Origin of the sequence: Paraburkholderia phenazinium (genome assembly GCF_900141745.1) — a bacterium.
Taxonomy (GTDB): domain Bacteria; phylum Pseudomonadota; class Gammaproteobacteria; order Burkholderiales; family Burkholderiaceae; genus Paraburkholderia; species Paraburkholderia phenazinium_B.
The window spans coordinates 744,638-802,308 of sequence record NZ_FSRM01000001.1; the positions used below are offsets into that span (position 1 = coordinate 744,638).

Consider the following 57,671-nt stretch of genomic DNA (forward strand, 5'->3'; position numbering starts at 1 on the left):
AAACAACCTGCCGGCGAGCAACCCCGGAGCGGACTACCCACACAGCCTGCAGGGCACGCTCGATGAGGTGCGCGCGAGTCACGCCAGTGATACCGCGTTCAAGGTGTCGCACGCGGACGGCTCGGAAGGCTTCTACCTGACGCAGATTGAGGCGCAGCGCACAACTGTGCCGTATCGCAGTCCGTTTGAGCATCAGAAGCCGGAGACCAACCTGGAGTCGGCGATCGTGGTGGGTCCTCAGGGTGAGGAGGTCTACACTGACGAGCTGAACCGCATCAAGGTGCAGTTCGTGTGGGACCGCATCAACGGTGGTGATGAGAGGGCCTCGTGCTGGGTGCGGGTGGCGCAGTCGGATACGGGCAGCGGCTACGGTGGCGTGCACATGCCGCGGGTGGGAGAGGAAGTGCTGATCGACCACATCGGCGGGGACTGTGACCGACCGGTGGTGACGTCGCGTCTGTATAACGCGTCGGCCAAGCCGCAGTGGCATTCGAACGGACTGCTGTCGGGGTACAAATCGAAAGAGTACGGCGGCAGCGGTTATAACCAGATGGTGATGGATGACTCGAGCGGGCAGAACCGGGTGCAGCTGTTCAGCAGCACGGCGAATTCGCAGCTGCATCTGGGGTATCTGGTGCAGCACACGGATAACACGCGCGGTGCCTACCTGGGGACGGGCTTTGACCTGAAGTCGAGCGCCTACGGCGCAGTCCGCGCTGAACAAGGTCTGTATGTCTCGACCTACCCAGCAGCCGGGGGCCAACCTCTCGACGCGAGCCAGGCAAGTGGGCAACTGGTGAATGCGGAAAGCGTGATCGAGAGCCTCTCGGAAGCCAGTGTGGCTGGCAATGCGGAAACCCTGCAACCCGGTCAGGACGCGCTGAAGAAATTCACCGATGCGACGCAACACAGCGTTTCCGGCGGAGGCGCCACGGGCGGCCGCACAGCGGGCGGCGGCGCGGGCAACGCGAACGGCTTTGCGACGCCGATCATGCTGATGGCGAGCCCGTCAGGGGTAGCCGTCTCGACCCAGCAGTCAACCCAGATTACCGCCGACCAGCACGTCAATATCGTCAGCGGACAGAGCGTTCATATCGCGACCGGCCAGTCACTGATCGCAAGCGTGATGGACAAGTTGAGCGTGTTCGTTCAGAAAGCGGGCATGAAGCTGTTTGCTGCGAAGGGTGCGATCGAAATTCAGGCGCAAACAGACGAGATGAAGCTTGCCGCACTCAAGGACATCACTATCACCAGTGCAAATGGGCGGTTAGTGCTATCGGCGGATAAGGAAGTCTGGATCGGTGCGGGTGGCTCGTATATCAAGATCGGACCGAACCTGATCGAGAACGGCACGGCGGGGCAGATTCTCGAGAAGTGCGCTTCATGGGACAAGCCAGCGGCTTCTACGGCTAGCTTCAAGGATCCGTTACAGGGCACAGATGCGGCGATTCATAGTGGGCATTCGCTGGACTTCTCGGGTTGATCGCCGGCCTACGTTGAGATACCTGAGCTCGGCGCCAGCTGTAGCCGAAGACCATTGATTACCGGACGCGAAACATGAGCACCACCCAGCACGCGAAATCGCATCACTCCCAAGCCGCGCCGACGCCTCCCGCATCAGCGACGCCGCCAGCGCCCAAGGAGCTTGAACCACTCAAAAGCTGGGCGTACCCGTTCACGCCCCTCGACACCAACGCGACGGCTGGACCGCAGACCTACTTTAACGCGCTCAGCCACGCTGAAGACGGGTTTTATCCGCTTGGCGCAAATGGCATCTGGCACGGCGGAATCCACTTTGGCGGCGGCACGGCTGGTGCGCTGAAACAGGGCGATGGAGTGCGCGCGATTGCCGACGGCGAAGTAGTTGCCTATAGGTTGGACACGAAATACGCCGAACTGAAGTACAGCGACGGCAAGATCGCCCGGTACTCCACGAGCTTTGTCTTGATGCGCCACAAGCTTGCAATTCCTGAGGCCCCGGCACCAGCTCCAGTAGCTGCACCGGGTTCGCCAGCCAGTGGTACACATGTCTCGTCGGCGTCCTCTGGCAACGCGCATTCCCGTGCGTCGAACACCTCTGGCACCCCGCCCACGAACACGCAGCCCAAGCCGCCGCCCGCAGACCAAGTACTGGAGTTCTATAGCCTGTACATGCATCAACTGGATTGGGCAGGGTATCAGGCTGCAGAGAAGAGCGCGACCGCGGCTGGTGACGCAGTAGGACAGAATGGATCTTCGACTCAGCGCATGCCATTCTGGGAGGGCCCAAAGCATTTCAGGGTGGGGAAGCAAGCAACCGATACGCAGCGCCAACCTAGTACGTTTAACTTTGCTGCGCCCAGCGTTGGCGCGTTTGGCGATTCGTCGCTAGATGACCCCTCATCGGGTGGCTTTGGCGGGTTGTTCGGTTCGAACGGCCAATCTGCCTCCTCTTTCAGTTTGGCCGATCCGACGATGTCGAGTACAAGCAGCAACCCGTTGGGTAATTTCAGCCTGCCGAACCCGACACCAAGTAAGCCCAACGGCCAGTCGGCCGCTAATGCGCAGCCAGCGGTGACTGGTCTCAAGATTTACAAGCAGCCGAAAGGCGAAGTAATTGCGCTCTTGCCGAGAGGTAGCGAAATCAAGGTTTCGGACGCAGTGACCAAAGGTTGCGTGCAGATTACCCAGCTACTCAAAGGTGCTCCGGTCGGTGTCACGATCGGCGATCCGGTGGATCCTGCCGCCTCGACAGGCTGGGTTGCGCTTGACAAGCTGGACTCGCTAATTGATCCCAATCCTCTCGATTCGGTCGTCGTGCTTGAGTCGCCATTTCGGGTGGCGGCAGGTACGGTCGTGGGCTATCTGGGCGAGTTCCAACGCTATCGGGATGCAAAGGCGTTGCCGCAAAGCCCGAAACGCTCTGTGCTCCACCTAGAGGTTTTCGCCGGCCCTGCGCTGGAGGCGTACATCAAAAAAAGCCAGGATTGCGCGAAGTTGTTGCCGAAGACCATGTTAGTCGTCTCTCCCGGTGCGACGTTGATAACAGCACCGACGGAACACGATGGCACCGTTGGGCCTAGCGTGAAGCTCAAATCGACGCCGGACGATCCAAAGAACGGTCCTTGGGCCAAGGTCCAAGTTGCTACGCATCATTCTGCGCATGGACACACGCAAGCTCACTCGCCTTCGACACAGCAAAGCGATCCCGTGTGGGTCGAGCGAAGCGCGATTGCTTCAGCTGCAACGGAAGCCATTAAAAGTTGGAAGAACTTCCCATTGCAGGTTTCAAACGCAAACTCGCCTTCTGCCAGTTTCCAGAACGTCCTCTCACGCGTCCAGCTGGACAGTTTCGACAGCGCTGACCGGGCTTGTGACGACAAAGGAGTTCATTGGTGGCGCATCCAGATCGGCACCGGGAAGGGAAACGGCGCGACCGGGTGGGTTTGCGAAAAGAATCACCCTCACACAGAGTGGCAAAGTCCGTGGGCTTGGCCCGGCTTCGAGACGGTCGATAACAGCAGCGTATCTATTGTCAATCTGTTCAAGCGATTTCTGTTCGTTTCGGGTCAATTGCTTGACGGTGAAGAGGATTCGTTCAAGCCGAGTGCCCTCAGTGTCAACGGAAGCGAACTGATCGGCAGACTGGAAAAAGCAGTTGATCATGACGGGAACGGCACGATCACCGCAGAGGAGCTTGCGCAGGCTCAGGGTACGCCATGGCTGGCCGAAGCGCTTTCGCACCTGATTGTGCGATATGAAAGTGAATGGGGCGGTTCGATGGCGAAGTGGGATGAACTGTCGTCGGTGATGAAGGATCGCGGGTTTATCTGGCAGAGCGAGCTGCAACGCATTCAGAAGCTGCAATGGTGGGATCAGATCAAGGCTGTTAAAGGGTTCCCGGCTGATCCGATGGTCTATCATTTTCATCCGATTGGACTAATTGGGAATTTTATCGGAACTGCCAGTGCGCTCGACGAGATTATTAGGAAGATAGGCGATATTATTGCCGGCGGAGAAGGGAACTACGAGTCTTATAATACCGGAACGAAAAATACACCGGATGGGAAAGTCGGTCACTCGTACTTGCGTCCTGGAGTGGGAACCGTGACGAATAAGACCATAAATGAAATACTTGCAACCGATTCATTGGATGGCACGAATCCCAATCGAATGTTTGCTACTGGAAAATATCAAACCATTATTAAAACACTTCGTGCAGCTAAAGCTGCAATGGGCTTGACCGGGGAAGAAAAATATGATGCTGCGATGCAGGAACGTGTTTTTCGTGAGTATTTGATTTACGATGCCGGTGGCGGAGGACTTGCAAAGTTTGTGACGAAAGGAACAGGAACGGTAGATGAGGCTCAATTGGCTGCGGCCAAATGTTGGGCTTCTATTGCCGCGCCGAAAGGGGCTGTTATTGCCGACGGGCGTGTCTCAGATGGAAGCCTCTCGTACCATGAGAGTCGCGCGAATAGTGCGAACTCCGTATCTACGGCGCAGCTGGTACAGATATTGGAACAAATTTCTAGAAATTAAGCGACTCAAAAAATGAAAAAATATTTGCTTATTTTGCTTGTATTAAGTGATCTACATTTTAACCTTGGTGTTGCGGCTGAGTCCGCAGGCTCAGGTAAAAATCATCCATTCGAAAGGGTTGAACTGGGGTATCCCGGTGGCGAAGAGTGTTCATTTGAATATAGCCCGATTCATTTTTGTGATGACGTCCATCTTGAATATATCAATCTCGCCATTCAAAAATATGCGGTCAATTTTAATGGTCACTATATTCTTCTCCCTATACCGGAACGAAAAGAGTATTTTGAGCATTCACTTGTCGCCATCGACGTTGTGACAGGAATAGTTTATCCGCTTCCTTTTGATTCATATTCGGGGGTTGTTGACAAAAAAGGAAACGCTCACAACTATGGAAAATTGTCATTTGATTTGAAAAGCAACAAAATTTGCGTTAACGGCACTGTCGTTGCTTATAAACAGGAAGATAGCGGGAACATGTGCTGGACTTTCGAGAAAAATAAGTTCGTCGGACATTCCACACCCTATATGGAATGACGTGGCGCTGCTCTATGCTATTCGTGCGGATGAGAGGGTATGGTAATCGCAACTATTATCTCATGTCGAATTCAGAAATAGGTTTTCCTAATAACTTGCAAGTACCGTCATCAGCAACGCTGCCGATGACCACTTCTTATGACGAAGCAACCTAGCGGCTTCGGAGGTGAAAGTTGATCGATCTTATTCGTTTAGGCGATGACACTGACCACGGCGGAAAAGTAATCACCGCATCGTCAACGATGCGCTTCGATGGCAGGTTCGTCGCCCGCAAAGGCGACGAGGTGTCATGTCCGAAGCACGAAGATGTTCGGCCCAACGCGATCGTCGACGGCGACGAGTCGGTGATGGATGGTGGCGTGCCGATCGCACGACACGGCTATAAGGCTACCTGCGGCTGCCACCTTATTTCGAGCCTGATATGAGTCGTGTGCGGTTAGTGAGGTTAATCTCTCCCCCAAACAATCCGCTCAAAAATCCCCCTCAACTTCACCCCACGCTGCGCATTCAACATAACCGCCTGCGCCACCCGCCCCTGCAAATGCGCACGAAAATCCCCATGCCCGTCACGGTTCTGTGAACCAGGCCCGTGCCGCACACAATTCGTCAGAATCGCCTTGAGCGTATCGAATTCAGACCGCGCCAGGTTCGGATGCCGGTTCACCACAACCCCTGCCAGATGCTGCCTCGCGCCGCGCCGCATTACGCGTGTCTTGCGCAACTGAATCGAGAATCCCTCCTCCAGCGCAATCGCCGCGACCCGAATGGAAAGCCGCTCAATCACCCGCGCCAGATCTTCGCCACCTGAGAACGCCAGGTCATCCGCATACCGCGTATAGGTGGCTCCGAGCGCACGAGCGAGACCCGCGAGCCGAAGGTCGAGCCGAAACGCACAGAGATTGGCCAGCGCCGGTGACGTGGGTGCCCCTTGCGGTAGATGCCGCGTCCTATACCGCTGCCGCTCCGGCCACGCCATCTTGCCCCGCACATCCGGAGCGAGTAAACGAGCACTCGGAACCCGATTCGTGCAAAGCGCAGTCAACGCTCGGGCCACTTCCTGCGGATACCCTAATGTTCGCATCAAGGCATGAACGCGAGGGGCGTGAACGGACGCAAAGAAATCCGCAAGATCGAATCGAACCACCACTGCCTTACCGGCATGCGGCGCCGCGTAAGTCACGGTACTGCGGCCCTTTCGAAATCCATGCACGCAATCGTGTGATGGGATCCGTTCAAGCAGACCACGAAGAATTTTGCGCTGCACGCTACGCAAGCGCGACTTGGGAATCTCGATCAACCGATATCGTCCGTCGCGCTTCTCGATCGCCTTGTAGGAGTAGTGGTGCAGTGGCGTGCTTGCACTTTGCGGCATAACACGCCAGCGATCTGCAAACCAGTCAAGATCGGCGGCCTCGACTTCCAGCCAGCGAGCGTCGGCAACTGCGGCAGCGTGACCTCACGCAACCTCGGCGGTGGCAGCTGTTGTGTGGGAGCCCTGCGCAGAACCTGCACGATCACCGGCCGCATATCGCTGCGCCATGCAGCAACGAAACCAGGCGTTCCTGCAACCAACATCGACACTTCCTTACGATCGACACTGTCCCAGCGCGCACCGAAGCGCTTCGCAACCTTGCGTGCCAATCCCCGCATCCATCCCGAACGAACACCTAAACAACGGGTCATGAACTCGACAATCGAGTCGGGCTCTGCCGGCCCTGCAAGCATGGCATCGGCGATGGCGTAGGTGACGTGTTGCAGGGAAGATAAGCGCATGGCGTAGAAAGAGGCGGGCCGGCGAGTCAACGCGTCTGGTGCTGCGTGAGCTGATTTGCGCAACGCGCAACCATGGCTCATGCGACGAACTGCGGAGATCATGCTGATCCACGGGGTAGCCCCGTAGTGCCTGGAAACATCGATTGCCTGTCCCTTGGCAAGCTTGACCCGTCGTCCCGCGAGCTGACAATAGTTGAGCGATACACCTCTGTCAATGCTTAGGTGTATCGAGCGTTTTCAAGATAATCTTTGATGCGCGCTAATCAATCCGTCACAACGCTACAACAATGAAATTCATCTTTTTTTGTCTGCGCTCTGCGATCCTGCGTCTCGTCGGACTGATGTTTCTATTCACCTACCCGCCGCCACACACCTAAAACTACCAGCCACCCTCCGATCCCCACGCCCGTCATACCCCGCCACCTGAGGATAAACACAAAGCCGCCTCTCAAACCGCACTCCCGCCACCGGCTTATCATCCACATACTTCGTCGACACAAACTCAGCCGGCGCCTTCCCATCCTCCACCCACCCCTGCAGCGCACTCACCACATCCCGCTGCCGATTCAACACCGTAGGCGGCAACTGCCCCCCAATCGTCCCGGGCCCAGGCCCACCACCGCAATGACTCATTCCCGGCACCATCACCAGCCGGAAAAATCGCTGCGCATTCGGTACGCTTCCTTCACGCGCTGCCACCGCGTCAAAGAATTCAATTGGCAAGGTTTGCGCGTTCAATGAATCAGCCCATCCCTGCGTCATGATCAACTTGCCGCCACGCGCCTTGAAGCGTGAGAGATCCGTGTGCATGGCATCGCTGATGGGCGCGAGCTTTGCATCGACGCGATCTGCATCGGCACCGAAATCAAACGTCGTCCAGTCCCAATCAGGATTGTCGAACACAGTATTCGCGACCAGCGGTTGCGCATAGTTCGGCACTAACGCACCCTGAATCAGGTTCCACTGACTTTCACTGCCTCGCGCAAACCCAGGATAAAGCTGCTTCCCATCGCGAGAATCAAGCACCGGCGAATACAGCCGCTCGGCTTCATGAACCTGGGCCGCGCTCAAACATCGCACGGGGTCATCACCGCTTTTGCACTGCAACTGCGCCGGTTCGAAATGACACGCCAATGGGTTGTCCAGAAAACCGTCCTCGATTGCCGCATCGCCCCCGCAACTCTTGAGCACGGCACGATTGAGCAGCGTGAGCGCCGCCGGTGTCAGCTTCGCTTCAGGCTGCTGCGCGGGCAGCCTGGCGCCCCACAGAAAGCTCTCCATCAGATGGCTATAGCCCATGCCCGGCGACCCAGCATGCACGCCGTCATAGTCATCCGGAAAGTATTCGACTTCTTCCATGGCTTCCGCGCCACCCGTCGAGCAGCCGCTGTAGTAAGCGTGCTTCGCGCTCTGACCGTAGTAAGCACGGGTGATCGCCTTCGCTGCGACCGTCATCAGGTGAATCGATGTATGACCCCAGTCGCGCAACTGTACGGGGTTGCGAGCCCATTCGAGACGCTGACCGATCGCGCCTTGCGCGCCGCCCTTGTGGCCGGTATCGGTATTGGCCGCGACAAAGCCACGCGCTACAGCGGGCGCCAGTTCGCTGTACACGATCGAACCGCCAAAGCCGCCCGACCCCACGCCGAGCAAACGTCCGTTCCAGCCATCGAGTGGCAGCCACACTTCAATCCCTACCTGTTCGGTGGGTTCGGTGCTCACCGTCGCGACGACGCGGCACACCTTCACCGATGTCGTCACAGGCTTGCCGTCGGGATCCTTAAAGACGCTGCCCGCCGGGATGACTTGTGCGGACTCGATTCGCGTGTCCTTGATGTTGGTTTGCTGGAGCGCACTGCAGTTTGAGGCCTGCTGCGATTCGTCGGCACGCGCTGCGCTAAAACCCGAGGCTGAATAACACACCACTGCCGCCGCGACCATTCCGGCAACTTGCAAGGACCGCTTCTTCCATCGCGCAGAAATCTCAACCGCCTGACCGCTATGACTCACCATCCTGTCTCCTCCGTGTTATCTGCCTAAGTTAATAAGCATTCGGTGTGGCGTACGCGAGATCCATAGCGCTCGCATCTAGTCCTTAGCAGGAACCTCAAGATCCAGCAACGCCGAACTAACCGACTTCCCATGCGCATCGATCGCAAGCGAACGCGTCACACCACCGCCAAGCGCTTCCTTCAGCACGAAGTTCATCGCACCAATCAACGGCAGTTCATAGCGAATCACCTCACCGCGCACCACGTCGCCCAGATGCGCCTTCACCCGTTCTGGCGTGACGTGCTGAAGCAGATGTCCATAGTCACGCCCGTCATAACAGATCACGGATACGTTCAGCGTGTTGCCTTTGTCGCCGGTGCGCGAGTGCGCAAGTTCTCGCAGTTTCATATCAAACCTCCACGATCGTGTATGTCGGCTGCACCAGATCGCGCGGCAGCAAGACCGATTGCACGGCGACCACCTCACGTGTGCTTTTGGTCACGCCACCACCGCCCGCCGGTCCGTTCGTGTAGAGCGTCTCCACTTCGTTGCAGACACGAATTGCCTCGGCCTTCGAAGCCGTCCGTCCCGCTACACGTGCTCGCACTTCATACGGTTCTGCGCTGCCACTACCAAGCGACGAGCCATAAAGCGAGTCCACACCAATCAGATCGAAGCGCAATTCGCTCACATCGACACCGGTCATCGTCAGCCGTTCGCGCACAATCTCAAGCGCGAGCCGGCCACGGGCTAATGCGCCTGGGCCGCCGTAGGAAATCTGCCCCTCACCGATACACCCATCCACGTACGCCACCGAAACCTTGAGCGTCGGTGTGCGCGGCGTCCCACGTCCGCCCGTCACACGCACGCGGTCCTTCGCCTGCTCCGCAACTCGTACCTGCGTAAAATCCGCCACTACATCAGGCTGCAGATAACGGCTCGGATCATGGATCTCATAGAGCAACTGCTCCTTGCAGGTCGCCTCCGTTACGAAGCCTCCAGCGTGAGCGACCTTGGTGATAACCACCGAGCCATCCGCTGAAACCTCACCAATCGGAAAACCCAGACGCGCGAGACCGGCAACATCCTTGAACCCAGGATCAGCAAAGTACCCACCGGTGATCTGCCCGGCGCACTCCATCAGATGTCCGACTACCGTCGCTTGCCCGAGTCGATCCCAATCGTCGAATGCCCAACCAAACTCGTGAATCAACGGCGCGGTGAACAACGAGGGATCAGCTGCACGTCCAGTCAGCACAACATCCGCTCCGGCGTCTAATGCAGCCACGATCGGCGCAGCGCCAAGGTAGGCGTTAGCCGACACGATGCGCTCGTCGAAGTCAGCAACCGCGTGCCCCGATTCTTCAAAGCGGTAGGCACCACTGCGCACGACATCAAGCACATCGTCGCCCGTAACCGCAGCGATTTTCAGACCGCCAAGCCCCAGTTCACGAGCAATCGCCGCCGTCTTGCGCGCCGCCGCGAGCGGATTCGCCGCCCCCATATTGGAGACGATGCGCACACCGTTACGCCTCGCCACCGGCAACACCGCATGCATGCGCGCCTCGAGCAGCGGGTCATACCCACTCTCAGGATCCTGTCGCCGCGCCTGCTGTGCCAACGCAATAGTCCGCTCCGCAAGACACTCGAACACGAGATAGTCGAGTGCGCCGTGCGTCGCAAGCTCCACGGCCGGCTCGATACGGTCACCTGAATAACCGGCACCGGCACCAAGGCGAACCACCCGTGAGGAATCCACTGTATTCATCGCAGCTCAACCAGATCAAAGGGGAAAAATGCCCAACACAACGCACGCAATCGTCATCACGATCGACGCACCGAACAGGAGTGGAAACGTGAATTTCTGGTGATCGGCGAGATCGATGCCAGTCAGCCCGCACACAAGAAAAGTCGCGGGCGTCAAAGGGCTAACCGGGAACCCAGTGGTCATCTGACCCAGCAATGCTGCCTGGCCGATCTTCACCGCTGGCACTCCAAGCTGACCTGCAACCTCAGCAATTACAGGCAGCACGCCGAAATAGAAAGAGTCGGGATCGAACAGCAGGCTGAGCGGCATCGAAACCAGACCGAGCACGACGGGAATATGCGAGGCCATCGTCGCCGGCACGAACCCCACAGCGGTTTGCGCCATCGCCTTGAGCATGCCGCTGCCTTGCATTACACCTGTGAACACCCCAGCCGCGAGCAGAATCCCGGCCATCATCAACGCCGCGCGTGCATGAGCATCGATCCGTTGACGTTGCATATCGACGTTCGGATAGTTCACGAGCAACGCCACGCACAGTCCCACCATGAACACGAGCGCGGGGGGTACTTTCTCACCCATCACGACCATCGAACCCAACACGATGATGGTCAGCACGATGTTGAACCAGAAGTTGCGCGGTCTGCGCAGCGCCTGCTGTTCTTCGGTGAGTTCGCGCTGGGGCATGGGAACATTGCCGTCGGCAGCTGTCAGTCCGAGCCGCCGTTCTTCGCGTAGCCCAAGCCAGAACGCCATCCCGAAGACAAACACGAGGCCGATGATCTGCACCGGAATCAGCGGATTGAACAGCTCGGAGATCGGCAGATGCAGCGACGCGGACGCGCGGATCATCGGCCCGGTCCATGGTAGAAAATTGATGCCCGCCGCCATCGATGCCGCCGCGGCCAGCACACGCCGGTCCATGTTCAGGCGATCATAGAGCGGCAGCATCGCGGGAATCGTCACGAGAAAACACACCGCACCCGAACCGTCGAGGTGAATCAGCAGCGCCAGCAACGTCGTGCCCATGACGATGCGCGTCGGCCGCGTGCCGACCGTTCGCAGGATGCGATCGATGATCGGATCGAGCGTCCCCGCATCCGTGATCGTGCCGAAATAAAGAATCGCGAACACGAACATACCGACGACAGGCGCGAGGCTCTTCAACCCGTCGATCACAAACTTGCTGGTTTGCAGCCCGAAGCCGCCAATCAGCGATGCGGCGATCGGCACGATGATCAGCGCGACCAGCGGCGACATGCGTTTGGAAAGGATCGCCGCGAGCAGGACGACGATGGTGGCCAGACCCAGTAATGGCAACACGTGTTTGTCTCCGATCTTGTCTTTTAGTGTCGACAAGCGTAGGTTCCACGCATGAATAGAGCAATTGAAATGATTTGATTGCAGCAATCACACATCGTAATGGATCTGAATCTCCGCGAAATCCGTGCATTCATCGCCGTCGCTGAAGCTGGCAGCTTCACGCGAGCCGCCGTGCGCCTGCACTTGTCTCAGCCGGCGTTGACGGTGCAGATCCGTCGGCTCGAGGAAACGCTGGGCGCACGTCTCTTCGACCGCAACAGCCGGAACGTCGCGCTGACTCCGGTCGGCAGGGAACTGCTCCCCGTTTTACAGAAGTCGTTGCGGGAGATGGAGCATGTTCTTCTCGACGCACGCGCCTTGAGCGACGGCTCAACCGGTGCGGTCCGTATCGCGTGCTTGCCGTCGTTCGCCGCCAGCCTGCTGCCGGATCTCGTGCGCGATTTCAGACAACAGGTGCCGGGCGCGGCATTCGATATTCGCGACGTGGTCGCGAGCGTCGTCAATCGTCTGGTGCGCAGCGAGGAGGCCGATCTGGGTCTGACGGGTGGCGAGGTGGTCGACCCATCGCTCGAAGTGCTTCATGCGGGCGAGGATCGGTTGTGCATCGTTTGTCCGCTCCACCATCCGCTTGCGAAGAAGCGGCGCATCACGCTCGAGAGCCTCGCAGGCTATCCGCTGGTGCTAACCGCTGCGGGCACGAGTGTGCGCGCTGTCGTCGACGCCGCGTTCGAGCAGGCGGGTGTCGCGCCCGTGCTCACCTGCGAGCCCATGTACATGATGACTGCCGTCGCGATGGTACGTGCAGGTCTAGGGCTGACGATTCTGCCTGGTTCGGCCCGCGAGATTCTTGCGGAGAAGAGCGTCGTGGCGCGCGCCATCGACGATCCTCGTTTTGTTCGCCCCATCGCGCTCGTCAAGAAACGCGGCCGAACCTTGCCGCCGATAACGGAGGCGTTCGTGGCCGCGATCGCGTCGGCGGTAGAAGGGACGCGCAAAGGCAAAGGTAGGTAGCAGGAAGCGAGTTATCCACACACCCGTTTGGACAACACGGGGATAAAGCCCCTAACTTCCTGTGGGTTGAACTTTGATAAAACGCTGGCCCGTCACAGCGAGGCAAAAGTTGTCCCTGGCTTAGACGGCCTGTTCACGAACCACCCGTAGGGTTATGGAATCCGTAGCGCCTTGATCTGCCAGTGAAGATTGGCGTTATCCACAGAAAGCGACCGCCCTTGTTAACTATTACTACGTATATATATGTATACAGTGAAAGACATAGAACGCGCATACACCGCATTGCATCGCCTCCGCGCAAAAGCGCAGCAGACAGGCTCACTTTCAACGTCTTCGGCAACGTCAGGCCAAAGGCAAGCAGATCTCCGTCAGCAACTCAGAGGGCGCCGTGTCTTTAGGATTGTTCAGATACTCCTCGAAGACAGGCGCATCGGCCGCCTCATGTTCCGATTGCACGAGCCATTCGCCATATAGCCATTGATAGGCCGCGGCCATATCGGCATACGGTCCTTTGTGCTGCAACACCGCATACCGTCCGCCGCGCACGTGCGTCGATGAAACCGGCGCCGCTACCTCAACCGCATTCGGCAGCACCACGCCGGCCTTCGACCGCAACTCCGCTTCGGCCACGATCCCTGGATCGTCATAGTAAATCCCGATCATCCGCATCTCAGGCGAAAGCAGGTTTCGCGCAGCAAGCCATCCGATCAGTGCATCGAAAGCCTTACCGATCTGCATATACGAGCCGACATGATCGATCGTCAAAACCTGCATGGCGGGCACATCCCGAATCACCACTTCACGCATCACCATTTCGTCGTCTCCCGATTGCGCCGGCCGAAACCGGCTATGTGTGCCTTGCTTGCGGTATTGCGCCGGCGGCATGCCGAACACCGTCCGAAACGTCCGTGAAAACGACTGCAGACTGCTGTACCCGGAGCGCTCCGCAATCTCTGCAATCGGTAGCGAGCCATTCGCCAGATATCCCGCCGCGCGATGTAGCCGCAACCTGCGCACCGTCGATGCCACGGTTTCACCATGCATGGCCTGATAGATCCGATGCCAGTGGTAGGGCGACAGGCAGGCGATCTCCGCCAGCCTGTCGATATCGAGCGGCTCGTCGAGGTGATCGTAAATATGGTCGAGCACGCGGTTCAAACGCGCTTCGTAGCGTGCCCTGTGACTGAGGTCGTTCATGGTGGTAGCGAAGAGAGCAGGCGTTGAGTACGAACCAAAGTACCACGCCGCGATTTACCAAATCCTGCGGATTTTGCGGAGAGAGTTCAGGAAAAATTTGACTGCATTCAGTGCTGCGATGCAGCAAAAATCCCTCAGCCAACGTAAAATTCGCAACGTCTTTCCCGTTATCGATCTTTGCCGACCTCTGATAACGGCTCGATTAATGGCCTACTACCATTGCCTGAGGCCTGTCCGCTCAGGCAGAGCACATGCAGCACGTGCGGCGCGCCATTCGAAGCATGTGACGGATCAACCCGCTGCGCGAGCAGCGGCGACGGAGTCGTAGAGATGAGTTATAGGGAAGTCATCGGCAGTCGTACCTACCTGTTTGCCGACCTGAAAACGCTGATGGCAAAGGCGAGCCCGCTGCGTTCGGGCGACCAGCTTGCGGGCGTTGCCGCGGCCAGCGAGGAAGAGCGCGTCGCGGCCAAGATGGCGCTTGCCCAGGTGCCCTTGCGCACCTTCCTCAATGAGGCGCTGATTCCCTACGAAAGCGACGAAGTCACACGCCTCGTGATCGACGATCACTCGCCCGAAGCCTTCGCCGAAATCGCCCATCTGACGGTAGGCGATTTCCGTAACTGGCTGTTGAGCAGTGAGACGGATGCCGTCGGGCTGACTCGAATCGCCGCAGGACTGACGCCAGAGATGGTCGCCGCGGTGTCGAAGCTGATGCGCAACCAGGATCTGATTGCCGCGGCGCGCAAGCGTCCGGTGGTCACGCGGTTTCGCAATACGGTGGGCTTGCCGGGTCATATGTCGGTGCGTCTGCAACCGAATCATCCGACCGACGACGTCAAGGGCATCGCCGCTTCGATGCTCGATGGCCTGATGTACGGCTGCGGCGACGCGATGATCGGGATCAACCCGGCCACCGACAGTCTTGCTGCGATCACCACGTTGCTGCTGGTGATCGACGACTTCCGGCAGCGTTACCAGGTGCCGACGCAATCGTGTGTGCTGACTCACGTCACCAATACGATCGCCGCTATCGAGAAAGGCGCGCCAGTCGATCTGGTGTTCCAGTCGATTGCGGGCACAGAGAAAGCCAACGCCGGTTTCGGCATTTCGCTCGCACTGCTGCAGGAGGCCTACGAGGCGGCGCTTTCGCTGAATCGCGGCACGGTCGGCAACAACGTGATGTATTTCGAAACCGGGCAGGGCAGCGCGCTCTCGGCGAACGCACATCATGGCGTCGACCAGCAGACCTGCGAAGTGCGCGCCTATGCGGTGGCACGCAAGTTCAATCCGTTCCTCGTCAACACGGTGGTCGGCTTTATTGGTCCGGAGTATCTGTACGACGGCAAGCAGATCACGCGCGCCGGTCTCGAAGACCACTTCTGCGGCAAACTGCTCGGCGTGCCGATGGGTTGCGACATCTGCTATACGAATCACGCTGAAGCAGATCAGGACGATATGGACAACCTGCTGACGCTGCTTGGTGCCGCGGGCATCAACTTCATCATGGGCGTACCCGGCGCGGACGATGTAATGCTGAACTATCAGAGCACGTCATTCCACGACGCGTTATACGTGCGTGAAATCCTGGGCCTAAGACGCGCGCCTGAATTCGAAGAATGGCTGGAGTCGATGCAGATTACCGATACGCGCGGCATTCTGCTCAACGGAGCCACCCGGCAGCCCTTGCTCGAAAGCGCGCATGAATGGATGGGGATCGCATGAGCAAGGATTTCCTCGAAAAGAACCCATGGAACGCGTTGCGTCAGTTCACCAATGCGCGCATCGCCTTGGGCCGTGCGGGCAACAGCTTGCCGACCGCGCCGCTGCTCGCGTTCAATCTGTCGCATGCTCAAGCTCGGGACGCGGTGCATCAGCCGCTGGATGCGGAGTCGCTGCACGTGCAGTTACGCGCCAATGGTTTCACGACGCTCGACGTGCATAGCGCGGCGCCGGACCGGCAACACTATTTGCGCCGTCCGGACCTGGGCCGGCGTTTGTCGGACGAGAGTCGAGATGTGCTTAAGCAGGTTGCGGTGGAACCGCCCGAAGTGGTGTTCGTGATCGCCGATGGCTTGTCGGCCTTCGCCGCCGCGAAGCAGTCGATCCCGCTATTGCAGGCGGTATGTTCAAAGCTGGGTGACTGGAAGATCGGACCGGTTGTGATCGCGCGGCAGGCGAGGGTGGCGCTTGGCGACGAGATCGGCGAACTGCTCGGCACCAGGCTCGTCGTGATGCTGATTGGCGAGCGTCCAGGTTTGAGTTCGCCGGACAGCCTCGGCATCTATCTGACGTATGCGCCTAAAGTGGGCTGCAGCGACGCGCAGCGCAATTGCATTTCGAATGTACGTCCTGAGGGGTTGAGCTATGCGGGCGCGGCGCACAAGCTGCACTATCTGCTGACGCATGCGCGCCGACTGGGCCTGACTGGCGTAGGTCTAAAGGACGATAGCGACGCACTGCTTGAAGCGCCGTCGGCAACGGCCGATATCGCGTTGACATCCGAAAGCGAGTAGTACGGCGCGATGCAATTGCCTCACGCATCCGCCCGTTCAACCGGATGCGTTTCCAGCCACGCATTCTCATCGTCCTCGAAGAGCCGCGAGCGCGTCAGAAACCGCATCCCCGTGGGCCGCTCGAGCGAAAACATCCCACCATTGCCCGGCACGACGTCGATGATCAGCTGTGTGTGCTGCCAATACTCGAATTGCGATTCGCTCATATAGAACGGCACGCCCGCGATCGTGCCGAGTTTCACATCGGATGAGCCGACCATAAACTCTCCCGCCGGAAAACACATCGGCGCGCTGCCGTCGCAGCATCCTCCGGACTGGTGAAACAACACCGGCCCATGCTCAGCCTGCAGTTTCCCGATCAACTCCACCGCTGCCGGCGTCACGATCACGCGTTCCACTTCCTTGTCGGCCATAACTATTCCCCGCTGAAGAAAAGAAAGCGAGCCGCACGATGCGGCCCGCTCACAAGGAACGTCTTGCTCAGAAGAAGCCGAGCGGCTTGTCGCTGTAGCTGACGAGGAGATTCTTCGTTTGCTGATAGTGATCGAGCATCATCTTGTGATTTTCACGGCCGATGCCCGATTGCTTGTAGCCGCCGAACGCCGCATGCGCCGGATACGCGTGATAGCAGTTGGTCCACACGCGCCCCGCCTGAATCCCGCGTCCCATGCGGAAAGCGCGCGAACCGTCGCGGCTCCACACGCCGGCGCCGAGACCGTACAGAGTGTCGTTCGCAATCTCCAACGCTTCGTCTTCGTTCTTGAAGGTCGTCACCGACACCACCGGCCCGAAGATTTCTTCCTGGAAAATACGCATCTTGTTCTGGCCGCGGAATACCGTCGGCTTCACGTAGTAGCCTTTCTTCAGCTCACCGTCGAGTGCATTGCGCTCGCCGCCGATCAGGCATTCCGCGCCTTCCTGCTTGCCAAGATCGATGTACGAGAGGATCTTTTCGAGCTGCTCCTGCGAAGCTTGCGCGCCGATCATGGTCTTGCTGTCGAGCGGGTGCCCTTGCGTGATTGCGGCAACACGCTTGAGCGCACGTTCCATAAAGCGGTCGTAGATCTTTTCGTCGATCAGCACGCGCGACGGACAGGTACAGACTTCACCCTGGTTCAGCGCGAACATCGTGAAGCCTTCGAGCGCCTTGTCGAAGAAGCTGTCGTCGTGATCCATCACGTCGGCGAAGAAAATATTCGGACTCTTGCCGCCGAGCTCCAGCGTTACCGGGATGATGTTCTGACTCGCGTATTGCATGATCAGGCGGCCAGTGGTCGTCTCGCCGGTGAAGGCAATCTTGGCAATGCGCTTGTTCGACGCGAGCGGCTTGCCTGCCTCGAGACCGAAGCCGTTGACGACGTTGATGACGCCTGCCGGCAGCAGATCCTGAATCAGTTCGAGCAGCACAAGGATCGAAGCGGGCGTTTGCTCTGCCGGCTTCAGTACGACGCAATTGCCGGCTGCCAGCGCTGGAGCGAGCTTCCACACCGCCATCAGGATCGGGAAGTTCCACGGGATGATCTGCCCCACCACGCCGAGCGGTTCGTGGAAGTGGTAGGCCATGGTTTCGCTGTCGATCTCGGAGATCGAGCCTTCCTGGGCGCGCACGCAGCTTGCGAAGTAGCGGAAGTGATCGATGGCAAGCGGGATATCCGCGGCCATCGATTCGCGTAGCGGCTTGCCGTTATCGATCGTCTCTGCGACGGCGATACGCTGCAGGTTCGCTTCCATGCGATCGGCGATGCGGTTGAGGATGTTGGCGCGATCGGTCGTCGAGGTCTTGCCCCATGCCACTTTGGCGCGATGCGCGGCATCGAGCGCGAGTTCGATATCGGCTTCGCGCGAACGCGGAATCGACGTGAACGGTTCACCTGTAATGGGCGAGATATTGTCGAAGTACTCGCCGCCAACCGGCTTCACCCATTCACCGCCGATAAAGTTCTGATACTGCTTTTTGTACGGGAATTCGGTGGTCAGAAACTGCATTTCTGCGTGGTTCATCTGTGCGCTCCTCACATGTTCGAATGGTGGAATACCCGGCGCGGCGATCCGCTTGCCGCCCGTCGAATACGCCAGAAGCGTGCCAACGCATGTGACCGGAGACTCAGCATGGCCCGGTGGACACCATCGACGTACCTCGCCGTTGGAACTGTTCAATGTGTTCAGTGTGGCGCGTGCTGTTTAGGAGCAGAGGGTGTGCAGAGTGTTCAGGAATTGAACAATCCAAAGAGCGGGAAGGCTGCAATGGATAAGGTGAGCACGGGGCGTGAGGCCGCCGCGTACTGCGGCAGCGGTTGAGTGGTTGCGGCGAGTTCAAGCTTACTTGCGCAGGAGTCGCAAGCCGTTGCCCACCACCAGCAGACTGGCGCCTGCATCGGCGAACACGGCCATCCACATCGTGCCGTAGCCCATCAACGTGAGCGTCAGAACCACCGCCTTCAGGCCGAGCGCTAGGGCAATGTTCTGCACCAGTATCGAGTGCGTCGCCTGCGAGAGCCGGATGAAGAGCGGAATCTTGCGCAGGTCGTCGTCCATCAGGGCGACGTCTGCGGTTTCGATGGCGGTGTCGGTGCCCATCGCACCCATCGCGAAGCCGATGTCTGCGCGAGCGAGCGCCGGGGCATCGTTGATGCCGTCGCCCACCATGCCGACCGTCACGCCATTGGCCGACAACCCTTCTACGGCCTTGAGCTTGTCTTCCGGTAACTGGTCGCCGAGTGCGCGATCGATGCCGACGAGGCTCGCGATGGTTTCGGCCGTGTGCGGGTTGTCGCCGGTCAGCATGGCCGTTTGCACCCCCAGCTTGTGCAGGTCGGCAATCGCGGCGCGACTGCTCTCCTTCACCGTATCGGCTACGGCGAAGAGGGCCAGCACGCGTTCTTCGTCCATCAGCATGACGACGGTTTTGCCCCGGCGTTCGAGCGTATCGAGCCGTGCTTCGAGCGCCGTCGAGCAGCGGCCGAGTTCGTGGACGAGGCGGTGGTTGCCGAGCAGATACGGCGTGCCGTCGATCATGCCGCGCACGCCGCGTCCGGGAATCGCCTCGAACCCGCTAACCTTCAACCACTCGATACCGTCGGTTTTGGCCGCGCCCGCAATCGCCTGCGACACCGGATGATCGGAGCGACCAGCGAGACTCGCGGCAAGGCTGCGGCAGCGGGTGAGTGCGACATCCTCCACACGCATTTCGAAGTCCGTCTGCATCGGTTTGCCGCGGGTGATCGTGCCGGTCTTGTCGAGAGCGAGCCACTTCAGCTTGCGGCCCTGCTCGAGGTACGCGCCACCCTTGATCAGGATGCCCCGGCGGGCGGCGGCCGCGAGACCGCTCACGATCGTCACGGGGGTGGAGATCACCAGCGCGCACGGGCAGGCGATCACCAGCATCACCAGCGCCTTGTAGACCCATTCGTGCCACAGGCCGCCGAACAGCATCGGCGGGAGGATCGCCACAGCCAGCGCGACGGCGAACACGATCGGCGTGTAGACGCGGGCGAACTGGTCGACGAAGCGCTGCGTCGGCGCTTTGGAGCCTTGCGCTTCTTCGACCGCGTGGATGATGCGAGCAAGCGTGGTGTTGCTGGCGGCGGCCGTCACGCGGTAGTCGAAGGAACCGCTCTGGTTGATCGTGCCGGCGAATACGGCGTCGCCTTCGGCTTTGTCGACCGGCAGGCTTTCGCCGGTGATCGGCGCCTGGTTCACGCTCGAGCGGCCTGCGACGATCTCGCCATCAAGTCCGATTCGCTCGCCCGGCTTTACTCGCACGATGTCGCCCAGTGTGACCGATTTGATATCGACAGCGCGCCAACTGCCGTCGGGCTGCTGGACGGAGGCTTCTTCGGGCGTCAGTTGCATGAGGCCCTTGATCGCGTTGCGGGCGCGGTCGAGCGATTTGGCTTCGATCAGTTCGGCGATCGTGAACAGCACCATTACGGTGGCAGCTTCTGGCCATTGCTGCAGGACCAGCGCGCCGGTGACCGCGATGCTCATCAGTGCGTTGATGTTGAGGTTGCCATTGCGGATGGCGAGCCAGCCTTTCTTGTAGGTGGTGAGGCCGCAAGACAGTACAGCGACGATGGCCAGCACCGCCGCGAGCCACGCGGGTGCGCCGAGCCAGCTAACCGCTTCCGAGCCCACAGCGGCCGCGCCGGCGAGTGCCAGCGGCCACCACGGCTTGTGCGGCTCGGCGGGTGGGTTCGTGAGCGGGGCGGTTGCGTCGGCCAGTTGAGGTTCGAAATCGAGCGAGCGCAGGCTCGCCAGAATCGAGCCGAGCGCCTCGGGGGCATGCACGACCGTAAGCACGCGCTGCATCAGGTTGAAGTCGAGGCTGCGCACGTAGGGCATCCGGCCGAGCTTCTTGCGGATCAACGCCTCTTCGGTCGGGCAATCCATCTGCATGATGCGGATCGAGGTGCGCACGTTAGCACCGATGGTTTCGGGTCCAGAAAGCTTGGCCAGCGCGACGGGCGCGGCAGAGCAGCAGGCGTCGGCGTGGTTGTGGACGTGCTCATGTGGCGAAACCCGCTCCGGATGGGCGTGAGCGCACGACTCCCCGTGCTCATGACGGTGCGTTTCTGCGTGGCTGGCGTGAGGCATGGTGGCTTCCTGGCTGGATTTGTGGTCTAGTAAACACCTTGAAGCCACTACAAGGTCAAGGACGCAATCCGGAGGCTCCATGAAAATCGGCGAACTCGCGAAGATTGCCCACTGCACCACCGAAACCATCCGCTTCTACGAGAAAGAGGGCCTGTTGCCCGAAGCGGACCGCACCGAAGCGAATTACCGCAGCTACGCGGCGCGCCACGTCGAACGCCTGCGTTTCATCCGCAACTGCCGCGCGCTCGACATGACGCACGACGAAATCCGCGCTCTACTGCGCCTGACCGACACCCCAGCCGACGGCTGCGGCGCGATCAACACGCTGATCGACGAGCACATTGCGCATGTCGATACGCGGATCGACGAGCTCAAGCAACTCAAGGCGCAATTGACGTCGTTGCGCGAACAATGCCAGATCGAACAGGCCGTCGAGGATTGCGGCATCGTCCACGGACTCACCGACATGGAAGTGAGCGCCCCCCGTTCGCGGCATACACATCTGGGTTGAGCGGGCGCTGACCCGGTCGGACCCATTGCCCGGCAGCACGCGCGCGACGCCTGCTGCCGGGCCGCACCATTAAACGAATCGAAGTTGGAGAATCAACGTGTTCAAGTGTAGAAACCAGTCCTGCGAAGCGCGATGGGAGCAGGCAGACGTCGTCATCAAGAACGAGGGCCAGGGGCTCCTGTTCCGCTGCCCGATGTGCGGCGCACGCAATTACGTCGAGCGCTTCGACGCGGACGATGGCTCGGTGGTCTACGAGCAGATCGATGGCCGTCCCCTCCAGTAAGCCCAGCCGAGCCCTCGACACATGAACAGTCCCACGACCACCGCCGCGCCTGCGGGCGCACCCTTCAGCCTGCTACCGCTGGCGCCGGCGATGCTCGCCAATCTCACGCAGCTCGGCTACGTCGAGATGACGCCGATCCAGGCCGCGAGCCTGCCGATCGCGCTGGCCGGCAACGATCTGATCGCCCAGGCGAAAACCGGTAGCGGCAAAACCGCGGCGTTTTCGCTCGCACTGCTGGCGCGCCTCGACGCGCGCAACTTCGACGTGCAGGCCATGGTGCTGTGCCCGACGCGCGAATTGGCCGATCAGGTCACGCAGGAAATCCGCCGCCTCGCGCGCGCCGAACAGAACATCAAGGTGCTGACGCTGTGCGGCGGCACGCCAATGCGTCCGCAAACCGCGAGCCTGGAGCAAGGCGCGCATATCGTCGTCGGCACGCCGGGGCGCATCATGGATCACCTCGAGCGCGGCAGTCTCGCCCTCGGCGCGCTGAACACGCTGGTACTCGATGAAGCCGACCGCATGCTCGACATGGGTTTCTTCGACGACATCGCGACCGTCGTGCGTCAGTGTCCGAAGGAGCGCCAGACGCTGTTGTTCTCCGCGACGTACCCTGATGGCATCGTCAAGCTGAGCCAGCAGTTCCTGCGCAATCCCAAGGAAGTAAAGTTGGAGGAGCGGCATGACAACAGCAAGATTCGTCAACGCTTCTACGAAGTGACGGAAGACGGCCGGCTGCACGCAGTCGGGTTGCTGCTGAATCACTACCGCCCGGTGAGCTCGCTGGCATTCTGCAATACCAAACAGCAATGTCGCGATCTGCTCGACGTGCTGCGTGCGCAGGGCTTTCATGCGCTCGCACTGCACGGCGAACTCGATCAGCGCGAGCGCGATCAGGTGCTGATCCAGTTTGCGAATCGTAGCTGCTCGGTGCTGGTAGCGACTGACGTTGCCGCCCGTGGGCTGGACATCGAGCAGCTCGAAGCGGTGATCAACGTCGATGTGACGCCGGATCCCGAGGTGCACGTGCATCGTATCGGCCGTACAGGTCGTGCCGATCAGGAGGGCTGGGCACTGAGTCTCGCGAGCATGAACGAGATGGGCCGCGTCGGCAGTCTCGAGCAGGCGCAGGGACGTGAGGTGGAGTGGCATCCCCTATCGGAGCTGACATCGACCAGCAACGAGCGCCTGTTGCCGCCGATGGAAACGCTGCAGATTCTCGGCGGCCGCAAGGAAAAGATCCGTCCGGGCGACGTGCTCGGCGCGCTGACCGGCGAAGCGGGTTTCGCCGGCTCGCAGATCGGCAAGATCAATGTGACGGAGTTCTCGACCTACGTTGCGGTTGAGCGCAGCATCGCACGCGATGCGTTGCGCAAGCTTAGCGCCGGCAAGGTGAAGGGCAAGAAGGTCAAAGTCCGCATGATGGACGAGTAAGCGTCACGAACGGCGGCGCTTACTCCCGGCGACCGCTATCGTCGCGCGCTGCCTTGCTCCTCCAGCGCAGCCAGAAGTGCGTTGGTCTGTTCCAGCAGCGCCGTGTGATAGGCCGACGGCATTTCGACGTCGTCGGTGATCGACATCGTGTCGTTGACGCCGTGGCGGAATATCCGTGTGATCTCATCGCATTGCGCCGCGGTCAGTTGCGGCAACGTCGCGTCAAAGAACCTGCACAGCACCATTGCGCGGGCGCCGATGCGGGAAACCGCGTTGCTGTTCGACACGGCGAAACTTGCGTAGGCGCTCAGAAGTTCACCAGTGACGTTCGTGGTGGTTGTGCTCATCAGAACGCCTCCCATGTTGGATCTGACTTGTGCGTCAGCGCAAGCGGTTCAGCGGCTGGCGAGGGCGCGGGCGCTTGCCCGATTGCTTTTAACCTCGCGGGCGCCTTCGATATCTTCCGCACGGGAACGAGTGGCCGGTTCTCCGCAACCGGCATGCGCGACACGGAGGACTCACGGTCGTCGAGCCTGAACGCCGACACCGCCCCCTGCAGATTGTTCGCCTGCTCTTCGAGGGAATGCGCCGCCGCAGCGGCCTCTTCGACGAGCGCCGCGTTCTGTTGCGTGACTTCGTCCATCTGGCCGACTGCCTGGTTCACCTGCTCAATGCCGCGACTTTGCTCTTCAGACGCCGCAGCGATCTCGCCGACGAGATCCGAGACCTGCTGGATGGCCTGCTTGACCTGGCGCACCGTTGCACTGACTTCCGTGGCCTGTCTGGCGCCGTCCTGAATCGTTGCCACGGACGAGCTGATCAATTCCTTGATTTCTTTCGCGGCGGCGGCCGAGCGCTGAGCCAGACTGCGGACCTCGCTGGCCACGACGGCAAAGCCGCGGCCCTGCTCGCCCGCGCGTGCGGCTTCGACCGCTGCATTCAGCGCAAGAATATTGGTCTGGAAAGCAATGCTTTCGATGACGCCGGTAATGTCGGAGATCTTGCTTGAGCTACTGCTGATCTGATCGATCGTGCCGACCATGGCCTGAACGGAATTGTTGCCTGTGTCCGCTATATCGGTCGCGTGCATGGCGAGGGTGTTCGCCTGGCGCGCATTGTCGGCGTTCTGCTTTACCGTCTCCGTCAACTGCACCATGCTGGCGGCGGTTTCTTCAAGCGATGCCGCCTGTTGTTCGGTGCGCGCGGAGAGGTCGGTATTGCCGCTTGCGATTTCGCGTGACGCGACAGCAACCGAGGCAGTAGACGATTTAATCCCGCGAACCGTATCGCTGAGATTCCCGTCCATTTTCCTCAATGCTTCGAGCAACTGACCAAACTCGCCTCGTGAATCGACGGTGACGCGATTTTCCAGTTCACCGTTTGCGATATGGTTCGCTACGTCAATCGCCCTGTTGAGCGGATTCAGAATCGTGCGCAGCAGGTAGGTGGATATTCCCACGGCAACAACAATGCCGGCCACGAGCAGACCGATCGCGATCCAACGCGTAGTCGCGAAGGTGGCGTCGCTGTCGTCGACAAATTGTTTGGCCTGAGCCAGATTGAGTGCGGCGTCCTCGTCCAGAGCATTGTTCATGGACGTTGACACCGCAAGAACGTCTTCGATTGCAGTACCAGCCGCATCGAAATTCCCTGCGCTAGCTGCAGCTACGGCCTGGTTCGTTGACGCCGTGAAGCGCGGCAGCATGTTCTTGATGCGCTCCGCGATCTCATGTTCCTTGTCGCTGGATATCCCGCTTGAATAGTAGTGATTCCACGATTTATTGAGCTGTTCAAAATACGTGGCGATTGCCGCGGCGTACTCCGCTGTCCTGGCCGGATCGTGGAATACCTGAATGCGCCTTAGCATAAGGCGCACATTGAGTTGGGCTATGCGAACTTCCGATAGATCGGAGATCGGAACGGTGTTGCCAACGTATCCGTTGGCGACGTTCGAATTGACTCTGGAAAGCCCGAGTATCCCAAAGAGGCCGATAGCAGCCATGAGTACAACGCACGCGCCGAACGCGAAAATGATCTTGATTCTGATTGTTTGCACCAGCTTGTCCGTGTCGCGTTCATCGAAAAATTGACGCCATTTTTTGTCACCGCGAGGTTTTAGATCGCGGTCTGTTACCGATAGTAGCGGTACGGAAACGGCGTGATGCGTTTGGACATGCGTGGTAAGACTTTGGTAGGGGCGCGCTTAATCTCTGGTAGGGATATGCTCGTTGGGTAAGCGCAATGAGGCTTGTGGGTTTTCCGCTCCCCTTAGTCCGACCCACCACCGTCCGTCGAATCGGACTGGATCAGCGCACGGACCGTTAGATAAACCACGGGCAGATCGTCATCGTCGCGTCTCCAGTCGACCGGCTCGTCAAGATCCGAGCCGGCCAGACGGCTGTCGCCGAAACGGACGAACATGTCCCGGACGTGCTCTTTATTTCTCGCCCGGAAGCCGGGATTCTCGAACACCAGTTCGTCGATCGTCTGCAGGGTGCGCCAGGTCGGCAATCCACTGCCGATCGGATAAGCGCGACGACCGCTATTCAGATGACGCCTGGCGACTGTGACAATGACCTGCTGAAGGTCGAGCGATGCGCTGCGGAGCGCGCGTTCGAGGGCAATGGGATCGATGTTTCGGACATCTTCGTCGAAGGCCGTGGCATGGGTCATGGTCTTATTTTCCTTGTAGCGTGGGGCGATGCATTTGCTTCAAAGGTGTTTCGATTGGGGCGGGCAGCGCTGTGCGAGCAACTGGCGAATCTGGGCGAGATGGGTGTCGCCGACCGTGCAGTCTTCGATAGGGCGAAAGCGTTGGCGTGGCATAGGCGGGCGCACGCCGAGATAGCGGCATACCGCGGAGAGGTACGGCTTTCCGTTGCCTCCGAGATGTCGTGCGGCAGCAGCCACCCGAGCGTCGCCGGCATGCTTGCACAGCCAGGCGAGTGTTTCGCGGTCGTCGTCGTTCAGGATGCGGATAAGCTGGTTCATTGCTGTACCCCTGTATGAACATACATACTGTGAATTTATACAGTATTTTGGGAAGATGCAAGGGGAATTGGAGGGCGAGTTAGTTCGATCGGAACGCCGCCAGGCCGCGAAGCGCATCGTTGAATCGTCGCCGGACCCGCACCCGCTGGCGGACTCAATAGCCCGGGAGGAGCATTTTCTCGCCTTGCTGCGCGAGCTTGAATACGAGCAGCGTCGCGAACTGGGCGAGCCGCAGCCGGATTTCACGGCCGCATGAACTGGGCCGGGCGATCGCATTGAGGCGCGACAATTGTTGACCAATTTTCAGACGTTTCCGTACTGGGACGAACCATCTCGCGGGTTATAACGCGAGATGGCTCGTAACGGGCCCACATCGCGGCCCGCGTCGGCTTTGCAGTCCTTGCCCTTCGGGCCGTGTCTCCCACGAAACCCAGCAAGGAGGCGCGCCTATTCATGGCGACACATCACGGTAATCCGCATCACCCCGGCGCTCCGGCAGCGCCCGCAAGTCCGCCGCCGCCGCCGCAATGGCAACCCTTGAACTGGAGCTTTCCCTTTGCTCCGATCAGCGGCAATGAAGCCGATCCGCAAACCTGGCTCAGTGCCTTGGCGAGTTCGGACGGCGGGTTCTATCCGCTTGGCTCGAACGGCATGTATCACGGTGGTATCCACTTCGGCGCTGGCACAGGCGGCAAGCTCAAGCAGGGCGATGGCGTCAGGGCCATTGCCGATGGCGAGGTGGTAGCGTACCGCCTGGATTCTGCCTATCCCGAACTGACTTATCCACCGTTCCCGCCGCGCTACGCGCTGTACTCGACGGGCTTCGTGCTGATCCGCCACAGGCTCGTGCTGCCGCCTGAACCAGACAGGCAGGGCGCATCATCGACGGCAGCAACCCCGGCTTCGGGTGCGTCAGCAACGACTGCCAGTGGCCCGCAGGCTTACCAGCCACCCGCCGATGAAGTGCTGGAGTTCTACAGCCTGTACATGCACCAGCTTGACTGGAAAGGGTATCAGGACGCGCAGACGGAAGGCGGCAACGCGCCCGCGCCGTCAATCCATCCGCTGCCTTTCTGGGAGGGTGACAGGCATTTCCGGGTTGGCGCGAAAGCGAATGACCACCAGGCCCAGCCCCGGCAACTCAATGCGCCACTGAATATTGGCACGCCTTCGGACGCGTTGAACACCACCACGTTGGCCGGCGGCGCGCTGCTCGGCGGTGCGCTATCAGGTCCGGCCCCGGACAGCCTGGGTGCGCTTTCAACGTATCCCGACCAGCTGCGCTATACCGTACCGCCAGCCGGTCCGGCGGACGCTCCCCAGGATGCCGGTACGTCCCGGACCGGCGTCCGCATCTGCGACCGTACAAACGGGACCGCAATCGGCCTGCTGCCGCGCGGTGGTGAACTGACCATTGTGGGCAACGCCGCGAATGGCTGGGCGCAGATTGCGAAGATCATCAAGGGTACGCCCGTGGCTGCTATCGCTGGCGGGACTCCCGATCCGCGTGCCGTGACGGGCTGGATAAATCTTGATGAACTGGACGCGGTAATTGATCCGAAGCCGCTCGATACGGTGGTCGTGCTCGACAAGCCGTTTCCGGTGCAGGCGGGCGACGTGGTGGGCTACCTGGGCGAGTACCAGAATTCCACTGAGGCGAGTCTGTTGCCGCCGAAGCGCGAGTTCCCGCTCTTACACCTCGAAGTGTTCACTGGGGCGCAGATCAATGACTTCATCAATAAGAGCAAGGAACGGGCGAAGAAGCTGCCGGATAAACCGCTGCTGCTGATCCGGCAGGGCGTGAAGCTTGTCAAACCTGCCGACCCGCAGAGTAATACCGGGCTGGTGGGGCTGACGCTGGCTTTCGCGACGGGCAAGCAGGGCGATCCGGGCAAGGGACTCTGGGCAAAGGTTCAACCAACGAAGCTTGCGGCGCAGCCGTCAACACACGGCCACGGCCACAACCATCCCGCCAGCGGTACGCCCGTAGGCGATCCGCTCTGGGTTGATCGCACCAAGCATGCGGGCAAGGTTGCCGCTGGACCGGTGCCGACCTGGGCAACATTCCCGTTGCAGCTTGCCAATGCCGACGCTCCGGATGTCGGATACCAGCAGGTATTTTCGCGCGCCCAGCTTGACCAGGGGCGCGAGATCGACCGGGCGATCGACGATCAGGGCACGCAATGGTGGAAAATTGCGGCGGGCGACGAGGACGGCAGGACGATGACGGGATGGGTGTGCGAGAAGAGCCACCCCAGTACGCTCTGGGAAAGTCCGTGGGCGTGGCTGGGATTCAATACGGTGGATACGACCAGCGTCCCGTTACTCGACATGTACCGGCGTTGCCGGTTCGAAACGAAACGCCTGATCGAGGGCGACAACGAGAAGGAATTCAGTACCGTGGCCGCGGCGGTGAACGCGGGGCAGTTTATCTCCAAGCTGGAGAAGGCCGCGAAGCGCCAGGGCAGCGGTAAGGGGAACGTGGTTCCGGCTGACCTGAGGAAGGCGCTGACCGTGCCCTGGCTGGCGGAGGCGGTCTCGCACCTGATCTTTCGCTACGAAAGCGAATGGGGCGGCGACATGGGCAAGTGGGAAAAATTCCTGCCGCTTATGAGGACGCTTGGCGGCTCCATCTGGAAGACCGAGATGGAGCGCATCAAGAAGCTGCAATGGTGGGACAAGGTGAAGGCCGTCGAGGGCTTCCCGGTTGACGCTGACGTGTGGCACATCCATCCTATCGGGCTGGTGGGCAATTTTTCCACCTCCTCAGCATCACTAAGCCTTGCGGAAGCACGCGTGAGAGCTTTGCTGAGAGTTATTCGCGTTGGTGAGGGAACGTCATCGGACAGGGGTTACGTGACGCTATATGGAGGCGGAATATTTCAGGGTTTCGCAGATCATCCGAGAAAGAAAATCACCGCTGGTAACTACACCTCCACAGCAGCCGGAGCGTATCAAATACTGGAAAAGACATGGGATGGGCTCGTGAGCAAGAAACAATATTCTGATTTTAGCCCAGCGATCCAGGACGGGGCCGCCGTTCAATTACTAGTTACACGGCATGCACTAAACCCTATCATGAGCGGCGATCTTTCGACTGCCATTCACGGATCGGGAGGGAAGGCTGAAGGGACAAATAAGGAATGGGCTAGTCAGCCGGATTCACCCTATGGGCAGCCGGTAATGACAATGGATAGAGCCAATAAATTGTTCGCGGAGTATCTTGAAGATGAACTCCGTGGACATACTACTTTGACTGTTCCTCAGGGAGAGCTGTTGAAATGGCAAAAAGAGTGAGATTTTTCCCGGTTCTACCTTTCTTGATGCTTGCCTTTGCGGGCACTTGTCACGCAGACGATGGCGTGGCTTTATACTCAAAATCAACCGATGTTGCTAGCAGGCTCAGCGGGAGATGGTCGCCGGATTGTGACAATTTGGAGGGCATAAAGATAGATGACCAGCTTAAGGCGGAATTTACTATCAATTCAAATCAAATTGTCATCAATTCAATGTTGAAAGAGGGTGTTAAAAAAGATGGGGTCATTGACGTCTATTTTGAATCGCCGCTGGACCTGGGGCGAGGTGGCATGAATCTCGATTGGGGTCATTTTTCGACGGTCACTCGAATCGCCGCTATAAAAATCAAGGGCGAAAATGATATTAGTTTAAATTGGGTTGGCTTTTTTAGCAATGAAGCAAAAAAACATCAATGGGTGAATCAGCCTGATTTTTATAACGATAATGGAAAGATTGATTTTCATAGGTGTGAAAATTAACAAGTCTTGATCGAATTGGCTTGGCGGTTGTCACGCTGCCAAGCCTTTCATCGTTAGGCGCGCTGTTGCACCTTTCCGCAATCGTTCTATCTTTCATCCTTACGTCGAGGCCTGCCCGCTGCCCTCGGCAACGCCAAGCGCGGCGTGGTGGCCGTGGCAATGTGGGAGGCAAAGATACCGCGCCCCGCGATTCGCTCGTACCTGGGAGGGGCCAGGAATCATGACCACGCCTTGGTGATTGACGCTGCCGGAACGCGCGACGGAGTTGCGTCAATGCCAGACCGCGCTGGCAACCGTGCTATCGCGAAAAGACACGGTTGAGCGTGTGTACTTGGCGGTGTCGCCGACTATGCCACCTTGCTGGACGTCGTGTGGAGGATAAAGCCGTTCATCGATCAAGTGATTCAGCGAGGCGATGCAAATTCGACCCGCGGCCTCGATCCGGACTACCGCCAATGGTTGGTAAAGACGCTTGCGAAAATATTCGAACATCTGGCCGAGGAAAGGGCGACGGTAACAACTGACCCGGTGACCAATGAGATATCGGGGCGCTTCTTCGCCTTTGTTCGGCTCGCAATTCCACGCGCTCTTTTTGCCGACGTGACACTTTATGACCAGATCAAAAGGCATCTGAGGGCCGCCGCTCTAGTTAGGGTGTAATACAACTACCACTGCCGATCATGCCACTCCTTAGATTTCCTAAGTACCAAATCGGATGCTTCTCTTATACCGCGCGTTTGCTGCGGTTGAATTAATCTGAGCGGGGTATTCATGGCGAGCACTTTGGAAGGCACTTGGCTGCGACCAGCGCAAGCGGCGGTCAAGTTGGGCATCGGAGCTTCTACGCTTTGGCACAAAGCGAAGATTGACCCTGGCTTTCCAAAGCCCGTTGAGGTTAGTGCGCGTGTGACGATCTTTCTCGAACGCGACCTCGACGCGTATCTCGAGTGGATGGCCTCGCCTATGGTCGAAAGCTTGAATCGCTGCTCTTGCAATATCTTCCCGGCCCAGCACTGTTCAGTGAGATAGTAAAGGCGCATGTTCTGAGGTGGTGTCTAATTGGGCCCAGGATCGAAACTACTTTCGGATCAGCGCGATGTCGTAGATCCTTGCGTCGACGATGCATATCCCATCGCCGCTGCCGCCACTACTGGCGAGGTTGCAGCGTCGACTGTGTCTGTCTTCTACGCCTTGAAGGCCTTGGCCGTTAGTGGCCATCTGCGGAGGCGATGCCTACTTTCCCTATGCGTCGGAGAGCGCGATCATCAGGAGACGGTCGCGGTGATACCGCTTGCACAAGCTGCCTTAGGCGGCTAGCCATTTTGAATATCGGTGCTATCACGGAGAGTTCCCCGAGACGCTTTTGGGCGCGCGAGATCATCGTCGATAAAGCGCCTGAGAGTCGAAAAGGTCTTTTTGAACTCATCTTCTTTCGAACCGCACGGACCGTTGTTCTGCTCGTGAGCAACCGTTGTGTGTATCCCTTTCATAGGGTAATCGGCGGTTCGATTGGACACAAACCACATCCCGGCAAACGGGCCGCTTTGATATTGGTCGACGGTAGCGTCGAGCTGATATCCATGGTGGGATTCGATTTTCTTCGTCGCCATAGCGCTCCCGGGTGTAGGCGATTGAGGCAATCCTAGCATGCAATACCACGCTGACCGTGATCTCGCCCGCGAGCGCGACCCGCAATAATTCGTCCAAGATGCTTTCGCCTAGCCTATTATTTACCGCAATGGTGGCGGCAGAGGGGCGCTACAAGACAAAAACGAGAAAGGGGCTATCCATGACAAAGAATAGTGCGGCACTTTGCGTGGTCGCTATCGCGCTACAGGCATGTACGTACGATCTGACATTGCTACCACGCGGTCCTGGCCAGTTTGCGCATGGCTTGGCGCACCGAAGCGACAAGTCGGTAACGATCGAATTGGCCGGCCGCACATATGATGGCCATTTTGTTTACGTTTCTGGAGGAGCATTTACGCTAGCAAGCGCCGCAGGCAGCGGCGGCACGTTTGCTACCGGAACCGGAGTTGCCATGAGCGCGTCTGGAAACGGAAATATCTTGGCGAGTTCCCCTGATGGTCATAACCTCCGTTGCGTTTTCAACTACAGCCAGTGGAGCAAGGGCGGAACTGGAGTGTGCCAAACAGATGACGGCACCCTGTATGACCTGCAGATAACACAACGATAACTGCGACGTCAAAGGACAATCCGTGAACCATCTTACCGCTGGAGCGATGAAGGCGGTCGCATCGATCGCCTTCATCGCGTTCGCCCTTTCTTCTTCGTTAGTTTATGCTCGCTCGCCTGCATCTGACGCCTGGGCGCAGCCCGACGAATCCGATCTGACCTCACATGGGCACTACGTTAACAAGTCTGGGCAGGAGGTGCACTCGCCGGCGAAAGCGAAGAACGGCGGAGTGCCTACCGGCGCATCGGCCAAGTGCATCGACGGCATGTACAGTTTCAGCCGACATCATTCCGGCACATGCTCGCGGCACGGAGGGGTGGCGGAATGGGAGTGACACGCATACGGAGGCGTCACGACAGGTCGGCCGTATCTGACACACTTACTGCTGCTGCGGCTCTTATTCGTCGGGCACCCGACCACTAGAGGCATCGCACGCCAGAGGCTTATTCAGCAACGCCCAGTACAGTTTGAACGCGCCCGCCGTCGTCAGCGTTTGTCATCTGGCAAACGAACTTCACGTTTGGATCGAGAAGCGATATTACGTGCTCGGTTAATAGAATCTTCAATTTCAACATAATCGTGGTTACATCAGAAAGGTCCATCTGCGGTTCGCTTCCGAGCTTCATCAGTTTTTTGAGGTTACCGCGGTGGAGAGCATCGCCACATCGCGCGTACACCTTTAGTAACTGCGACTTGTTGAAAAATGAATCGGTGACGGGCGTCATGTGATGATGCTTGTGGCCGTTCGGAAGCGGATGCGAGGTCCGTTTGATCGGCATCGGATAGAACTGCGGATGGAGTCGTTCGAGATCGTGCAGGATGTCTTTCGCTGAGTACGAACTCGTTAACCTCGCAGAGTTGGCAGCGGGAATATCGCCATGCACGGCCAGACAAGCCAACGCAATCAGCTCGATAATCATGCGTATCTGCAAATAGCAATATTCGCGTGCCAGAGTGGGTGGCAGGCCTGTTTCACCGTTTATCGTCTTCTGAACGGACAGCGTCCGCACTTTGATCTCTTCCATGAGATCAGCGTAGAGCCGAAGTATTTCCTGCTGCGGTTTTCCGTGCATAGAGCATTCCTTCTCCGTTCGGTGTAGTCGAGTAGCGTTGCTACGACGCCATGTCCTGAGCCATCTTTAGCATGCTGAGTTCCGCGGACTCTTCTGCATCTCGGCCGTCCAACTGCCAGTCGACTCAAACAGATGTGCATTCGAGCGCCACGAACCGGTTGAAGGATGGGCAATCAACTGTCCGAGGAGCAAGGTAGCGCCGCGACTCGGCGGGATTTTCAATGCTGCAGTTAAATGCTCGGCGCATACGTCAAGCATGCCTCGGAGGGTCGGCAATCGTTAGTCTAACCGCCAGCCGTCAGTGAACATTTTCACGATCTCTTTGGCGTCCCTGAAGTACGGCTATACCAGAAAAAATTGCGGCGCGAGATCAACCGAGATCCGCGCCGGCTTCGCGCGCTCAAACCATTCGCATTCGGCGCTATTCGACGCGAGTCACATCCGTGTGGCCTCCACCAAGTGGTCATTTCGTAGCCACTCGCCGGTGCTGGTGTGGCCGATGCGCTGCGACGGCAACTCCGCGAAGTTGAGCAAGCGCTAATGGCGCTCGACTGCGTAATTGCAGTGCGACGGGAATACGCGGCGCTACGAGATCGGGCTGGCTGGTGTGAGCTCGAACTAGAGCGGAGGCCGCGCTCGAGCGCAGTCGTCATCTTGAATCTAGGGCGCCTCCTCGGTGCTGGATCTGTATGTCGAGCGCCTGTACCAATTGATTGTCTGACGTAGCGCTATCGCTGGCTCGGCCGACTCTTGCGCAGGCTGCGGCAAACAGTTCGGCAGATCGGCGTATCTGGTTATCACTAACTCGCACGCGCAGTTTCAGTATATTGGCGAGCGCCTCCCGGCTGCCTTGGTCTGCTTTTTCGGAAAGCCGTGTCTTTTGCCAGGAGCTCGTCGACGCTCGCCCTTGGAATATTTGGCGACAAATCATCCATAACGAATTTCCTTGACTTGCTGCCATCTTTTGCTTGCCGCAGCGGTGCGCTGGTGTATAGTTTCGTGTATAGTTTCGCGGTTTACTCCAAATCACACAAATAGGCAAGTCGAGATGAGTGATCGCAGCGGAATCCTTCCTAACTCGCCATTAGTCTATGCCATTGCCTCTGTTCGCTTCGCGCAACTGGCGCTATTGCCGAACAAGATGCCGGAGATCCATGAGAAATTGCGCGCCGTTGCTCCAGTGCTACAGCATGTCCAGCAGCAGATGCGGGTGATGTTGCCGGGAGTCGTCAATCCACCGGAGACCGCGACGCAAGCGTGGCTAATGATGTCGAGCGATCGCTCGTTTGGAGCGCAACTTGGCACGGAGCAAATACTTTTCTTTACGTTGAAATATCAGCGCTTCGCCGGTTTTCATGCATTTGTCAGCGAGTGCCTTCAGGTGCTGTTCGACGAGATGAAGTTTTTGGACGTGACGGCGTTGGGTGTGCGATACGTCGATCATATCAAGGCGAGCCACGACGACCGGTTGGCGGACTATATATCAACGGCGTTTCTGACACCGACAGTTCCATCCTTTGATTCTGCGGGAGGTTTGTCGCAGTTCGCCTATGGCATTGAAGGCGGCCAGTTGCGTGTCCGCAGCATACATACGACCGAGGCATTCTCCATTCCAATCGATTTGATTGGACTGGTTGGGACGATCAGGGGCGCCACCCAGCCATTGACGCTTACGCCGCTTCAGCCAAACGAGATGCTGCTTGATATCGATGCGTTTACAAATTATCCGCAACCGCGACGCATAGAGCTAAGGGAAATTCAGGCGGGGCTCGATAACCTGCATAAGAGAGCAAACGCATTCTTCCGGCATGAAGCGGTTTGCACTGATCACGCATTCGCAGTATGGAAAGGAGGCGAAAATGTACGCTGATATTCCGCCACCGTTGGACGTCGCGGCAATCGTCGCACCACAAGGCAGTTCGATGCCCCTCAATGAACCTAACTGGCAAGAGCTTCTTGGTGCTCGTCAGGCCGCTGGTTTTATTGAATCAATTGGATGGCTGGAAAGCGGATCGTCGCCCGTTACGGCGCCGGTCGGCACTTCGCTTAAAACCGGCTTGCTGTTCGTCGTTGAAGGGGCGCCGTATTTTGTTGTCGTCGATGGATGTGCGCAGGCCCAGGTTCATCTCGACAAGCATGAGGCGGTAACGCGAACGCTTCCGTATCAGTTGGATTCGATTAAAGAGCGTTTGGACATCTCTGTTACGCAGTTGGCCGAACTCTTTTCTGTGACGAGAAAAACTGTCTATGACTGGTACGAAGGGCAAAGTCCACGTAACGCGAAGAGCGACAGGATAAATGCGCTCGCCGAAGCTCTCGATAAGGTTGATGGCGTTGATCTAAAAAGGCTTAAGGGTTTTTGGAGTATCGCTCTCCCTGGCGGCTCGTTCCGGTCGACACTACAAAGTGATACGCTTGCGGGTCCAGAACTTAAGTCCGCTCTCGTAGCGAAACTGAATGAACTTTCTGCGGAAATGTCTGTTCCTGTTCGTCCGCCGCGGCGAGAGCAGTCATTTAGTGCCGGTACGCCAACCATCGCAGATATCGAGCGCAGAAGCGACTCCTACTAAGGACCCTGCTGCCATCCTCGCCGAAATCAAGGGAAGGGGTTGGTGGCAGGGTTCCGTCATTTCGGCGGCAGACTTGGCTTTGATCGGTCAAAGCTCTGATGGCGTAGAGTTTTGGGTCGTCGTGTCCCAAACTTGCAACCTTTACAACCCGTTCTTCGATCGGGTTCCCGTCTTTGAGCTTGTTGGCGCATCTCGGCTGCTTGATGGTTGCAGCTCGGCGAAGACCAAGGGCGATGATCCTCGCATTCTGCATGTGGAAGCAACTGGGGCCAACGGCGTCGTGTCGCTTGCGATAGATATCCAAGCTCGGAAATGGCTGCCCCGCGCCTCTCTTGCTGAATTGTCTGCGCCGCAATACTCGGTCGAAGATCCGCCGAGGGCGGACTGGGCAACGGAGCCGACTTGGCTCGATAATTTGGCCGGCTGGCTCGGCCGGAGCTACACCCGAGTCGCGCTGCCCGACGAGTTCAACGAAGGGTTGTCCAAGTCGAAACTGCTGAAGGTCTTGGACGAGAAGGTCACGAAGGACAAAGACGGAATATACGGAATCTACCTCTCTGTTGAGCGGGATTCCGAGGAAGCGTGGGAGGACGCGCTAGGTCTGATGCCTCCGCCATATAACTTGGGGATCACCCTTATCGTGAAGGACGATCAGCCGCGCGCGAAACTGCGCGAGAAGCTTATCAAACAGATTTTTAAGGACGAGGTTGAAGATCCTGACAACCAAAGTCAAAAGACCACGAGAGCCGTTCTCGCGCAGCGCTGTCGGATTCGCATTGCAGAAATCGGCATTGAAGTGAGAGGCATGTCGGACGTCAATCTTGGTGAGCTAAGGCAGTTGATTCGATACACGATGGTCGACTATCTTTCGACTTCGTCCTTTGCGGCGCCCGAATGAAGCGGCTCGCGTTCAATTGCGCTCATCAAATCCGGTTACACCGTGGTTACATGGACTAGAAAAAGAAAAAGGGTTGCAGCGCAAATGCGTGCAACCCTTTGAATTTCTTTGGTGGGGCGTGAGTGACTCGAACACTCGACCTACGGATTAAGAGTCCGCTGCTCTACCAACTGAGCTAACGCCCCCAACAGACTGCGAATTATGAAGGACTTTTTTTAAGTTGCCAAGGCCCCTTTAGCAGATTTCTTAAAAAAATTCGTGACGCCGGTCGTTTGCTTAACCGCCGGGCCCACGATATGCCAAAAACGCGCACTTTCTACCGTCCCGGTATTATGTTGCCACACCATGCCGCGCGACGCTTCACGCGGTTCAACGGGGATAAGCGATGGACGACAAAGCGATAGCAGAGTTACTCGACCGCGTGCTGGCGCCGTGGGTGCGCACGCTTGCCCTGACCCCCGTGAAGGTCGACGAGGAAAGTGCGACGATGCGCCTGCCGTTTTCCGGCGAGCTGCGCCACTCCGGCGGCGTGATCTGCGGCCAGGTCTTTATGGCGGCCGCCGATACGGCGATGATCGTTGCCATTTCCGCCGCCCTCGACGGCTTCAAGCCAATGACCACCGTCTCGCTGAACATCAGCTTCATGCGCGCAGTGCGCAAGGGCGACGTGCTGATCACAGCACGCGTGTTGCGGATGGGCCGCAACCTCGTATTCGGCGAAGTCGAACTGTTCGACGAGGACGGCAAGATGGCGGTCCACGCCACTACCACCTACGCGCTGCTCTCCTAAGCATTGCGCGTCAGATTCCAGGGAAAAACGAAGAATGTTCGATCAGGTTGTATTCGCGGGCGGTGGCAATCGCTGTTGGTGGCAGGCGGGATTCTGGGACATCGTGCAGCCGGAACTGAAGATCCGGCCGCGCGTGATCACCGGAATTTCGGCGGGCGCGGCCACGGCATGCATGCTCTACACGCGCGATTCCGACTGGGTCATGCGCTACTACGAAGACGCACTGCGCCACAACACCCGGAACGCGTACTGGGGCAATCTGCTACGTCGCGAGTCAGTGTTTCCTCATTATCGGATCTATCGCAAGGCACTCCTCGACATCTACGGCGAGAAGTTTGCGTCACTCGCGCAGGCGCCGGAAATCCGCATCGGCGTTTCGCATCTGCCGCGTTGGCTCGGTGCGCGCAGTGCGGTCGCTGCGGGCCTGATCGCGTACAACATCGAGAAATACGTCCGCAAGACGCTGCATCCCACGCTCGGTCAGACGCTTGGTTTCCATCCGGAATTCGTGCGGGCGCAGGATTGCGCGAATGTCGAGGATCTCGCGGACCTGATTCTGCAATCGTCGTCGACGCCGCCTTTCACGCCGGTTTTGCGGCGCAACGGCCGGCCGGTCCTCGATGGCGGGATGGTAGACAACGTGCCGGTCGGCGCGCTCGATGAAACGCCGGGCAACGTGCTGGTGATGGTCACGCGCCTCTATCCGCGCCCGCAGATGTTCGTCGTATCGCACGGCGCCCAGCAGCGGCTGTATGTGCAGCCGTCGCGCAAAGTGCCCATCTCCAGCTGGGATTACACGAGCCCGTCGCAGATGCAGCACGCGTACAACCTCGGCCGCGCGGACGGTGAGCAGTTCCTCGAACACATGCCGCAGTTGCTCGAAGCCGCACTATACGATTGATCCGACGGCAAAGCCGGCAACGGGAGGGTGCCCGGCGGCCAAGACCAGTACAAACGCAAAGGCCGCGGCCTCATCCCTTACCGCCGGCGCCCACCCTGCAACGCCTCAGGATTCGCCACGCTCGACGTATCGCCCGCGTCGAACGCCAGAATATTCTGGAACGCCGCGCTGAAATACAACTCGTAGCTCTCACGCTCGACATACCCGATGTGCGGCGTGCAGATCACGTTTTCCATCCGCAGCAGGCTGTAGCCCTGCAGAATCGGCTCGCTTTCGTAGACGTCTATCGCCACCATCCCAGGCCGGTTGCGCGCCAGCGCATTGACCAGCGCGTTCTCTTCCAGCAGTTCGGCCCGGCTCGTATTCACGAGCAACGCAGTCGGCTTCATCCGCAGCAGGTCTTCCTGCTTGACGATGCCGCGCGTGTCGTCATGCAGACGCAGATGCAACGACAGCACATCGCTCTGTTCGAACAGCGCCTCGCGGCTTTCGGCGACACCGTATCCATCGGCACGTGCCGCTTCGAGCGTGCTGCCACGTCCCCACACCAGAACGTTCATACCGAACGCCTTGCCATATCCCGCAATCAGGCGGCCGATCTTGCCGTAACCCCAGATCCCGAGGGCCTGACCACGCAGAACCTGGCCCAGACCAAAGTTCGGCGGTAGCGCCGAGGTCTTCAGCCCTGACTGTTGCCAGGCTCCTTGCTTAAGGTTTGCTACGTATTGTGGGATGCGCCGCTGCGCAGCCATGATGAGAGCCCAGGTCAGTTCGGCCGGCGCGATCGGCGAACCGCTGCCTTCCAGCACGGCGATGCCGCGTTCGGTACAGGCGGCCAGATCGACATGGCTCGACACCTTGCCGGTTTGGCTGATCATGCGCAGATGCGGGAGTTTATCGAGCAGTTGCGAGTTGATGCGGGTACGTTCGCGGATCAGCACCAGGGCATCGACTTCCGACAGGCGGCTGGCCAGTTGGCCCAGGCCGCGCACGGTGTTGTTGAACACCTTGACGTCATGGTCGGCGAGCAATTGAAAGCAGTCGAGCTTGCGAACGGCGTCCTGGTAATCGTCGAGGATGGCAATCTTCATAGTCTTGGTGTTTTGCGACGCACCATGGCGGTGCGGAACGGAGTGTTAAGCTGGCTGTCCCACCATGTGAGGTAGGTCACACGCTGGTTTGGATGGATGCCTTATCGTAGAAAGTGCCGCGAAGATGGCATCACCACGCAAAGGCAAGATTGAGATCGTTTTTAACAGTTTGTTGCGTGTCGATGCAAGCCGCTTTACAGACGGTTGCAGAGGGCTGCTTGCAGACGGCGCAGCGCAACAGGCTGTATGGCCTATCACGACCTGCACAATCGTGCGCCGGTTGGCCGGCGCAACTGGATTGACGCCTCTCGCAGGCAGCGTCGTTGGGCCTGTACCGTTTTTCTTTTTGCTTACAAACGAAACGGAGACAGCTCGATGAATCATCCCGCCTTTGCAGGACTTCCGGCCATTGAGGCGCCTGGCTGGGTCAAAAACCGCAAACTGATCGACTGGGTGGAGCGCGTCGCGGCGCTGACCAGGCCAGACCAGATCGTCTGGTGCGACGGCTCGCAGGAAGAATACGACCGTCTGTGCGCGCAGATGGTCGCGGCCGGCACGCTCAGAAAACTCAACCCCACCAAACGTCCGAATTCCTATCTCGCGTGGTCCGATCCGTCGGACGTTGCGCGTGTCGAGGACCGGACTTTCATCTGCTCGCAGCGTCGCGAAGATGCTGGCCCCACCAACAACTGGATTGCCCCGGCGGAGATGCGCTCGACGCTCGACGGCCTGTTCGACGGCGCGATGCGCGGCCGAACGATGTATGTGGTGCCGTTTTCGATGGGTCCGCTCGGCTCCCCGATTGCTCACATCGGCGTCGAACTGAGCGACAGCCCTTATGTGGTCACCAACATGCGCATCATGACGCGCATGGGCCGTGAGGTGTACGACGTGCTCGGCACCGACGGCGACTTCGTACCGTGCGTCCATTCGGTGGGTGCACCGCTCGCCGCCGGGGCGCAGCACGTGCCCTGGCCGTGCAACGACACCAAATACATCGTCCATTTCCCTGAACAGCGCGAGATCTGGAGCTACGGCTCAGGCTACGGTGGCAACGCGCTGCTTGGGAAAAAGTGCTTCGCACTGCGCATTGCCTCGACGATGGGCCGCGCGGAAGGCTGGCTCGCCGAGCACATGCTGATTCTCGGCGTGACCTCGCCGGAGGGGCGCAAGCACCACGTGGCGGCAGCGTTTCCGTCCGCCTGCGGCAAGACCAACTTCGCGATGCTGATTCCGCCGGACGGTATGAAGGGCTGGAAAATCTCGACCATCGGCGATGACATTGCATGGATCAAGCCGGGCAAAGACGGTCGCCTCTACGCAATCAATCCTGAAGCTGGCTATTTCGGCGTCGCGCCGGGCACCAGTGAGAAAACCAACTTCAATGCGATGGCGACGCTGAAGGAAAACGTCATCTTCACCAACGTGGCGCTGACAGACGATGGTGACGTCTGGTGGGAAGGCATGAGCGACGAGGCGCCCGCGCATCTGACGGATTGGCAGGGCAAAGACTGGACACCGGCTATTGCGAAGGAGACCGGCCGCAAGGCGGCGCATGCAAATGCGCGGTTCACGGCGCCGGCATCCCAATGCCCGTCGATCGATGCGGATTGGGAAAACCCGGCCGGCGTGCCGATCGATGCATTCATCTTCGGTGGACGGCGCTCAACCACGGTCCCGCTCGTCACCGAGGCGCGCAACTGGGTCGAAGGCGTCTATATGGCGGCCACGATGGGCTCGGAAACGACCGCAGCGGCTGCGGGACAGCAAGGCGTCGTGCGGCGTGACCCTTTCGCGATGCTGCCGTTTTGCGGCTACAACATGAGCGACTATTTCGCGCACTGGTTGAAGACCGGCGAGCGGCTCGAGCAACTGAACGCGAAATTGCCGAAAATCTTCTGCGTGAACTGGTTTCGCAAAGGCGCAGACGGCAAGTTCGTCTGGCCGGGCTTCGGCGAGAACATGCGCGTGCTGGGCTGGATGGTCGGCCGGATCGAAGGCGTGGCCGAGGGCGAAGAACATGCATTCGGCGTCTCACCGCACTACGAGGACATCGACTGGCGCGGTCTCGATTTCACCAAGGCGCAGTTCGAACAGGTGATCTCGGTTGACGACGCAGCGTGGCGTGCAGAGCTCGCCTTGCACGCGGAATTGTTCGACACACTGCAGCAAAACCTGCCAAGGGCGTTGCGCGACACCAAAACGGCGCTTGAGGAACGACTTACCGCCTGATTATGTGAGCACTCACTCCTTTACTAAGACCGCCTTCGGGCGGTTTTTTTGATTTTCCGCCACACGTGCCCCTATTTCAGTCCAATTCGGACCGCTTATCGCGGAGCTTTCGCTGTTCCGGCAACGAACATAGTCCTCGGTGCACCGCAGCATATTGTTTCTTCGAGAGGAACAATCGATGCGCATCGACTACGCTAAGGAGTACGGTGATACGAAACCTAATAAAAAACCGTGTTCTTGAGCAACTTCTGCACGAATTCAGGAGTCGTAGGAGAATTCCCAGTTCGCTTCACTGCTCACATTGGTTTGGTCAGGGAGCTGTAACACGGCAGGAGTTGTCTTATGGATCATTTGCAATCAATGCGAGTTTTCGTCCGGGTGGCGGATCTCGGCAGTTTTGCCCGCGCAGCCAGCGCGATGGATATTTCCAACGCTGTGGCCACTCGCCACGTAGCCGATCTCGAAGGCCGTCTCGGTACCCGTCTGCTCAACCGTACAACCCGCAGCCTTTCGCTGACCGAGTCGGGTCAGGTGTACCTGGAGCGCGCCCGCCAGATTCTCGACGAGCTGGAAGACGTGGAGCAGATGGTGGTGGCGCGCAATCACGAACCGGTTGGCAGCTTGCGCATTGTCGCGCCGGTGGTGTTCGGGCTGCATAACCTGGCGCCGGTGTTGCAAACCTACGCCGAGCGCTATCCGAAAGTGATTCCCGATGTCACGCTGGTCGACCGTCAGGTCGATCTGGTTGAAGAAGGTTTCGACGTGGGCGTGGTGATCGCGCGGCAGATGCGCAGCGCGAGCATCGTCACGCGGCGTCTGACCACGGGTTGCATGACTGTGTGCGCGACGCCCGCGTATCTGGAGAAGCACGGCACGCCGACACGTCCTGAGCATCTGCTGGAGCATCCGTGCCTGTCGTTGCCGTCCGAGTATTGGGGCGATGAGCGGGTCTTTACCGGTCCGGATGGCGAAGTACGGGTGCGTCCGACAAACGTGATCGTCGCCAACAACACGGAAATGCTGCGTCAGTTCTCGCTGCTCGGCATGGGCATTGCGATTTTGCCAAGCTACCTGATTGGCCGCGACATGACGCGTGGCCGGCTCGTGCGTCTGCTGGGCGAATACCGCTTGCCGCAGGTCGAGATCAACATTGCGTACCCGAGCCGCCGCCATTTGCCGGCCAAGGTGCGTACGTTCATCGACCATCTGGTCGAGCACTTCAGCCAGACGCCGAACAGCCTGCTCGGTGAGCAGTGGATCAAGGACGGTCAAGGATGGCCGGTCTCGGTTTCCGGCGTGGATTCGGAGATGATGCCGCCGGAAGCGTTCGACGGTGCGGAGCCCTTGTCGCGATTGCTGGATAGCGAGATTTCGCCGAAGCTGCCGTCCAAGACGCCGTCTTCACCGCGGGCTCGGCCGGCGGTGCTGTCGCCGCTTTGAGATGCGCTTTGAGTCGGCTCGGTAGGTAAGAAAAAGGCACGGCCTCCTCGCGGAGACTGTGCCTTTTTAGTTTCTGCGCGGTGACTTACGTCACGGACTTCATCGCAGTTTTGAGCGGTGCGGCCGTGCTTGTACTTGCTCCGTGCTCAGGACGCGCTTACGAGCCAGTCTTGCGCGCCGGAGCCTTCTTTGCAGGCGCTTTCTTGGCCGCGGCCGTTTTCGTAGCCGGCGCTTTCTTCGCTGCCGCCTTCCTGGCCGGCGCAGCCTTCTCCGCCACCACTACGTCGTCGTCCGTTTCCGTCGCGGTACCGGCTGCTGCTTTAGCCGCAGCAGTTGCTGCAGTCTTGGCAGCAGTCTTCGCTGACGGCTCTTTCTTCTCGAACTCGAAGCCGATCTTGCCGTCGCTCTGCTTGACGAGGAACGCCTTGAAGTTGCGGCCGGTACGCGACGACTTGAAGTTCGTCAGCAGATCGGTGCGGCCTTCTTCCAGCAGCTTGCCCATCTGCTCGCGCGTGATCTCCTGCTGCAGAATCACCTTGCCTGAGCGGAAGTCGCAAGTCTTCGGATTGGCGACCGAGTTCTCGCAGACGTAACTCATGCCGTGCTCGAACACATGCGCCTTGCACTTCGGGCACGCGCCTACCGGCTGCTGGTCGGAGAAGTCAGGGACCTCACCGTCTTCGCCGCCGGAATCCTGGCCGAAGTCGAACTCAAGCTTGTAATTCTTGATCTCGTCGTCGAGCGAAAGCTTGAGGATTGCCGAGAACGGTCGCCCCATCTTGCTGCGGAAGCCCGACAGCGGTCCGATGGTCTTGTTCTGCAGCAGTTCTTCGACTTCCGGAATTTCGAATTGCCGCCCGCCGGGAATCTTCGAAATCGAAAACTCGCACTTCGAGCACGCAAAGCGCCGGTAGTTTTCCTTCACCTGACCGCCGCAATTCGGACATGGCGTTTCCAGCGTCGCGTAGTCGCCGGGAATCGTATCCGAGTCGTATTCTTTCGCGCGCTTGACGATGGTCTGCGTCATGCGGGCGATTTCCTGCATGAACGCGTCGCGATGCAGGTTGCCGCGCTCCATTTGCGAGAGTTTGTACTCCCACTCGCCGGTCAGTTCGGGCGCGGTCAATTCCTTGACGCCGAGCCCACGCAGCAGCGTCATCAACTGGAACGCCTTGGCGGTCGGGATCAGGTCACGGCCTTCACGGATCAGATACTTCTCGCCAAGCAGACCTTCGATGATCGCAGCGCGCGTAGCCGGCGTGCCGAGGCCCTTGGCAGCCATCGCCTCGCGCAACTCGTCGTCCTCGACCAGCTTGCCCGCGCCTTCCATAGCCGACAGCAACGTGGCTTCGTTGTAGCGGGCCGGTGGTTTGGTCACCAGTTGTTGCGCGGCGATCTTGTCGGTCTTGACCTTCTCGTCCTTCTGGACTGGCACGAGATTGGCGTCTTCACCGCTGATCTCGCGGCCATAGACCTGCAGCCAGCCCGGTTCGACCAGCACCTTGCCTTCAGTCTTGAAGTGATGGCCGACAACTTCCGTGATCCGCGTCGTCACCTTGAATTCGGCGGCCGGGAAGAACACCGACAGGAAGCGCTTGACGACGAGGTCGTAAAGCTTCTGCTCCGGCTCGGACAGATTCTTGGGCGCCTGCAGGGTGGGGATGATTGCGAAGTGGTCGCTGATCTTCGAGTTATCGAAGATGCGCTTGTTCGGCTTCACCCAGCCCTTGTCGAGTACCTGTTTGGCGAACGGCAGGTAGTTGTTGCTTTCCTTGAGCATGCCAAGCGTCTGCTTGACCGTGTCCATGTAGTCTTCGGGCAGCGCGCGCGCATCGGTACGCGGGTACGTGAGTACCTTGTGCCGTTCGTACAGTGCCTGAGCCAGACCCAAGGTGTTCTTGGCCGAGAAGCCAAAGCGGCCGTTTGCCTCACGCTGCAAACTCGTCAGGTCGAACAGCGCCGGCGACAGTTGCGTCGTCGGCTTGGATTCTTCCGTGACCGTGCCGGTCTGGCCGCGACAGGCGGCGACGATCGTCTCGGCGGCGGGCAGCGCCCAGAGGCGCGAGTCGCGCTTTTCCGGGTCGAACTCGTCGCGCTTGAATTTCGGGTCGAACCAGCGGCCTTCGTAGAAGCCCGCTGCGCAGACGAAGTCCGCTTTCACTTCCCAATAGTCGCGCGGCACGAAGCGGCGAATCTTTTCTTCACGTTCGACCACGATCGACAGCGTCGGCGTCTGCACCCGACCGACCGTGGTCAGGAAGAAGCCGCCGCCCTTGCTGTTGAACGCCGTCATGGCACGCGTGCCGTTGATGCCGACCAGCCAGTCGGCCTCCGAGCGGCACCGTGCCGCGTCCGCGAGCGGTTGCATTTCTTCGTCGCTACGCAGACGGGCAAAGCCGTCGCGGATGGCTGCGGGAGTCATCGATTGCAGCCACAGACGCTGAACCGGCTGTTTGGCTTTGGCGTGCTGCGCGATCAGGCGGAAAATCAGCTCGCCTTCGCGCCCCGCGTCACATGCATTGATCAGACGCTCGACGTCCTTGCGCTTGAGCAGCTTGGTCAACACCTTGAGCCGCGATTCGCTTTTTGCAATCGGATTCAGGTCGAAATGCGGGGGGATGACGGGTAGATTGGCGAAACTCCACTTGCCGCGCTTGACTTCATATTCTTCGGGTGCGGCGATTTCGAGCAAGTGGCCGACTGCCGAGGAAAGGACGTAATCGTCACTTTCGTAGTATTCGTCATGCTTGGTAAAACCGCCCAAAGCCCGCGCGATGTCATTCGCGACGGAAGGCTTTTCGGCGATGATCAGTGCTTTGGACATGACTGGATATGAGTTGGTAGATCCGGGTTTAGGCCTTGGGCTTACGACCCCTAGGTTTGCGACCCATTAACGACCGCTTTATAGCACACGCCGTGAAAGGGGCGTGTCAAGTGCCTTAAAAAGCGGCCCATCATAATTGCGTGTCTATCTATTGGGCAAGCGGCGGCAGCCGCACTGCAGACTGTTCGCAACGCCCGTGCCGTAAGACTGCGGGTCAAAATGCGCCGTTCAGGCCACCGCCAGGGCTGGCCTCAGCTTCGGCGCGCCGGTTACGCCAGGCAACGCGGTCAGATCGGCCAGCATCCGGTCGACGATGGCCGCCTGTGGCAGCACGGTGCCGAAAAACCGCGTAGTGATGCCGTCCTCTATCAGAATCGTAGGAAAATTTTCTACGTCCAGGTCGTCGAAGCGGTCGGCGTGGGTTTCGATGTCAATCCATGCGAAACAGATTTCCGGATGCTTGTCCGCCAACCGATCGAACGCGTCACGGTATTCCCGGCAGGTTCCGCACCACTCCGCGCACAGGCACGCCACGAACAGTGTTTCGTGGTCGTTGACGCGCTCGGCGATCCGGTCCTGGTCGGTGTCGAGGTTCAGCGCGGGCATGTCGGTTCCTTGCGTACTGGTATCAGGTGCTTTGGCGCGAATGTAGCATGGCGCGTACTCTGCCGCGATTAACCCTGCGCTCAGCCGTGGCTCGCCCGGGCAAACTGGCCGCCCGGTAAAACCGTCAGATGGCCGGCCAACTCGAGCTGCAGCAGGGTGCTTTGTAATGTTGCTTCCTGCATGTCGGTGCGGGCGGCAAGTATTTCAAGCGTCGCGGGCGCATAACCGAGGGCCGCGAGGAGCTTTTGCGCCTCTGGAGCGAGCTCTGAGGCGTCGGTCACGGCCGCGGCGGGTTTGGGCGTGGGTGTCTGCCGTGACAGCTTTCCACTTTCGAACAAGGCGGCGACATCGCCTTTAGGCGGCGGTGCGACGAATCCAAGCTCTTCGAGTATCTCCCCCGGCGTCTCGACCAGTTTCGCGCCCTGTTTCAGCATTCTGTGGCATCCGCGCGACAGTGGGGCGTGGATCGAGCCGGGCAGCGCGAATACGTCGCGCCCCATTTCATTGGCGAGACGTGCGGTGATGAGCGACCCAGAGCGCATCGCAGCCTCGACGATCAGCACGCCACCAACCAGCCCTGCGATTAGCCGGTTGCGCTGGGGAAAGTTGGCTGCGCGTGCAGGCGTGCCGAGCGGCCATTCTGAAACGATGACTCCCTCGGCCGCAATCTGCCGTGCGAGCAACTGATGCGCGGCCGGATAGACGAGATCAGCGCCGGTGCCGATCACGGCGATCGTGCTGCCGCAACCGGTCAGCGCGCCACGATGTGCCGCCCCGTCGATGCCGAGTGCAAGCCCCGACACAACCACCAGCCCGGCCTCCGAGAGCGCGCGGGCGAACCGCTCGGCGTCCTCGACACCTTGTGGCGTGGCACTGCGGCTGCCGACGACCGCGACGCCCTTAGCGTGCAACAGATCAAGCCTGCCTTTTATATATAGCAGCGCGGGCGGATCAGGCATCGTCAACAGGGCAGGCGGATAGGCCGGGTCGTCGAGCGTCACGATGGCATTGCCGGGCAGCTCGCGCCAGGCAAGCACCGCGTCCAGATAGCACGTGAAATCAGCGCCCGGCGGCGCGAGTGCTGCACGGGCGGACGCCTCGTCGGTGGCGGCCGCGAGTAGCGCAAACGGCTGTTCGAGTATCGCGGCCGGCAGGCCGAAAGCGTTCAACATCGCGCGCAGCGCACCGGGTCTCAGACCGGGCGCCATCGAGAGGCGCAGCCACGCGGCAAGTTCGTTATCGGTTGTAGGGAGAGTCTGCATTGCTTATCCATCCTTGAGCACGGCCAGCGGGCAGGCGGGCGCCATGCTAAAATTTTCATCATCCGAAATCACTGCAGCGCCGCGCCCACCCGCGCGGGCTCGTCGTTTGCGCAAAGATTGGCGCGTTGAATCGAACCGGTTCGACACCACCTATCCTCTGCGTAACGCGACGCTCCCACAAGCTAGCCGAATGGCCAGTGACGCGAGTGTTTGGCCTTTCCGCCCGTCGGCGGCGCCTAAAACTAACTTCAAGATCATGGCTTTACTGAACATCATCAATTACCCGGACAAGCGCCTGCACAAGATCGCCAAACCAGTCGAAGCGGTCAATGAACGCATCCGCAGACTGGTCGCAGATATGGCCGAGACAATGTACGCGGCACCCGGCGTTGGGCTCGCGGCCACTCAGGTGGACGTGCACGAGCGCGTTGTCGTGATCGACGTATCCGACACGCACGACGAACTGCATGTGTTCATCAATCCCGAGATCATCTGGTCGAGCGACGAGAAGAAGATCAACGAAGAAGGTTGCCTGTCGGTGCCCGGCATCTACGACAACGTCGAACGTGCCGAGAAAGTGCGCGTGCGTGCGCTCAATGAGAAGGGCGAGACCTACGAGCTGGACTGCGAAGGACTGCTCGCGGTGTGTATCCAGCACGAGATGGATCACCTGATGGGGCGCGTGTTCGTCGAGTACCTGTCGTCGCTCAAGCAGACTCGCATCAAGAGCAAGATGAAGAAGCTCGCACACGCGATGTAATGCGCGTTCATTCCGATTACCGCCCCTGTACATGAGCCATTCGTTGCGCGTCATCTTTGCCGGTACGCCGGAGTTCGCTGCGGCGGCACTGGCCGCCATCCACGAAGCCGGTTTTCCGGTGCCGCTCGTGTTGACGCAGCCCGATCGCCCGGCCGGCCGCGGTATGAAACTGCAGGCCAGCCCGGTCAAGCGTTACGCCGAGGAGCACGGTCTGAGCGTCGCGCAACCGCCTTCGCTGCGCAGGAAAGGCAAATACCCCGCCGAGGCGACTGCCGCCATCGACCTGCTGCGCGCCACGCCGCATGACGTGATGGTGGTCGCGGCCTACGGGCTGATATTGCCGCAGGAAGTGCTGGACATCGCGCCGCACGGTTGCATCAACATTCACGCTTCGTTGCTGCCGCGCTGGCGCGGCGCGGCGCCGATCCACCGCGCCATCGAAGCGGGCGACACCGAAACCGGCATCACGTTGATGCAGATGGATGTGGGCCTCGATACCGGCGCGATGATCTCGGAGACCCGAACACCCATTCACGAGGACGACACCACCGCCACACTGCACGACCGTCTGGCGGAAGCAGGTGCACGGCTAGTCGTCGAGGCGCTGGCCGAACTCGAGCGCAGCGGCAAGCTCGTAGCCACACCGCAGCCAGAGGAAGGCTTCACCTACGCCGAAAAAATCGCCAAGCACGAAGCGGCGCTCGACTGGCGGCGTCCTGCTGCCGTGCTGGCTCGTCAGGTGCGCGCGTTCGATCCGTTCCCGGGTGGCGTGGCGACGCTCGACGACACTTCGCTGAAGATCTGGGCCGCCGCGCCTGCTCAAGCCCAAAGCAATGCGGAACCGGGCACGATCCTCGACGTCTCGCCGGAAGGCGTGCTCGTAGCTTGCGGAGAGGGCGCGTTGTGCCTCACGCAACTGCAGAAGCCCGGCGGCAAGCGCCTGCCGGTGCGTGAATTTCTCGCCGGCTCCACGCTTGCCCGCGGGCAGCGTTTCGCGTTGCCGGAACAAGAGTAACAGGCGTTCCGGCGCGCTTTCCATAGGCCATTCGGCCGACTCACGCGGCACGTCCGGGCGCGTTAGAATCATCGGTATTACGTGCCCGTTCCGAGCTCTCACCAAACCTGCGGTCCCGCGCCAGGCATCGGCGAGCCGCGGACAGCTAGGACGCGACAGGCTACTTGCGTTTTTACCTTGAGGATTCGATGTTCGGCATCAGCCATTTTGGATTTTTCGTCGTTGCCGTTTTCCTGCTCAACGTCACGCCCGGGCCGGATACGGCGTATATCGTCGGGCGCAGTGTTGCCCAAGGGCGCGGCGCGGGCCTGACGTCGGCGCTGGGTATTTCCGCGGGCTGCTGCGTGCACTCGCTTGCCTGCGCGTTCGGGTTGACCGCGCTGCTGGCCGCGTCGGCAACTGCGTTCACGGTGATCAAGTTCGTCGGCGCGCTGTACCTGATGTATCTCGGCGTGCGGCTGATTTTCACCAAGCCCGCTACCGTTGACACGACGGGTGCGGCTGGAGCGGCGCGTGCGGCCGGCGCGCCGAAGTCGTTGCGGCAACTGTTTCTGCAGGGCTTCTGGACCAACGTCCTGAACCCGAAAGTGGTGCTGTTCTTCGTATCGTTTTTCCCGCAGTTCGTGACCACGGGCAGCGATCACAAAGCCTTGGCGTTCCTCACGCTCGGCGCGGTGTTCGTGCTGATGAGCATGGTGTGGAACAGCTTTGTCGCCTACATTGCGGGCAGCGTCACGCAGCGTTTTTCCGGCAAGCCGGCCATGAAGCGTTGGCTGGATCGGGGTGTCGGCAGTGCGTTTGTTGGACTAGGGCTCAAGCTCGCTACGGCTTCCCGGTGATTGAATTTTCCTTGCCCGTCCATATCTAACAATAAGCTTACAATGAAATCGCTGCCATCAGGCGGCAGTGGATATGAACCCGCATTCGGCGCAAGGAGTGGTGAACATGTTTAACTGGGTCAAAACCGCGATGTTGATGGCCGCGATCACGGCCCTCTTTATCGTGATCGGCGGAATGATCGGCGGCTCGCGCGGCGTGATGATCGCGTTCGTGATCGCGCTCGGCATGAACTTCTTCTCGTACTGGTTTTCGGACAAGATGGTCCTGCGCATGTACAACGCGCAGGAGGTCGACGAAACCGGCGCGCCGCAGTTCTACCGGATGGTGCGCGAACTCGCTACGCGCGCCAGTCTGCCCATGCCGCGCGTCTACCTGATCAACGAAGACGCGCCGAACGCGTTTGCCACTGGCCGCAATCCGGAGCATGCGGCGGTCGCGGCGACCACCGGCATCCTGCGCGTGCTGTCCGAGCGCGAGATGCGCGGCGTCATGGCGCACGAACTCGCGCACGTCAAACACCGCGACATCCTGATCTCAACCGTCTCGGCGACGATGGCGGGTGCGATCTCCGCGCTGGCGAACTTCGCGATGTTCTTCGGCGGCCGCGACGAAAACGGTCGTCCGGCGAACCCGATCGCGAGCATCGCGGTGGCGCTGCTCGCGCCGATCGCCGGCGCGTTGATCCAGATGGCTATTTCCCGTGCTCGCGAGTTCGAAGCGGATCGCGGCGGCGCGCAGATTTCCGGCGACCCGCAGGCATTGGCATCGGCGCTCGACAAGATCCATCGTTACGCGAGCGGCATTCCGTTCCCGACGGCCGAAGCACACCCGTCGACCGCACAGATGATGATCATGAATCCGCTCGCGGGCGGCGGCATGGCCAGCCTGTTTTCTACCCACCCATCCACTGACGAGCGGATCGCAAGGCTGATGGAAATGGCGCGCACGGGGCGCTTCGAATAAGCCGCGTTGCACCAGGCGTGCACGAGCGCCAACCGGCACCCGTTGACGTCTGCCAGGCAACAAGCCGGGCAACAACCGAGAAGGGCGAGTTCCAACGGGCTCGCCTTTTTCATTAGCAGATCAAGACCCCACGCATCAAGCCAGTCCCATCGCGCGCCCCCCGCCGTGCGCCCCCAACCAGCCCACCGACCGCGCCAAGCTACAATGTCCGCTGTTTGCGCCGCGCGCACCGTGCGGCCTGCCTTTGCCCTGGTTCATGACTTCAAAGCCTTCCACGCGTCCTGTTTCGCCTTCGCCGCGTCCTCGCGAATCGCGCCTGTCGGCCCTGCATCTCGCGCCAGAATCGCTGGGTTTTGCGCTCGACTGCGCGGCCCAGGCCGTGGGCGCGGTGCGACTCGGCTCGGCGCTTCCCGCCGCGCTGCAGTCGGTCTTCGTGTCGGCTCCTGAAGGCAGCGCCGCCGCAGCACGCGGCGCGGTGCAGGACATCTCTTACCGGACCATGCGCCGCCTGGCAACGGCTGACTGGCTGATCGCGAGGCTGGTCCGCAAGGCGCCGCCGCCGCACGTCGCCAACCTGCTTGCCTGCGCGCTCGCCCTGCTCGCAGACGCTGAAGAAACCGCAGCTTATGCACCGTTCACCGTCGTCGATCAGGCCGTCAACGCAATTGCCGCGCGCCGCGAGTTCTCTTTCGCGAAGGGTCTCGTCAACGCCGTGCTCCGCAGCTTCCTGCGCGAGCGGGAATCGCTCCTCGCAGCAGCCCAGGACGACGAAGTCGCGCGCTGGAACTACCCGGCCTGGTGGATCGACGCGGTACGCAAAGCGTGGCCCGACAACTGGCAGGACGTGCTCGCAACTGGCAACACACAGGGACCGCTGACGCTGCGAGTCAACGCGCGCCACTCGACGGTCGACGCCTATCTGCAGGTCTTGCAAAACCACCATATCGACGCCACCCGCGTGGGCGACCACGCGGTGCGCCTCGCGACGCCAATGCCGGTCGACCGCATCCCCGGCTTTGACGATGGCGTGGTCTCAGTCCAGGACGCCGGCGCGCAACTCGCCGCCGAGTGGCTCGGCGCGCGCGACGGCATGCGCGTGCTGGACGCCTGCGCGGCGCCCGGCGGAAAGACGGGTCATCTGCTCGAACTGGCCAATCTCGAACTGATCGCGCTTGAAAGCGACGCGAGCCGCGCACGGCGTATCGGCGAGAATCTGCAACGGCTCGGGCTGAACGCCGAGGTGCGCATCGGCGACGCCGGCGCTCCGGCGAAGTGGCACGACCCGCTCGACCGCCCCTTCGACCGCATTCTGGCCGACGTGCCGTGTTCGGCCTCGGGCATCGTCCGACGCCATCCGGACATCCGCTGGTTGCGCCGCGCCTCCGATATCCCGGCGCTCGTCGCCGAACAGCGGCGCATTCTGGCCGCGCTCTGGCCGCTGGTGAAGCCAGGCGGCGAGTTGCTTTACGTTACGTGCTCGATCTTTCCCGATGAGGGTGAATTGCAGGCGCAGTGGTTTGGAGACAAGTACCAGGATGCGGTACGATTGGACGCGCCGGGGCAACTGCTGCCCAAAGCGGCCCGCGCGCCTGCCAGCGCCCCGGACGGTTCCCGTGCTGAACCGGACGCCGGCTCGAACCCAGATCACGACGGATTTTTCTACGCGCGCTTTCAGAAACGGTGACCATCAAACGCCTTTTTCCGCTTCGGCTCGTGGCCGTGCTCTGGATTGTGCTGGCCTTTTGGCTGAGCGCGCCGGACGCGGCGTACGCCGATTCGATCGCGGTACAGCGCGCGTCGCTGCAGTCGGATGGCGGCGGCTGGAGCCTCGATGCGCGGTTTGACTTCGAACTCAACAGCAACCTCGAAGATGCCGTCAACAAAGGCATCCCGCTCTACTTCACGACCGATTTCGAACTGAGCCGGCCGCGCTGGTACTGGTTCGACGAGCAACCGGTGAGCGTGTCGCAGAGCATCCGGCTGTCGTTTCAGCCGCTTACGCGCGAGTACCGCGTGTCGACCGGCGGCCTGCAGCTCGGCTTCAGCACGCTGAAAGACGCGCTGGCGGTGATCCAGCATGTCACCTCGTGGCATGTGATCGATCGCAATCAGGTGCAGAACGGCGAAACCTATACCGCGTCCGTGCGCATGCAGCTCGACATCGCACTGATGCCCAAGCCATTCCAGATCGACGCTGTGAACAACCGCGACTGGAATCTCTCTTCCGACTGGAAGCGTTTTACTTTCACGGTGACCGAACGTGCTAAATAAAGTACGCGGTACCGCCAGCGTCAGCAGCATCGTCGTGCGCGTGCTGGTGTCGACGGTGGCGGTCACGGCCGTCCTGCTGCTGGTGTTGCTCGCTGCGGCGAGTGCGAACACCGAGTTTTTCGACCGTTACTATCAATGGCTGTACGCGGCCAACGTTGCAGTAGCGCTGATCTTCCTGATGGTCGTGACGGCGCTCGTCCTGATCATCATCTACCGGCTGCGCAAGGGTAAATTCGGCACGCGGCTATTGGCGAAGCTGGCGTTCTTCATGGCGCTGGTCGGCGTGGTGCCGGGCGGCATCATTTACATCGTGTCGTATCAGTTCGTCTCACGCAGTATCGAGTCGTGGTTCGATGTGAACGTCGAGACGGCGCTGACTTCGGGGCTGAATCTCGGGCGCGGCATGCTAGACGCGTCGCTCTCGGATCTGCAGACCAAGGGTCGCCTGATGGCCGAACAGCTTGCCAGTGCAGATGCTGCGGGAACGACGTTGACGCTGCTGCGTTTGCGCGACCAGTTCGGCGTGCAGGACGCGATGATCCTCGAGCCGGGGCGCGGCATGAGCGGCATGAACGTGGTGGCGGAGGCATCGGGCAACTCCGTGACGCTCGTCCCCAACGACTTGCCGACGCCGCTGATGATCGATCAGGCTCGTGGCCGCGGTTTTGCCGCGATCGAAGGCGAAGTAGATGGCGATCCAAACGCGAATGGTGGCAAGGGTGCGCTGCGACTGCGGATCGTGCAGCGCATTCCTGATTCGAACGCGTCGCTTCTGCAGCCCACTGAGCGCTTTTTGCAACTGACGCAGCCGGTGTCGCCGTCGCTCGCGCGCAATGCGGATGCGGTCCAGCGTGCGTATCGCGAGTACCAGGAGAAGGCGCTGGGCCGCACGGGTCTGCGCAAGATGTACATCGGCACGCTGACGCTCGCGCTGTTCCTCGCGACGTTCATCGCCATGATGCTTGCGCTCGCGCTCGGCAATCAGCTCGCGCGACCGCTGTTCCTGCTTGCGCAGGGGACGAAGGAAGTGACCGAGGGCGACTACACGCCGAAACGCGAAATCAAGTCGCGTGACGAACTCGGCTTCCTGACGCAGTCGTTCAATGCGATGACGCGACAGCTTTCCGAGGCGCGCGCGGCGGTGGAAAACAACCGGATCGCACTCGAGCATTCGAAGGCGTATCTCGAGAGTATTCTCGCCAACCTGACCGCGGGCGTGTTCGTATTCGACCGGCAGTTCCGGCTTACCACCGCGAATCGTGGTGCCGAGCGGATCTTCCGTCAGCAGTTCCAGTCGGCGCTCGGTGCTGCGCTCGACCGCATTACCGTGCTGAGCGATTTCGGCGCGATGGTGCGTAAGGCTTTTGCCGATCGCGAAGCCGCCAGCGGAGATGGTCACGACGACCGCGGTCACTGGCAGCAGCAGTTCTCGGTGCAGGTTCCCGGCGAAACGGAACCGCTGACGTTGCTGGTGCGCGGCGCGCGTCTCGTCTCGGCCACTGACCGCGATGCGGAAGACATGCAGACCTCGGGCTACGTGGTGGTGTTCGACGACATCTCCGATGTGATCTCGGCGCAGCGCTCGATCGCCTGGGGAGAGGTGGCGCGGCGTCTTGCGCACGAAATCAAGAATCCGCTCACGCCGATCCAGTTGTCGGCCGAGCGTCTGCAGATGAAGCTGGCGGACAAGCTCGCGCCGTCCGACGCCGACGTGCTCAAGCGCGGCGCGACCACCATCGTCAATCAGGTGGCGGCGATGAAGCAGATGGTGGACAGCTTCCGCGACTACGCGCGCACGCCGCCGGCGGTGCTCGCGAACCTGCAGTTGAATGAACTGGTGAGTGAAGTGCTCACGCTTTACGGCATCGAAGAAGGCAAGAGCGCGATTCACGTGGAGATGGCCACGTTGCCGGTGATCCGCGGCGATGCGACGCAATTGCGCCAGGTGATCCACAACCTGCTGCAGAATGCGCAGGATGCGGTATCGGAGATCGAGCATCCTCGTGTGCTGCTCGAGACGAGGACAGTAGAATATGGCGATCCCGACGCGGAAGGCAAAGTGCGCGTCGCGGTGCGTCTGACCGTATCGGACAACGGACCGGGCTTCCCCGCACGCATTCTGACGCGTGCATTCGAACCTTACGTGACGACCAAGGCCAAAGGAACAGGGCTCGGCCTCGCTATGGTCAAGAAGATCGTCGACGAGCACGGCGCGCGTATCGACATTCGCAACCGTTTGAAAGCAGGCGATGTGATCGAGGGTGCGCAGATTTCGATCCTCTTTCTTCAATTGGCAGACGATGATGCTGCGGCACCTGGGACAGGGCCGCGAACGGCGCATGGCAACGCGTCGCAGGGAATGACAAAAGCAACAGTGCAGACAAGGGCAGCGTAAATGGCAACCATCCTGGTGGTAGATGATGAAATGGGCATCCGGGAATTGCTCTCGGAGATCCTGAGCGACGAAGGGCACGTCGTCGAGGCGGCGGAGAACGCGCAGGAAGCGCGTGAGTTCCGGCTGCGCCAGGCACCCGACCTGGTGCTGCTCGACATCTGGATGCCGGACACCGATGGCGTCACGCTGCTCAAAGAATGGGCCGCGCAGGGGCAACTGACGATGCCGGTGATCATGATGTCCGGTCATGCCACCATCGACACGGCAGTCGAAGCCACCAAGATCGGCGCGCTCAACTTTCTCGAGAAGCCGATTGCTTTGCAGAAGCTGCTGAAGGCGGTCGAACAGGGGCTCGCGCGCGGCAACCCGGCGCCTGCGGCACCTGGTGCCGCGGCGAAGCCTGCCCAGCCGACGAGTCCGTCCGCGGTGGCCTCGGCTGCTTCGCTGCCGACGCTCGCCAGCGACGGCATCGGCAGCGGCACGCTGGCCGCGCAAACCGCGTCGATCTCGTTCGACATTCCGCTGCGCGACGCGCGTGACGCGTTCGAGCGTGCGTACTTCGAATATCACCTCGCGCGCGAGAACGGCAGCATGACGCGCGTGGCCGAAAAGACGGGGCTCGAACGCACGCACCTGTATCGCAAGCTGAAGCAGCTCGGCGTCGATCTCGGCAAGAACAAAGGGGAGTAAGGCGGACGCTGTCGCAAGCTGGGCGGGCGCTTCGGCAAAAATTTTGGGAAGGGGGCTTGAGCGGTAGAAGACCCTTTGATATACTCTCGCTTCTTCGTTGGCCCGGTAGCTCAGTTGGTAGAGCAGCGGATTGAAAATCCGCGTGTCGATGGTTCGATTCCGTCCCAGGCCACCAGGATTCAGCCCCAGGAACTCGCAAGATTCCTGGGGCTTTTCCTTTTCTGATGGGTACCGGTCGCACGGTCTGCGGCGACGCGACGCCGGTGCAATGGACGCGGTGCGGGCTCGGGGCGGCGTTGTGCGGCGCGTGATAAAATCGCGCCAGTTCAAGGACTTGCGCGTTCGTCTGACAAGTCCTTTTGTTTTTAGGGGTGGCATCTGGCACGGGCTTAAGGGCCTTGCTGCATCGCGCACGAACCCCTGCGTCCGACGATCAGCGGTATAAGCGCCAGCGACTCTGGGCAAGGATGGCGCGGCCTATACTGCTTGAGCCGGCTGTTACGCCGGCACGCGTCGCGCCGCGTTGCTGCATGGCGCACACCGCGCAGCGCGACGTGGCACTCATCATTCACGGAGTTTCACGGTGATCCGTAAAGACGCTAAGAGTAGCGCTCTGGTGCTGTTTTCCGGCGG

51 protein-coding genes and 2 tRNA genes (2 of these 53 running past the window's edge) are annotated in these 57,671 nt (G+C 59.9%); 32 read left to right on the plus strand and 21 right to left on the minus strand.

The features are described 5' to 3' along the window. From BUS06_RS03495 to BUS06_RS03510, 4 genes are all read left to right on the plus strand, one after another. A protein-coding gene (locus BUS06_RS03495) for a type VI secretion system Vgr family protein (RefSeq protein ID WP_083611338.1) crosses the window boundary here: on the plus strand, positions 1-1,483 show its 3' portion. The gene continues 1,052 nt to the left of window position 1, outside the view; the window shows 1,483 of its 2,535 coding nt (coding positions 1,053-2,535); its start codon lies beyond the left edge, outside the window; its stop codon occupies positions 1,481-1,483. 74 nt (positions 1,484-1,557) lie between these two features. Then, the gene (locus BUS06_RS03500) at positions 1,558-4,521 is read left to right on the plus strand and encodes a hypothetical protein (RefSeq protein WP_074263003.1); all 2,964 of its coding nucleotides are present in this window, start codon (positions 1,558-1,560) and stop codon (positions 4,519-4,521) included. A 12-nt stretch (positions 4,522-4,533) separates the two neighbouring features. Further along, positions 4,534-5,055 carry a hypothetical protein gene (locus BUS06_RS37305; RefSeq protein WP_074263004.1) on the plus strand — a complete coding sequence of 174 codons (522 nt, stop codon included), beginning with the start codon at positions 4,534-4,536 and terminating at the stop codon, positions 5,053-5,055. 173 nt (positions 5,056-5,228) lie between these two features. After that, complete coding sequence (locus BUS06_RS03510) at positions 5,229-5,480, plus strand: PAAR domain-containing protein (protein WP_074263005.1); 252 nt, start codon at positions 5,229-5,231, stop codon at positions 5,478-5,480. Positions 5,481-5,500: 20 nt separating this feature from the next. Here BUS06_RS03510 and BUS06_RS38750 read toward each other — a convergent pair whose 3' ends face one another. The 6 genes from BUS06_RS38750 to BUS06_RS03535 all read right to left on the minus strand — a co-directional run bounded on the left by BUS06_RS38750 (position 5,501) and on the right by BUS06_RS03535 (position 11,908). Continuing rightward, a complete protein-coding gene (locus BUS06_RS38750; RefSeq protein ID WP_438803522.1) occupies positions 5,501-6,352 on the minus strand; it encodes a reverse transcriptase family protein in 852 nt (283 codons plus the stop codon). Continuing rightward, entirely contained in the window at positions 6,349-6,930 is a 582-nt protein-coding gene (locus tag BUS06_RS38755) for a hypothetical protein (protein ID WP_438803523.1), read from the minus strand. The genes BUS06_RS38750 and BUS06_RS38755 overlap by 4 nt, the downstream gene beginning before the upstream one ends. A gap of 249 nt (positions 6,931-7,179) precedes the next feature. Next, complete coding sequence (locus BUS06_RS03520) at positions 7,180-8,784, minus strand: tannase/feruloyl esterase family alpha/beta hydrolase (protein WP_254368737.1); 1,605 nt, start codon at positions 8,782-8,784, stop codon at positions 7,180-7,182. 132 nt (positions 8,785-8,916) lie between these two features. Next, on the minus strand, positions 8,917-9,228 hold the full coding sequence (locus BUS06_RS03525; protein ID WP_074263007.1) for an AtuA-related protein: 312 nt from the start codon (positions 9,226-9,228) through the stop codon (positions 8,917-8,919). Between the two features lies 1 nt (position 9,229). Beyond that, positions 9,230-10,588 carry an acyclic terpene utilization AtuA family protein gene (locus BUS06_RS03530; RefSeq protein ID WP_074263008.1) on the minus strand — a complete coding sequence of 453 codons (1,359 nt, stop codon included), beginning with the start codon at positions 10,586-10,588 and terminating at the stop codon, positions 9,230-9,232. 15 nt (positions 10,589-10,603) lie between these two features. Further along, a complete protein-coding gene (locus tag BUS06_RS03535) occupies positions 10,604-11,908 on the minus strand; it encodes a CitMHS family transporter (protein WP_074265893.1) in 1,305 nt (434 codons plus the stop codon). Positions 11,909-12,007: 99 nt separating this feature from the next. Here BUS06_RS03535 and BUS06_RS03540 point away from each other — a divergent pair, with 99 nt between their 5' ends. After that, entirely contained in the window at positions 12,008-12,919 is a 912-nt protein-coding gene (locus BUS06_RS03540; RefSeq protein ID WP_074263009.1) for a LysR family transcriptional regulator, read from the plus strand. Positions 12,920-13,261: 342 nt separating this feature from the next. Here the strand turns inward: BUS06_RS03540 and BUS06_RS03545 are convergent, their stop codons facing one another. After that, positions 13,262-14,116, minus strand: coding sequence for an AraC family transcriptional regulator (locus BUS06_RS03545; RefSeq protein ID WP_074263010.1), 855 nt, complete (start codon positions 14,114-14,116; stop codon positions 13,262-13,264). A 330-nt stretch (positions 14,117-14,446) separates the two neighbouring features. Between BUS06_RS03545 and BUS06_RS03555 the strand changes: the two genes are divergently transcribed. Both BUS06_RS03555 and eutC read left to right on the plus strand, forming a co-directional pair. Beyond that, the gene (locus BUS06_RS03555; RefSeq protein WP_074263012.1) at positions 14,447-15,841 is read left to right on the plus strand and encodes an ethanolamine ammonia-lyase subunit EutB; all 1,395 of its coding nucleotides are present in this window, start codon (positions 14,447-14,449) and stop codon (positions 15,839-15,841) included. Further along, positions 15,838-16,632, plus strand: coding sequence for an ethanolamine ammonia-lyase subunit EutC (eutC, locus tag BUS06_RS03560; protein WP_254368738.1), 795 nt, complete (start codon positions 15,838-15,840; stop codon positions 16,630-16,632). Before BUS06_RS03555 ends, eutC begins: the two co-directional genes overlap by 4 nt. Before the next feature lie 20 nt (positions 16,633-16,652). On the opposite strand, the gene BUS06_RS03565 is transcribed toward eutC, so the two are convergent. The 3 genes from BUS06_RS03565 to BUS06_RS03575 form a co-directional block, all read right to left on the minus strand. Beyond that, positions 16,653-17,045, minus strand: a complete 393-nt coding sequence (locus BUS06_RS03565; RefSeq protein ID WP_074263014.1) for a DUF779 domain-containing protein — start codon at positions 17,043-17,045, stop codon at positions 16,653-16,655. Positions 17,046-17,112: 67 nt separating this feature from the next. Beyond that, the gene (gene adh / locus BUS06_RS03570) at positions 17,113-18,633 is read right to left on the minus strand and encodes an aldehyde dehydrogenase (protein ID WP_074263015.1); all 1,521 of its coding nucleotides are present in this window, start codon (positions 18,631-18,633) and stop codon (positions 17,113-17,115) included. Positions 18,634-18,951: 318 nt separating this feature from the next. Then, positions 18,952-21,225 (minus strand): heavy metal translocating P-type ATPase, encoded by a 2,274-nt coding sequence (locus BUS06_RS03575; protein ID WP_074263016.1) that lies wholly within the window; start codon positions 21,223-21,225, stop codon positions 18,952-18,954. 79 nt (positions 21,226-21,304) lie between these two features. On the opposite strand from BUS06_RS03575, the gene cadR reads away from it, so the two are divergent. The 3 genes from cadR (at position 21,305) to dbpA (ending at position 23,453) form a co-directional block, all read left to right on the plus strand. Further along, on the plus strand, positions 21,305-21,736 hold the full coding sequence (gene cadR, locus BUS06_RS03580; RefSeq protein WP_074263017.1) for a Cd(II)/Pb(II)-responsive transcriptional regulator: 432 nt from the start codon (positions 21,305-21,307) through the stop codon (positions 21,734-21,736). A 97-nt stretch (positions 21,737-21,833) separates the two neighbouring features. Continuing rightward, positions 21,834-22,019: a hypothetical protein gene (locus tag BUS06_RS03585; protein WP_074263018.1), complete on the plus strand. Its 186-nt coding sequence runs from the start codon at positions 21,834-21,836 to the stop codon at positions 22,017-22,019. A 21-nt stretch (positions 22,020-22,040) separates the two neighbouring features. Continuing rightward, a complete protein-coding gene (dbpA, locus tag BUS06_RS03590; RefSeq protein WP_074263019.1) occupies positions 22,041-23,453 on the plus strand; it encodes an ATP-dependent RNA helicase DbpA in 1,413 nt (470 codons plus the stop codon). Positions 23,454-23,488: 35 nt separating this feature from the next. On the opposite strand, the gene BUS06_RS03595 is transcribed toward dbpA, so the two are convergent. From BUS06_RS03595 to BUS06_RS03610, 4 genes are all read right to left on the minus strand, one after another. After that, positions 23,489-23,800: a hypothetical protein gene (locus BUS06_RS03595; protein WP_254368739.1), complete on the minus strand. Its 312-nt coding sequence runs from the start codon at positions 23,798-23,800 to the stop codon at positions 23,489-23,491. Beyond that, positions 23,800-25,512, minus strand: coding sequence for a methyl-accepting chemotaxis protein (locus tag BUS06_RS03600; RefSeq protein ID WP_074263020.1), 1,713 nt, complete (start codon positions 25,510-25,512; stop codon positions 23,800-23,802). The genes BUS06_RS03595 and BUS06_RS03600 overlap by 1 nt, the downstream gene beginning before the upstream one ends. A gap of 209 nt (positions 25,513-25,721) precedes the next feature. Next, entirely contained in the window at positions 25,722-26,126 is a 405-nt protein-coding gene (locus BUS06_RS03605) for a DUF2471 domain-containing protein (protein ID WP_074263021.1), read from the minus strand. Between the two features lie 39 nt (positions 26,127-26,165). After that, positions 26,166-26,444, minus strand: a complete 279-nt coding sequence (locus BUS06_RS03610; RefSeq protein WP_074263022.1) for a CppA family protein — start codon at positions 26,442-26,444, stop codon at positions 26,166-26,168. Between the two features lie 55 nt (positions 26,445-26,499). Here BUS06_RS03610 and BUS06_RS37310 point away from each other — a divergent pair, with 55 nt between their 5' ends. From BUS06_RS37310 to BUS06_RS03625, 4 genes are all read left to right on the plus strand, one after another. Next, positions 26,500-26,700 (plus strand): hypothetical protein, encoded by a 201-nt coding sequence (locus BUS06_RS37310; RefSeq protein WP_143787451.1) that lies wholly within the window; start codon positions 26,500-26,502, stop codon positions 26,698-26,700. Between the two features lie 197 nt (positions 26,701-26,897). After that, the gene (locus tag BUS06_RS03615; RefSeq protein WP_074263023.1) at positions 26,898-29,741 is read left to right on the plus strand and encodes a glycoside hydrolase family 24 protein; all 2,844 of its coding nucleotides are present in this window, start codon (positions 26,898-26,900) and stop codon (positions 29,739-29,741) included. Continuing rightward, complete coding sequence (locus BUS06_RS03620; protein ID WP_143787452.1) at positions 29,726-30,220, plus strand: hypothetical protein; 495 nt, start codon at positions 29,726-29,728, stop codon at positions 30,218-30,220. Before BUS06_RS03615 ends, BUS06_RS03620 begins: the two co-directional genes overlap by 16 nt. A gap of 357 nt (positions 30,221-30,577) precedes the next feature. Then, the gene (locus BUS06_RS03625; protein ID WP_074263024.1) at positions 30,578-30,880 is read left to right on the plus strand and encodes a hypothetical protein; all 303 of its coding nucleotides are present in this window, start codon (positions 30,578-30,580) and stop codon (positions 30,878-30,880) included. Positions 30,881-31,533: 653 nt separating this feature from the next. On the opposite strand, the gene BUS06_RS03635 is transcribed toward BUS06_RS03625, so the two are convergent. Further along, positions 31,534-31,830, minus strand: a complete 297-nt coding sequence (locus tag BUS06_RS03635; RefSeq protein ID WP_074263026.1) for a hypothetical protein — start codon at positions 31,828-31,830, stop codon at positions 31,534-31,536. A gap of 633 nt (positions 31,831-32,463) precedes the next feature. Here BUS06_RS03635 and BUS06_RS03645 point away from each other — a divergent pair. Continuing rightward, the gene (locus BUS06_RS03645) at positions 32,464-32,751 is read left to right on the plus strand and encodes a DUF3761 domain-containing protein (RefSeq protein ID WP_074263027.1); all 288 of its coding nucleotides are present in this window, start codon (positions 32,464-32,466) and stop codon (positions 32,749-32,751) included. 109 nt (positions 32,752-32,860) lie between these two features. On the opposite strand, the gene BUS06_RS03650 is transcribed toward BUS06_RS03645, so the two are convergent. Beyond that, entirely contained in the window at positions 32,861-33,490 is a 630-nt protein-coding gene (locus tag BUS06_RS03650) for a hypothetical protein (protein WP_074263028.1), read from the minus strand. A 1,048-nt stretch (positions 33,491-34,538) separates the two neighbouring features. Between BUS06_RS03650 and BUS06_RS03660 the strand changes: the two genes are divergently transcribed. Genes BUS06_RS03660 through BUS06_RS03670 form a run of 3 tightly spaced genes read left to right on the plus strand, consistent with a single transcriptional unit; the run spans position 34,539 to position 36,958 of the window. Continuing rightward, positions 34,539-35,360 carry a TIGR04255 family protein gene (locus BUS06_RS03660; RefSeq protein ID WP_074263030.1) on the plus strand — a complete coding sequence of 274 codons (822 nt, stop codon included), beginning with the start codon at positions 34,539-34,541 and terminating at the stop codon, positions 35,358-35,360. Then, positions 35,350-36,060, plus strand: coding sequence for a helix-turn-helix domain-containing protein (locus BUS06_RS03665; protein ID WP_074263031.1), 711 nt, complete (start codon positions 35,350-35,352; stop codon positions 36,058-36,060). Before BUS06_RS03660 ends, BUS06_RS03665 begins: the two co-directional genes overlap by 11 nt. Next, positions 35,948-36,958 carry a hypothetical protein gene (locus BUS06_RS03670; protein WP_143787453.1) on the plus strand — a complete coding sequence of 337 codons (1,011 nt, stop codon included), beginning with the start codon at positions 35,948-35,950 and terminating at the stop codon, positions 36,956-36,958. The genes BUS06_RS03665 and BUS06_RS03670 overlap by 113 nt, the downstream gene beginning before the upstream one ends. 109 nt (positions 36,959-37,067) lie before the next feature. On the opposite strand, the gene BUS06_RS03675 is transcribed toward BUS06_RS03670, so the two are convergent. Then, positions 37,068-37,143 (minus strand) — tRNA-Lys (locus BUS06_RS03675). A 200-nt stretch (positions 37,144-37,343) separates the two neighbouring features. On the opposite strand from BUS06_RS03675, the gene BUS06_RS03680 reads away from it, so the two are divergent. Continuing rightward, positions 37,344-37,748: a PaaI family thioesterase gene (locus BUS06_RS03680; protein WP_074263033.1), complete on the plus strand. Its 405-nt coding sequence runs from the start codon at positions 37,344-37,346 to the stop codon at positions 37,746-37,748. A gap of 34 nt (positions 37,749-37,782) precedes the next feature. Continuing rightward, positions 37,783-38,649, plus strand: a complete 867-nt coding sequence (locus tag BUS06_RS03685; protein WP_074263034.1) for a patatin-like phospholipase family protein — start codon at positions 37,783-37,785, stop codon at positions 38,647-38,649. 77 nt (positions 38,650-38,726) lie between these two features. Here the strand turns inward: BUS06_RS03685 and BUS06_RS03690 are convergent, their stop codons facing one another. After that, positions 38,727-39,740, minus strand: a complete 1,014-nt coding sequence (locus BUS06_RS03690; RefSeq protein ID WP_074263035.1) for a D-2-hydroxyacid dehydrogenase family protein — start codon at positions 39,738-39,740, stop codon at positions 38,727-38,729. A 375-nt stretch (positions 39,741-40,115) separates the two neighbouring features. On the opposite strand from BUS06_RS03690, the gene BUS06_RS03695 reads away from it, so the two are divergent. Together BUS06_RS03695 and BUS06_RS03700 are read left to right on the plus strand one after the other, a co-directional pair. After that, positions 40,116-41,972, plus strand: a complete 1,857-nt coding sequence (locus tag BUS06_RS03695; RefSeq protein WP_074263036.1) for a phosphoenolpyruvate carboxykinase (GTP) — start codon at positions 40,116-40,118, stop codon at positions 41,970-41,972. Between the two features lie 342 nt (positions 41,973-42,314). After that, positions 42,315-43,412, plus strand: a complete 1,098-nt coding sequence (locus tag BUS06_RS03700; RefSeq protein WP_074263037.1) for a LysR family transcriptional regulator — start codon at positions 42,315-42,317, stop codon at positions 43,410-43,412. A 157-nt stretch (positions 43,413-43,569) separates the two neighbouring features. Here the strand turns inward: BUS06_RS03700 and BUS06_RS03705 are convergent, their stop codons facing one another. From BUS06_RS03705 to dprA, 3 genes are all read right to left on the minus strand, one after another. Next, the gene (locus BUS06_RS03705) at positions 43,570-46,236 is read right to left on the minus strand and encodes a DNA topoisomerase III (protein ID WP_074263038.1); all 2,667 of its coding nucleotides are present in this window, start codon (positions 46,234-46,236) and stop codon (positions 43,570-43,572) included. A gap of 228 nt (positions 46,237-46,464) precedes the next feature. After that, a complete protein-coding gene (locus tag BUS06_RS03710) occupies positions 46,465-46,842 on the minus strand; it encodes a thioredoxin family protein (protein WP_074263039.1) in 378 nt (125 codons plus the stop codon). Positions 46,843-46,922: 80 nt separating this feature from the next. After that, positions 46,923-48,104 carry a DNA-processing protein DprA gene (gene dprA, locus BUS06_RS03715; RefSeq protein WP_074263040.1) on the minus strand — a complete coding sequence of 394 codons (1,182 nt, stop codon included), beginning with the start codon at positions 48,102-48,104 and terminating at the stop codon, positions 46,923-46,925. Positions 48,105-48,360: 256 nt separating this feature from the next. Here dprA and def point away from each other — a divergent pair, with 256 nt between their 5' ends. From def to queC, 10 genes are all read left to right on the plus strand, one after another. Next, complete coding sequence (def, locus tag BUS06_RS03720; protein ID WP_074263041.1) at positions 48,361-48,864, plus strand: peptide deformylase; 504 nt, start codon at positions 48,361-48,363, stop codon at positions 48,862-48,864. 31 nt (positions 48,865-48,895) lie between these two features. Further along, positions 48,896-49,879: a methionyl-tRNA formyltransferase gene (fmt, locus tag BUS06_RS03725; protein WP_074263042.1), complete on the plus strand. Its 984-nt coding sequence runs from the start codon at positions 48,896-48,898 to the stop codon at positions 49,877-49,879. 188 nt (positions 49,880-50,067) lie between these two features. Next, entirely contained in the window at positions 50,068-50,718 is a 651-nt protein-coding gene (locus BUS06_RS03730; protein WP_074263043.1) for a LysE family translocator, read from the plus strand. Positions 50,719-50,824: 106 nt separating this feature from the next. Then, complete coding sequence (gene htpX / locus BUS06_RS03735; RefSeq protein WP_074265897.1) at positions 50,825-51,682, plus strand: zinc metalloprotease HtpX; 858 nt, start codon at positions 50,825-50,827, stop codon at positions 51,680-51,682. A gap of 256 nt (positions 51,683-51,938) precedes the next feature. Continuing rightward, positions 51,939-53,366: a 16S rRNA (cytosine(967)-C(5))-methyltransferase RsmB gene (gene rsmB, locus BUS06_RS03740; protein WP_074263044.1), complete on the plus strand. Its 1,428-nt coding sequence runs from the start codon at positions 51,939-51,941 to the stop codon at positions 53,364-53,366. Then, on the plus strand, positions 53,363-53,953 hold the full coding sequence (locus BUS06_RS03745; protein ID WP_074265898.1) for a DUF4390 domain-containing protein: 591 nt from the start codon (positions 53,363-53,365) through the stop codon (positions 53,951-53,953). The genes rsmB and BUS06_RS03745 overlap by 4 nt, the downstream gene beginning before the upstream one ends. Next, the gene (locus tag BUS06_RS03750; protein ID WP_074263045.1) at positions 53,943-56,348 is read left to right on the plus strand and encodes a sensor histidine kinase; all 2,406 of its coding nucleotides are present in this window, start codon (positions 53,943-53,945) and stop codon (positions 56,346-56,348) included. Before BUS06_RS03745 ends, BUS06_RS03750 begins: the two co-directional genes overlap by 11 nt. Then, the gene (gene esaR, locus BUS06_RS03755) at positions 56,349-57,038 is read left to right on the plus strand and encodes a response regulator transcription factor EsaR (RefSeq protein WP_074263046.1); all 690 of its coding nucleotides are present in this window, start codon (positions 56,349-56,351) and stop codon (positions 57,036-57,038) included. A gap of 99 nt (positions 57,039-57,137) precedes the next feature. After that, positions 57,138-57,213: transfer RNA gene (locus BUS06_RS03760), tRNA-Phe, on the plus strand. A 408-nt stretch (positions 57,214-57,621) separates the two neighbouring features. After that, on the plus strand, positions 57,622-57,671 hold the 5' portion of the coding sequence (gene queC / locus BUS06_RS03765; protein ID WP_074263047.1) for a 7-cyano-7-deazaguanine synthase QueC. The gene runs 685 nt beyond the window's last position; 50 of the gene's 735 nt are visible here — the first part of the coding sequence; it begins with the start codon at positions 57,622-57,624; its stop codon lies off the right edge, out of view.

What these genes read in the sequence shown, in the direction of transcription:
- BUS06_RS03500 (WP_074263003.1), top strand. Translation starts at nt 1,558, where the DNA reads ATGAGCACCACCCAGCACGCGAAATCGCATCACTCCCAAGCCGCGCCG.
- BUS06_RS37305 (WP_074263004.1), top strand. Translation starts at nt 4,534, where the DNA reads ATGAAAAAATATTTGCTTATTTTGCTTGTATTAAGTGATCTACATTTT.
- BUS06_RS38755 (WP_438803523.1), bottom strand. Translation starts at nt 6,930, where the DNA reads ATGATCTCCGCAGTTCGTCGCATGAGCCATGGTTGCGCGTTGCGCAAA.
- BUS06_RS03525 (WP_074263007.1), bottom strand. Translation starts at nt 9,228, where the DNA reads ATGAAACTGCGAGAACTTGCGCACTCGCGCACCGGCGACAAAGGCAAC.
- BUS06_RS03530 (WP_074263008.1), bottom strand. Translation starts at nt 10,588, where the DNA reads ATGAATACAGTGGATTCCTCACGGGTGGTTCGCCTTGGTGCCGGTGCC.
- BUS06_RS03540 (WP_074263009.1), top strand. Translation starts at nt 12,008, where the DNA reads ATGGATCTGAATCTCCGCGAAATCCGTGCATTCATCGCCGTCGCTGAA.
- BUS06_RS03545 (WP_074263010.1), bottom strand. Translation starts at nt 14,116, where the DNA reads ATGAACGACCTCAGTCACAGGGCACGCTACGAAGCGCGTTTGAACCGC.
- BUS06_RS03555 (WP_074263012.1), top strand. Translation starts at nt 14,447, where the DNA reads ATGAGTTATAGGGAAGTCATCGGCAGTCGTACCTACCTGTTTGCCGAC.
- eutC (WP_254368738.1), top strand. Translation starts at nt 15,838, where the DNA reads ATGAGCAAGGATTTCCTCGAAAAGAACCCATGGAACGCGTTGCGTCAG.
- BUS06_RS03565 (WP_074263014.1), bottom strand. Translation starts at nt 17,045, where the DNA reads ATGGCCGACAAGGAAGTGGAACGCGTGATCGTGACGCCGGCAGCGGTG.
- adh (WP_074263015.1), bottom strand. Translation starts at nt 18,633, where the DNA reads ATGAACCACGCAGAAATGCAGTTTCTGACCACCGAATTCCCGTACAAA.
- BUS06_RS03575 (WP_074263016.1), bottom strand. Translation starts at nt 21,225, where the DNA reads ATGCCTCACGCCAGCCACGCAGAAACGCACCGTCATGAGCACGGGGAG.
- cadR (WP_074263017.1), top strand. Translation starts at nt 21,305, where the DNA reads ATGAAAATCGGCGAACTCGCGAAGATTGCCCACTGCACCACCGAAACC.
- dbpA (WP_074263019.1), top strand. Translation starts at nt 22,041, where the DNA reads ATGAACAGTCCCACGACCACCGCCGCGCCTGCGGGCGCACCCTTCAGC.
- BUS06_RS03595 (WP_254368739.1), bottom strand. Translation starts at nt 23,800, where the DNA reads ATGAGCACAACCACCACGAACGTCACTGGTGAACTTCTGAGCGCCTAC.
- BUS06_RS03605 (WP_074263021.1), bottom strand. Translation starts at nt 26,126, where the DNA reads ATGACCCATGCCACGGCCTTCGACGAAGATGTCCGAAACATCGATCCC.
- BUS06_RS03610 (WP_074263022.1), bottom strand. Translation starts at nt 26,444, where the DNA reads ATGAACCAGCTTATCCGCATCCTGAACGACGACGACCGCGAAACACTC.
- BUS06_RS37310 (WP_143787451.1), top strand. Translation starts at nt 26,500, where the DNA reads ATGCAAGGGGAATTGGAGGGCGAGTTAGTTCGATCGGAACGCCGCCAG.
- BUS06_RS03615 (WP_074263023.1), top strand. Translation starts at nt 26,898, where the DNA reads ATGGCGACACATCACGGTAATCCGCATCACCCCGGCGCTCCGGCAGCG.
- BUS06_RS03620 (WP_143787452.1), top strand. Translation starts at nt 29,726, where the DNA reads ATGGCAAAAAGAGTGAGATTTTTCCCGGTTCTACCTTTCTTGATGCTT.
- BUS06_RS03635 (WP_074263026.1), bottom strand. Translation starts at nt 31,830, where the DNA reads ATGGCGACGAAGAAAATCGAATCCCACCATGGATATCAGCTCGACGCT.
- BUS06_RS03645 (WP_074263027.1), top strand. Translation starts at nt 32,464, where the DNA reads ATGAAGGCGGTCGCATCGATCGCCTTCATCGCGTTCGCCCTTTCTTCT.
- BUS06_RS03650 (WP_074263028.1), bottom strand. Translation starts at nt 33,490, where the DNA reads ATGCACGGAAAACCGCAGCAGGAAATACTTCGGCTCTACGCTGATCTC.
- BUS06_RS03660 (WP_074263030.1), top strand. Translation starts at nt 34,539, where the DNA reads ATGAGTGATCGCAGCGGAATCCTTCCTAACTCGCCATTAGTCTATGCC.
- BUS06_RS03665 (WP_074263031.1), top strand. Translation starts at nt 35,350, where the DNA reads ATGTACGCTGATATTCCGCCACCGTTGGACGTCGCGGCAATCGTCGCA.
- BUS06_RS03670 (WP_143787453.1), top strand. Translation starts at nt 35,948, where the DNA reads ATGAACTTTCTGCGGAAATGTCTGTTCCTGTTCGTCCGCCGCGGCGAG.
- BUS06_RS03680 (WP_074263033.1), top strand. Translation starts at nt 37,344, where the DNA reads ATGGACGACAAAGCGATAGCAGAGTTACTCGACCGCGTGCTGGCGCCG.
- BUS06_RS03685 (WP_074263034.1), top strand. Translation starts at nt 37,783, where the DNA reads ATGTTCGATCAGGTTGTATTCGCGGGCGGTGGCAATCGCTGTTGGTGG.
- BUS06_RS03690 (WP_074263035.1), bottom strand. Translation starts at nt 39,740, where the DNA reads ATGAAGATTGCCATCCTCGACGATTACCAGGACGCCGTTCGCAAGCTC.
- BUS06_RS03695 (WP_074263036.1), top strand. Translation starts at nt 40,116, where the DNA reads ATGAATCATCCCGCCTTTGCAGGACTTCCGGCCATTGAGGCGCCTGGC.
- BUS06_RS03700 (WP_074263037.1), top strand. Translation starts at nt 42,315, where the DNA reads ATGGATCATTTGCAATCAATGCGAGTTTTCGTCCGGGTGGCGGATCTC.
- BUS06_RS03705 (WP_074263038.1), bottom strand. Translation starts at nt 46,236, where the DNA reads ATGTCCAAAGCACTGATCATCGCCGAAAAGCCTTCCGTCGCGAATGAC.
- BUS06_RS03710 (WP_074263039.1), bottom strand. Translation starts at nt 46,842, where the DNA reads ATGCCCGCGCTGAACCTCGACACCGACCAGGACCGGATCGCCGAGCGC.
- dprA (WP_074263040.1), bottom strand. Translation starts at nt 48,104, where the DNA reads ATGCAGACTCTCCCTACAACCGATAACGAACTTGCCGCGTGGCTGCGC.
- def (WP_074263041.1), top strand. Translation starts at nt 48,361, where the DNA reads ATGGCTTTACTGAACATCATCAATTACCCGGACAAGCGCCTGCACAAG.
- fmt (WP_074263042.1), top strand. Translation starts at nt 48,896, where the DNA reads ATGAGCCATTCGTTGCGCGTCATCTTTGCCGGTACGCCGGAGTTCGCT.
- BUS06_RS03730 (WP_074263043.1), top strand. Translation starts at nt 50,068, where the DNA reads ATGTTCGGCATCAGCCATTTTGGATTTTTCGTCGTTGCCGTTTTCCTG.
- htpX (WP_074265897.1), top strand. Translation starts at nt 50,825, where the DNA reads ATGTTTAACTGGGTCAAAACCGCGATGTTGATGGCCGCGATCACGGCC.
- rsmB (WP_074263044.1), top strand. Translation starts at nt 51,939, where the DNA reads ATGACTTCAAAGCCTTCCACGCGTCCTGTTTCGCCTTCGCCGCGTCCT.
- esaR (WP_074263046.1), top strand. Translation starts at nt 56,349, where the DNA reads ATGGCAACCATCCTGGTGGTAGATGATGAAATGGGCATCCGGGAATTG.